Annotated in this window: 50 protein-coding genes (1 of these 50 running past the window's edge); 20 read left to right on the forward strand and 30 right to left on the reverse strand. The window is 72.6% G+C overall.

The genetic code is table 11. The annotated features are described in order from the left end of the window. A partial coding sequence (locus M8C13_RS06380; protein ID WP_252479540.1) for a S8 family serine peptidase occupies positions 1–1,970 on the reverse strand: 1,970 nt, incomplete at its 3' end. A 131-nt stretch (positions 1,971–2,101) separates the two neighbouring features. Here M8C13_RS06380 and M8C13_RS06385 point away from each other — a divergent pair. Next, the gene (locus M8C13_RS06385; protein WP_308202769.1) at positions 2,102–2,971 is read left to right on the forward strand and encodes an alpha/beta hydrolase; all 870 of its coding nucleotides are present in this window, start codon (positions 2,102–2,104) and stop codon (positions 2,969–2,971) included. Between the two features lie 82 nt (positions 2,972–3,053). Beyond that, a complete protein-coding gene (locus M8C13_RS06390; protein WP_252479541.1) occupies positions 3,054–4,715 on the forward strand; it encodes a cytosine permease in 1,662 nt (553 codons plus the stop codon). Here M8C13_RS06390 and yidC read toward each other — a convergent pair. Genes yidC through M8C13_RS06405 form a run of 3 tightly spaced genes read right to left on the reverse strand, consistent with a single transcriptional unit; the run spans position 4,670 to position 6,357 of the window. Beyond that, positions 4,670–5,341: a membrane protein insertase YidC gene (gene yidC, locus M8C13_RS06395; protein ID WP_252479542.1), complete on the reverse strand. Its 672-nt coding sequence runs from the start codon at positions 5,339–5,341 to the stop codon at positions 4,670–4,672. The genes M8C13_RS06390 and yidC overlap by 46 nt on opposite strands. 33 nt (positions 5,342–5,374) lie before the next feature. Beyond that, on the reverse strand, positions 5,375–5,635 hold the full coding sequence (locus tag M8C13_RS06400; RefSeq protein WP_252479543.1) for a DUF6412 domain-containing protein: 261 nt from the start codon (positions 5,633–5,635) through the stop codon (positions 5,375–5,377). A 41-nt stretch (positions 5,636–5,676) separates the two neighbouring features. Then, positions 5,677–6,357, reverse strand: coding sequence for an NIPSNAP family protein (locus M8C13_RS06405; protein ID WP_252479544.1), 681 nt, complete (start codon positions 6,355–6,357; stop codon positions 5,677–5,679). Between the two features lie 226 nt (positions 6,358–6,583). Between M8C13_RS06405 and M8C13_RS06410 the strand changes: the two genes are divergently transcribed. Next, positions 6,584–6,751, forward strand: a complete 168-nt coding sequence (locus M8C13_RS06410) for a hypothetical protein (RefSeq protein ID WP_252479545.1) — start codon at positions 6,584–6,586, stop codon at positions 6,749–6,751. 83 nt (positions 6,752–6,834) lie between these two features. Here the strand turns inward: M8C13_RS06410 and M8C13_RS06415 are convergent, their stop codons facing one another. Beyond that, positions 6,835–7,341, reverse strand: coding sequence for an Lrp/AsnC family transcriptional regulator (locus M8C13_RS06415; RefSeq protein ID WP_308202770.1), 507 nt, complete (start codon positions 7,339–7,341; stop codon positions 6,835–6,837). A 163-nt stretch (positions 7,342–7,504) separates the two neighbouring features. Here M8C13_RS06415 and pdhA point away from each other — a divergent pair, with 163 nt between their 5' ends. The 7 genes from pdhA (at position 7,505) to M8C13_RS06450 (ending at position 15,728) form a co-directional block, all read left to right on the forward strand. Next, positions 7,505–8,590: a pyruvate dehydrogenase (acetyl-transferring) E1 component subunit alpha gene (gene pdhA / locus M8C13_RS06420; protein ID WP_252479546.1), complete on the forward strand. Its 1,086-nt coding sequence runs from the start codon at positions 7,505–7,507 to the stop codon at positions 8,588–8,590. Positions 8,591–8,593: 3 nt separating this feature from the next. Further along, complete coding sequence (locus tag M8C13_RS06425) at positions 8,594–9,583, forward strand: alpha-ketoacid dehydrogenase subunit beta (RefSeq protein WP_252479547.1); 990 nt, start codon at positions 8,594–8,596, stop codon at positions 9,581–9,583. Positions 9,584–9,612: 29 nt separating this feature from the next. Next, positions 9,613–11,088: a dihydrolipoamide acetyltransferase family protein gene (locus tag M8C13_RS06430; RefSeq protein WP_252479548.1), complete on the forward strand. Its 1,476-nt coding sequence runs from the start codon at positions 9,613–9,615 to the stop codon at positions 11,086–11,088. Positions 11,089–11,183: 95 nt separating this feature from the next. Then, on the forward strand, positions 11,184–11,561 hold the full coding sequence (locus M8C13_RS06435; RefSeq protein ID WP_252479549.1) for a PLD nuclease N-terminal domain-containing protein: 378 nt from the start codon (positions 11,184–11,186) through the stop codon (positions 11,559–11,561). Positions 11,562–11,563: 2 nt separating this feature from the next. Further along, complete coding sequence (locus M8C13_RS06440; protein WP_252479550.1) at positions 11,564–12,109, forward strand: GNAT family N-acetyltransferase; 546 nt, start codon at positions 11,564–11,566, stop codon at positions 12,107–12,109. 53 nt (positions 12,110–12,162) lie between these two features. After that, positions 12,163–13,872, forward strand: a complete 1,710-nt coding sequence (locus M8C13_RS06445) for an IucA/IucC family siderophore biosynthesis protein (protein WP_252479551.1) — start codon at positions 12,163–12,165, stop codon at positions 13,870–13,872. After that, a complete protein-coding gene (locus M8C13_RS06450; protein ID WP_252479552.1) occupies positions 13,869–15,728 on the forward strand; it encodes an IucA/IucC family siderophore biosynthesis protein in 1,860 nt (619 codons plus the stop codon). The genes M8C13_RS06445 and M8C13_RS06450 overlap by 4 nt, the downstream gene beginning before the upstream one ends. Here the strand turns inward: M8C13_RS06450 and M8C13_RS06455 are convergent. Then, positions 15,709–16,215 (reverse strand): VOC family protein, encoded by a 507-nt coding sequence (locus M8C13_RS06455; protein WP_252479553.1) that lies wholly within the window; start codon positions 16,213–16,215, stop codon positions 15,709–15,711. The two genes, M8C13_RS06450 and M8C13_RS06455, sit on opposite strands and share 20 nt — an antisense overlap. Positions 16,216–16,322: 107 nt before the next feature. Here M8C13_RS06455 and M8C13_RS06460 point away from each other — a divergent pair, with 107 nt between their 5' ends. Beyond that, the gene (locus tag M8C13_RS06460) at positions 16,323–17,564 is read left to right on the forward strand and encodes an alanine racemase (protein ID WP_252479554.1); all 1,242 of its coding nucleotides are present in this window, start codon (positions 16,323–16,325) and stop codon (positions 17,562–17,564) included. Here M8C13_RS06460 and M8C13_RS06465 read toward each other — a convergent pair. Then, on the reverse strand, positions 17,552–18,247 hold the full coding sequence (locus tag M8C13_RS06465; RefSeq protein WP_252479555.1) for a helix-turn-helix transcriptional regulator: 696 nt from the start codon (positions 18,245–18,247) through the stop codon (positions 17,552–17,554). The two genes, M8C13_RS06460 and M8C13_RS06465, sit on opposite strands and share 13 nt — an antisense overlap. 298 nt (positions 18,248–18,545) lie before the next feature. Between M8C13_RS06465 and M8C13_RS06470 the strand changes: the two genes are divergently transcribed. After that, positions 18,546–19,019, forward strand: coding sequence for a cytochrome P450 (locus tag M8C13_RS06470; protein ID WP_252479556.1), 474 nt, complete (start codon positions 18,546–18,548; stop codon positions 19,017–19,019). Beyond that, complete coding sequence (locus M8C13_RS06475; protein WP_252479557.1) at positions 19,016–19,783, forward strand: isocitrate lyase/phosphoenolpyruvate mutase family protein; 768 nt, start codon at positions 19,016–19,018, stop codon at positions 19,781–19,783. Before M8C13_RS06470 ends, M8C13_RS06475 begins: the two co-directional genes overlap by 4 nt. Here M8C13_RS06475 and M8C13_RS06480 read toward each other — a convergent pair. Next, on the reverse strand, positions 19,770–20,498 hold the full coding sequence (locus tag M8C13_RS06480; RefSeq protein WP_252479558.1) for a hypothetical protein: 729 nt from the start codon (positions 20,496–20,498) through the stop codon (positions 19,770–19,772). The two genes, M8C13_RS06475 and M8C13_RS06480, sit on opposite strands and share 14 nt — an antisense overlap. Before the next feature lie 112 nt (positions 20,499–20,610). On the opposite strand from M8C13_RS06480, the gene M8C13_RS06485 reads away from it, so the two are divergent. After that, complete coding sequence (locus M8C13_RS06485) at positions 20,611–21,048, forward strand: GNAT family N-acetyltransferase (RefSeq protein WP_252479559.1); 438 nt, start codon at positions 20,611–20,613, stop codon at positions 21,046–21,048. 4 nt (positions 21,049–21,052) lie between these two features. Here the strand turns inward: M8C13_RS06485 and M8C13_RS06490 are convergent, their stop codons facing one another. The 4 genes from M8C13_RS06490 to M8C13_RS06505 form a co-directional block, all read right to left on the reverse strand. Next, positions 21,053–22,408: a glutamine synthetase family protein gene (locus M8C13_RS06490; RefSeq protein WP_252479560.1), complete on the reverse strand. Its 1,356-nt coding sequence runs from the start codon at positions 22,406–22,408 to the stop codon at positions 21,053–21,055. Beyond that, the gene (locus tag M8C13_RS06495) at positions 22,405–23,682 is read right to left on the reverse strand and encodes a lysine N(6)-hydroxylase/L-ornithine N(5)-oxygenase family protein (RefSeq protein ID WP_252479561.1); all 1,278 of its coding nucleotides are present in this window, start codon (positions 23,680–23,682) and stop codon (positions 22,405–22,407) included. Before M8C13_RS06495 ends, M8C13_RS06490 begins: the two co-directional genes overlap by 4 nt. Then, positions 23,679–25,037, reverse strand: a complete 1,359-nt coding sequence (locus M8C13_RS06500; RefSeq protein WP_252479562.1) for an aspartate aminotransferase family protein — start codon at positions 25,035–25,037, stop codon at positions 23,679–23,681. Before M8C13_RS06500 ends, M8C13_RS06495 begins: the two co-directional genes overlap by 4 nt. Positions 25,038–25,303: 266 nt before the next feature. Next, complete coding sequence (locus tag M8C13_RS06505) at positions 25,304–26,677, reverse strand: diaminobutyrate--2-oxoglutarate transaminase family protein (protein WP_252479563.1); 1,374 nt, start codon at positions 26,675–26,677, stop codon at positions 25,304–25,306. Between the two features lie 211 nt (positions 26,678–26,888). On the opposite strand from M8C13_RS06505, the gene M8C13_RS06510 reads away from it, so the two are divergent. The 3 genes from M8C13_RS06510 to M8C13_RS06520 all read left to right on the forward strand — a co-directional run bounded on the left by M8C13_RS06510 (position 26,889) and on the right by M8C13_RS06520 (position 31,459). Then, positions 26,889–30,047, forward strand: a complete 3,159-nt coding sequence (locus tag M8C13_RS06510; RefSeq protein WP_252479564.1) for a hypothetical protein — start codon at positions 26,889–26,891, stop codon at positions 30,045–30,047. Then, a complete protein-coding gene (locus M8C13_RS06515) occupies positions 30,044–30,466 on the forward strand; it encodes a hypothetical protein (protein WP_252479565.1) in 423 nt (140 codons plus the stop codon). Before M8C13_RS06510 ends, M8C13_RS06515 begins: the two co-directional genes overlap by 4 nt. Before the next feature lie 321 nt (positions 30,467–30,787). Continuing rightward, a complete protein-coding gene (locus M8C13_RS06520; protein WP_252479566.1) occupies positions 30,788–31,459 on the forward strand; it encodes a TetR/AcrR family transcriptional regulator in 672 nt (223 codons plus the stop codon). On the opposite strand, the gene M8C13_RS06525 is transcribed toward M8C13_RS06520, so the two are convergent. The 13 genes from M8C13_RS06525 to M8C13_RS06585 form a co-directional block, all read right to left on the reverse strand. Beyond that, entirely contained in the window at positions 31,425–31,877 is a 453-nt protein-coding gene (locus tag M8C13_RS06525) for an MmpS family transport accessory protein (RefSeq protein WP_252479567.1), read from the reverse strand. The genes M8C13_RS06520 and M8C13_RS06525 overlap by 35 nt on opposite strands. 70 nt (positions 31,878–31,947) lie before the next feature. Then, positions 31,948–32,721 carry an enoyl-CoA hydratase gene (locus M8C13_RS06530; RefSeq protein ID WP_252479568.1) on the reverse strand — a complete coding sequence of 258 codons (774 nt, stop codon included), beginning with the start codon at positions 32,719–32,721 and terminating at the stop codon, positions 31,948–31,950. Beyond that, on the reverse strand, positions 32,718–33,617 hold the full coding sequence (gene mmsB, locus M8C13_RS06535) for a 3-hydroxyisobutyrate dehydrogenase (protein WP_252479569.1): 900 nt from the start codon (positions 33,615–33,617) through the stop codon (positions 32,718–32,720). The genes M8C13_RS06530 and mmsB overlap by 4 nt, the downstream gene beginning before the upstream one ends. Then, positions 33,614–34,651, reverse strand: a complete 1,038-nt coding sequence (locus tag M8C13_RS06540) for an enoyl-CoA hydratase/isomerase family protein (protein WP_252479570.1) — start codon at positions 34,649–34,651, stop codon at positions 33,614–33,616. The genes mmsB and M8C13_RS06540 overlap by 4 nt, the downstream gene beginning before the upstream one ends. Then, the gene (locus M8C13_RS06545) at positions 34,648–35,817 is read right to left on the reverse strand and encodes an isobutyryl-CoA dehydrogenase (protein ID WP_252479571.1); all 1,170 of its coding nucleotides are present in this window, start codon (positions 35,815–35,817) and stop codon (positions 34,648–34,650) included. Before M8C13_RS06545 ends, M8C13_RS06540 begins: the two co-directional genes overlap by 4 nt. A 4-nt stretch (positions 35,818–35,821) precedes the next feature. Further along, positions 35,822–37,321, reverse strand: a complete 1,500-nt coding sequence (locus tag M8C13_RS06550) for a CoA-acylating methylmalonate-semialdehyde dehydrogenase (RefSeq protein WP_252479572.1) — start codon at positions 37,319–37,321, stop codon at positions 35,822–35,824. 106 nt (positions 37,322–37,427) lie between these two features. Continuing rightward, on the reverse strand, positions 37,428–38,423 hold the full coding sequence (locus tag M8C13_RS06555; protein ID WP_308202772.1) for a phosphotransferase: 996 nt from the start codon (positions 38,421–38,423) through the stop codon (positions 37,428–37,430). After that, positions 38,372–40,717 carry a hypothetical protein gene (locus M8C13_RS06560; RefSeq protein ID WP_252479574.1) on the reverse strand — a complete coding sequence of 782 codons (2,346 nt, stop codon included), beginning with the start codon at positions 40,715–40,717 and terminating at the stop codon, positions 38,372–38,374. Before M8C13_RS06560 ends, M8C13_RS06555 begins: the two co-directional genes overlap by 52 nt. After that, entirely contained in the window at positions 40,714–41,685 is a 972-nt protein-coding gene (locus M8C13_RS06565; RefSeq protein ID WP_252479575.1) for a hypothetical protein, read from the reverse strand. Before M8C13_RS06565 ends, M8C13_RS06560 begins: the two co-directional genes overlap by 4 nt. A gap of 86 nt (positions 41,686–41,771) precedes the next feature. Further along, on the reverse strand, positions 41,772–43,031 hold the full coding sequence (locus tag M8C13_RS45325; RefSeq protein ID WP_252479576.1) for a glycosyltransferase: 1,260 nt from the start codon (positions 43,029–43,031) through the stop codon (positions 41,772–41,774). After that, entirely contained in the window at positions 43,028–43,228 is a 201-nt protein-coding gene (locus tag M8C13_RS06575) for a ferredoxin (protein ID WP_252479577.1), read from the reverse strand. Before M8C13_RS06575 ends, M8C13_RS45325 begins: the two co-directional genes overlap by 4 nt. Next, positions 43,228–44,436: a cytochrome P450 gene (locus tag M8C13_RS06580; RefSeq protein WP_252479578.1), complete on the reverse strand. Its 1,209-nt coding sequence runs from the start codon at positions 44,434–44,436 to the stop codon at positions 43,228–43,230. Before M8C13_RS06580 ends, M8C13_RS06575 begins: the two co-directional genes overlap by 1 nt. A gap of 37 nt (positions 44,437–44,473) precedes the next feature. Beyond that, entirely contained in the window at positions 44,474–45,694 is a 1,221-nt protein-coding gene (locus M8C13_RS06585; RefSeq protein ID WP_252479579.1) for an MFS transporter, read from the reverse strand. Positions 45,695–45,767: 73 nt separating this feature from the next. On the opposite strand from M8C13_RS06585, the gene M8C13_RS06590 reads away from it, so the two are divergent. Continuing rightward, positions 45,768–46,757: a DUF5937 family protein gene (locus tag M8C13_RS06590; RefSeq protein WP_252479580.1), complete on the forward strand. Its 990-nt coding sequence runs from the start codon at positions 45,768–45,770 to the stop codon at positions 46,755–46,757. Here M8C13_RS06590 and M8C13_RS06595 read toward each other — a convergent pair. The 3 genes from M8C13_RS06595 to ispG all read right to left on the reverse strand — a co-directional run bounded on the left by M8C13_RS06595 (position 46,743) and on the right by ispG (position 49,931). Further along, a complete protein-coding gene (locus tag M8C13_RS06595) occupies positions 46,743–47,717 on the reverse strand; it encodes a hypothetical protein (protein ID WP_252479581.1) in 975 nt (324 codons plus the stop codon). The two genes, M8C13_RS06590 and M8C13_RS06595, sit on opposite strands and share 15 nt — an antisense overlap. A gap of 67 nt (positions 47,718–47,784) precedes the next feature. Then, positions 47,785–48,828, reverse strand: a complete 1,044-nt coding sequence (locus tag M8C13_RS06600) for a terpene synthase family protein (protein WP_252479582.1) — start codon at positions 48,826–48,828, stop codon at positions 47,785–47,787. Continuing rightward, entirely contained in the window at positions 48,825–49,931 is a 1,107-nt protein-coding gene (ispG, locus tag M8C13_RS06605) for a flavodoxin-dependent (E)-4-hydroxy-3-methylbut-2-enyl-diphosphate synthase (protein ID WP_252479779.1), read from the reverse strand. Before ispG ends, M8C13_RS06600 begins: the two co-directional genes overlap by 4 nt. A 464-nt stretch (positions 49,932–50,395) precedes the next feature. Between ispG and M8C13_RS06610 the strand changes: the two genes are divergently transcribed. After that, positions 50,396–54,052, forward strand: coding sequence for a S8 family serine peptidase (locus tag M8C13_RS06610; RefSeq protein ID WP_252479583.1), 3,657 nt, complete (start codon positions 50,396–50,398; stop codon positions 54,050–54,052). Positions 54,053–54,101: 49 nt separating this feature from the next. On the opposite strand, the gene M8C13_RS06615 is transcribed toward M8C13_RS06610, so the two are convergent. Then, positions 54,102–55,760 carry a catalase gene (locus M8C13_RS06615; RefSeq protein WP_305883924.1) on the reverse strand — a complete coding sequence of 553 codons (1,659 nt, stop codon included), beginning with the start codon at positions 55,758–55,760 and terminating at the stop codon, positions 54,102–54,104. A 65-nt stretch (positions 55,761–55,825) separates the two neighbouring features. Further along, positions 55,826–56,689, reverse strand: a complete 864-nt coding sequence (locus M8C13_RS06620; protein WP_252479584.1) for a manganese catalase family protein — start codon at positions 56,687–56,689, stop codon at positions 55,826–55,828. 109 nt (positions 56,690–56,798) lie between these two features. Between M8C13_RS06620 and M8C13_RS06625 the strand changes: the two genes are divergently transcribed. Further along, positions 56,799–57,176, forward strand: the 5' portion of a protein-coding gene (locus M8C13_RS06625; protein WP_252479585.1) for a BTAD domain-containing putative transcriptional regulator. It continues 282 nt past the right edge of the window; only the first 378 of its 660 coding nucleotides appear in the window; its start codon is at positions 56,799–56,801; its stop codon lies off the right edge, out of view.

Here is a 57,176-nt window from a genome sequence, read left to right on the forward strand (position 1 = left end):
GAGATCCGCCAGCCGAAGCTGGTGGTGCCCTTGGCCCCGCCGGCGTCAGTGCCGGTGACGGTCACCGTGTAGGTGCCCGCCTTGGTCGGCGTGCCGGTGATCCGGCCGGCAGAGCTGATGCTCAGGCCCGGCGCCAGCCCGGCGGCGGTGTAGGTCAGCGAGCCGCCCGCGGTGCTGGAACCGTTGACCTGCAACGGACTGATCGCCCAGTTGACGAAGCCCCACTGGTCGCTGGGCTTGGTCACGGTGACCGTGCCGCCACCGCCGTCGGAGGTGATGGTCCAGCTGAACTTGGCGGTGCCGGTCTTGCCGTCGGCGTTGGTCACCGTCACCGTGACACTGCTGGTGCCCGCGGTGGTCGGCGTGCCGGAGATCAGGCCGCTGGTGGCGTTGATGGTCAGCCCGGCGGGCAGGCCGCCGGCGGCGTAGGTCAGCGCCTTGCCGTTCGCGTCGGTGGCCTTGACCTGCACGGAGGCCGCCTGGCCGACCTTGCCGGTCTGGTCGCCGGGACTGGTCACCGAGACCGGGCTGGGGGTGCCGGTCTCCACGGACTCCTTGGCGTCGACCAGGCCCTCACCGTAGAAGGAGTTCTTCGCGGTGGTGCCGGTGCAGCGGTTCTCCCCGGACGGGCAGGCGATGTCGTTGGCCTGGCCGGCCAGCTTGGCCCGCAGGTCGGCGGTGGAGGCGCCGGGGTTGACGCTGGCCAGCAGCGCGGCCACACCCGCGACGTGCGGGGAAGCCATCGAGGTGCCGGACTTGGAGCCGTACTGGCCGCCGAGCACGGTGGAGTACACGTTGTCGCCGGGCGCGGCCAGGTGCACCTTGTCCGTGCCGTAGTTGGAGAACGAGGACTTCACGTTGCTGCTGTTCACCGAGGACACCACGACCACGCCGGGCAGCTCGGTGGGCAGGCTCTGGCAGGCGTCGGTGATGGTGCGGTTCACCGGGGTGGAGTCGTTGGGGCTGGTGGTGTCGGTGGTCTTCTTGGCCAGGTTGTAGTTCTCGTTGCCTGCCGCGGCCACGTTCAGCACGTTCTTGCCCTCGGCGTAGGCGACCGCCCGCTTGACGCCTTCCAGGATCGCGCCCTGGTCGGTGTCGGTGGGGCAGGCGAACAGCCACGGGTCGGTGTAGTAGCTGTTGTTGGTGACCTGGATGCCCTTGTCACCGGCGAAGACGAAGGCGCACACGGTGTTCTCCGGGAAGAACAGCTGGGTGCCCGCCTCGGCCACGCGCACGGAGGAGATCTTCACCCCGGGCGCCACGCCGACCATGCCCTTGCCGTTGCGGGCCGCGGCGATGGTGCCAGCCACGTGCGTGCCGTGGTCGCCGGCCGGGCGCCAGGAACCCTCGCGGGTGTCCAGCTTGCCGTAGGCGCAGGAGGCGGACTTGCCCGCGTCGAAGTTCGGCTTGAGGTCGTAGTGCTGGTCGTCCACGCCGGTGTCCAGCACGCCGACGGTGACCGAGGCGGAGCCGGGGTTGACGTCCCAGGCCTTGTCCGCGCCGATCTGGGTCATGTCCACGCGGTTGGTCTCGGCCGCGGTCGGGGTGGTCTGGCTGGGCGAGGGCGGGATCGCCGGGTTGGCCGCGGCGGCGGGCACGTCGGAGGTGCGGGTCGCGCCGACCTTCTGGATGCCCTGCACCGCGCGGACCTTGGCCGCGAACTCGGTGTCGGTGGAGTGCGCCACGATGACGCCGATGGCGTCGTAGGAGGCGTAGACGGTGCCGCCGTTGTTGGTGACCGCGGTCTTGCCCGCCGCGACCTGGCTCGGGTCGGTGATCACGAAGTAGGCGCGCAGCCCGGCCTGCTTGGCCACCGGAACCGGCTGGGCCGGCTTCTTGCCCGCGATCTCCACCGGAGCCGGGCTCGGCGTGGGGGCGGGCGCGCCGACGGCGAACGCCGGGGCGATGACGGCCGCTCCGACGCCAAGGGCGAGGGCTAACGCCGTGCGCCGCAGGGGAAACCGTTTCACGTCAGGTCCTTTCCGCAGGGTAACCGGGTCGGAACGTAATCCGGGCCACACCGGGCTCGGTAGAGCGCATTGGCGACAATGGCCGGATCCCGCCAGCGGACTTACCGCCCTCAACGCCCTGAGCTGCGGTGATGTGGCCATTCTGTGGCAACACCCGGAAAAACCCACCCCGCCTGGCGCAACCCCCGCCCACCCGTTGGACCACCGGGCCGGCTGTTGACACCGCGCCCGCCCTCTGCCTACCCGCCGCCCTCAGCGTCGCCGCCCTGTTCGCCACCCTCGCCCCGGCCGCCGCAGGCGCCGAGGACAGCGACCTCCGCGGCCCGAAGCCCACCATCGTGCTGGTGCACGGCGCCTTCGCCGACGCGAGCAGCTGGGCCGAGGTCACCCAGCGCCTGCAGCGCCACGGCTTCCCGGTGCGCGCGGTGGCCAACCCGCTGCGCGGCCTGGCCCCGGACGCCGAGGCCGTCCGCCAGGTGGTCGACAGCGTCTCCGGCCCGGTCATCCTGGTCGGCCACTCCTACGGCGGCGCGCTGATCTCCCACGCGGCCGCGGGCGAGAAGGACGTCAAGGCCCTGGTCTACATCGCCGCCTTCGCCCCGGCCGTCGGCGAGTCCGCGCTGGAGCTCTCCGCGGGCGGCAAGCTCGGCCCGGACACCACCACGACCATCGGCAACGACGTCTACCTCAGGCCGGACCGCTTCCACGAGGTCTTCGCCGCCGACCTGCCCCGCCGCACCACCGCCCAGCTGGCCGCCGCCCAGCGCCCGGTCGACGCCGGCGCCCTGTCCGCCAAGGCCACCGCCGCCGCCTGGCAGCAGATCCCCAGCTGGTACCTCATCGCCAAGCAGGACAACGCCATCCCGGCCGGCTCCCAGCGCGCCATGGCCGCCCGCGCCCACTCGCACACCACCGAGGTCAACGCCTCGCACGCGGTGAGCCTCTCCCGCCCGGAGGCCACCTACGCCACCATCCTGAACGCGGTCCGCGGCACCCGCTGACCGGCTGACCGCTTCGGTCCGGAACCTGTTCGTCACAGTCGCGCCGCACCCCGGAAACACCGCGTTCCTAGCGTCCGCTGGCATGACGGTGGACGAGCAGGTCGCGCCGGCCCGGACGGACGCGGCCACCAGGGAGACCCTGGAGGACTACACGCTGCGGTTCGCCCCGCGCAGCTACCGCCGCTGGACGCCCGCGGTGGTGGGCGGGTCGGCGCTGGGTGGCATGGCGTACATGGCGGACTTCTCCATCGGCGCGGGGATCGGGCTGAACCACGGCACGCTCAACGCGTTGCTGTCCATCCTGGTGGCGGCCGGGGTCATCTTCGTGACCGGTTTCCCGCTGGCCTACTACGCGGCGCGGTACAACCTGGACCTCGACCTGATCACCAGGGGTTCCGGGTTCGGCTACTACGGCTCGGTGCTGACCAGCGTGATCTTCGCCAGCTTCACCTTCATCTTCTTCGCCCTCGAAGGCTCGATCATGGCGCAGGGCCTGCGGTACGGGCTCGGGCTGCCGCTGTGGCTGGGATATCTGGTGTCCACGCTGGTGATCATTCCGCTGGTGGTCTACGGGATGCGCACGCTGGCGCGGTTGCAGACCTGGACGAACCCGCTGTGGCTGGTGCTGATCGTGCTGCCGCTGGTCTACCTGGTGCTGGCCGATCCCTCGTCGGTGCAACGGTTCCTGGACCACCCCGGCAAGGGCACCGGGCAGCTGAGCGCGGCGGCGGTGATGCTCGGCGCGGGGGTGTGCCTGTCGCTGATGGCGCAGATCGGCGAGCAGATCGACTACCTGCGGTTCATGCCGCCGCGGACCGCGGCCAACCGGCGGTCCTGGTGGGCCTCGGTGGTGCTGGCCGGGCCGGGCTGGGTGGTCTTCGGCGCGCTGAAGCAGGCGATCGGGGTCTTCCTCGCGGTGTACATCGTGGACAGTGTGGGGCTGACCAGGGCGGTGGAGCCGATCGAGCAGTTCACCGCGGCCTTCCGGCAGCTCATGCCGGGCTGGCTGGTGGTGCCGCTGGCGCTGCTGCTGGTGGTGCTGAGCCAGGTGAAGATCAACGTCACCAACGCCTACTCGGGTTCGCTGGCCTGGACCAACTCCGTCACCAGGGTGACCCGACGCTACCCGGGCCGGCTGGTGTTCGTGGTGGTGAACCTGGGCATCGCGCTGGCGCTGATGGAGGCCGACATGTTCAGCTTCCTCAACGGGCTGCTCAGCTTCTACTCCAACTGCGCCATCGCCTGGGTGGTCACGGTGGCTGCCGACATCATGGTCAACAAGCACCTGCTGGGCCTCTCGCCCAAGGTGCCGGAGTTCCGGCGCGGCATGCTCTACGCGGTCAACCCCGTTGGCGTGGTGTCGTTCCTGGCCTCCTCCGGCATCTCCATCGCGATGTACTTCGGCCTGCTCGGCGCGGCGTTGCAGCCGTACTCGCCGCCCGCTGCGGTGCTGATCGCGCTGGTGCTCACCCCGCTGACCGCGGTGCTCACCCGCGGCCGTTTCTACCTGCGCCGCACCGACGACGGGATCGACGAACTGGTGCTGGACGCCGACGGCAACCCCAGCGGCACCCGCTACGACTGCGTGGTGTGCCGCCAGGACTTCGAGCGGCCGGACGTGCTCGCCAGCGCGGCCGGTGGCGTGATCTGCTCGCTGTGCCTGAGCACCGACCGCACCGGCGTGCACGTGCTGCCCGCTCAGCCGCGGACCACGGCGACCTCCTTGGGCACCACCGCGTCGTAGACCGCGCGCAGGGCGAGGGTCCAGGCGGTGGTGGTGAGCAGGTAGATCGCGGTGGCCAGCGGCAGGAACAGGCTGAACACCACCAGCGCGTAGGGCAGCAGGCGGGCCGGCACGCTGGTGGTGCCGGCGCGTACGGCGAGTCGTCCTGACCAGTGCGCGGTGGCGGCCAGCAGCAGGAGCAGCCCGAGGGCGACCAAGGGGTGCGCGCCGAGCAGCCAGGCCACCCGCTCGCCCAGTGGCGCGCCAAAGAGCTCGTGCTGGAGCAGGCCGTTGGGCTGGCCGGCCACGGTGTCGGAGAGGAACAGCCGGTACATCACGAAGAAGAACGGCGCCTGGGCCAGGGTGGGCAGCATCCCGGCGAACAGGGAGCCGCCCTCGGCCTGCGCCTTGGCCATTTCGCGCGCCAGCCGTTTCGGGCTGTCCTTGTGCTGGTCCTGGATCTCGCGCAGCCGTGTCAGCCAGGCCGTGCGCCGCCGCTCACCGCGCAGAGCGGCGAGGCTCAGCGGCAGCAGCAGGGCGCGGACGGCCAGGGTGAAGGCGATGATCGCGCCGACGGTGTGCAGGGGTCCGCCGAGTGCGGACACCAGAAGGTACGCGCCGTGCACGGGCGCGTCGAAGATGGACATGGGTGACCCGGTTTCGCTTGTGCGGTAAGGGATTCAGGCGAAGGCGCGGGTCACGCCGGGGGCTCGTGGACGGGGACGGCCCGGTGCGTCCGGGTCGCCGAGCCGCAGGTAGCGGTTGTCCGCGAGGCGGCCGAGCAGGTCCGGGGTCCAAGGCTGGCCCTGGGGCAGCAGGGTCCGCCGGACCTGGGCGAGGAGCTGGCTGGTGAGCAGGGCGGCGAGCAGCGCCACGACCGCGATCGTGGTCAGCAGCAGCGTGTCGGGCGTCCCGACCAGCGCCAGCCATACCCCCTGCACGCCCGCACAACGCGCGGGCGGCGCGCGGAGTTCCCGGCCGGTTACCGCAGCGCCGAGCCCGCCGTGGGCAGCAGCGGCAGCTCGGTCGGCGCCGCGATCAGTCGCTCGGTCAGCGCGCGCCAGGCCGTCGTCCCCGCGCGCTCCGTCTGGTGCGCGGCCAGCTCCCCGGCCGAGGCGAACCGGCTCAGCCAGAGGAAGGCGTGCTCGCCCTCGCGCACCGGCAGCCGGGGGAAGTTGTTGGCCGCGTACTCGGTGCTGAAACAGGCGAGTACCGGGCCGCCGGTCGCGGTGAGCATCGGCGCGAGCTCCGCCCGGTGGAACGCGCGGAAGTCCTCGGTCACCGGCTGGTCCAGGAAGCACAGGGTGGCCAGGTACACGCCGGGCTCCGGCCACGGCCCGCGCGGCAGCTCGCCGGTCTCGGGGCGCAGCAGCAGCACGTCGTCGGAGTCGACCATGGTGGCGTTGGCCGCGGCCCGGTGCTCGGCCCAGACCGGTCCCCCGTAGAAGGCGGTCAGCCCGGCCTGCCTGGCGGCCAGGTCGGCGAACCCGCGCAGCCACACGAACCGGTCGGCGTCCACCGGCGTCCGGAACTGGCCGAGCACCCGGATGCCGACCTCCTCCTGCGTGTCCACGAACTCCCGCTCGAACAGCTCGATGAGGTCGCCGACACGCCCCGGATGGATGGTGTACTGACGAAGTTCGATCACGGAGGGGTACGACATGCGGCTCCTTCGGTAGTGGAAGCCGCACGGTACGACCCTTTTGCTGCCATCTACCGTCAGGGTTTGGCGCGGATGAGGGTTTAAGTGCCCACGCTCAGTTACAAACTGTGAAGAAAATTGATGGAGCATCACCCGTTTGTTGGCCTCATTCCGTTGAGACCCAAGTCACAACGTGCGATCCTGTGACGCAGAGGGATCACCACAGTGGGGAAGGCTGTGATCGTCAATGGCGACCGAAGCAGATGCCTGGTCAACGTTGCTGGACACCTACCGACAGGCGGCGGCGCAAACGCTGAGCTGCCACTTCTGCGCCGACAACCGGTGCAGCGCCTGCAACCAGGTCTGGCCGTGCACCGCGGCCTGCGCCGCGGAGTTCACGCTCGATCTGGACTAGACACCAGCACCGACGCACCAAGCACCCGCGTCACCACCTGAGCCCGTCGCACCGGCCCGTCCGCCGCGGCGGGCTCCCGTGTCTCACCCGGTGAACCGGCCCACCTGCTGCTCCAGCACCCCGACCAGCGGCAACACCCGGTGCGCCACCCGGTCGTTGAGCGCGACCTCGGTCCGGGTCCGGACCACCCCCGGCGTGTTGATCATCCGCTCGATCACCGCCTCCAGGTGCCGGTTGTCCCTGGCCACCACCCGGCACAGGATGTCGCCCTCGCCCGCGATGGAGTGCGCCTCGATCAGCTCCGGGATCGCCGCCAGGCTGCGCGGCACCTCGGCGAAGCGCTCCTGCGCCACGTCCACGTGCACGAACGCCAGCACCGGGAAGCCCATCGCAGCCGGGGACAGCCGCGGCGCGTAGCCGTCGATGACCCCGTCCTTGACCATCCGGTCCAGCCTGGACTGCACCGTCGCCCGCGCCACACCGAGCAGGCGCGCGTACTCCCGCACGCCCGCTCTAGGCTGCTCCATGACCAGGCGGAGCACCGCCAAGTCGAGTTTGTCGAAGGACGTCGAAGACGACGATGTGGTCACTTGGCCCCTCCGCAGGACGGATCAGTACCGGTTCAGCAGGCGTGACCGGCGCCACGTGACTGTGCCATTGGTAAAAGATTTCCGCCAACTATTGAGCCAACGGCCACGTTTCGCTGAGATGGGCCACACTACTTGGCAGTGGAGCCGAGGAGAGGAGCGCGCGGTGACCGTCACCACGGACCAGATGGTCCAGTTGCTCACCCCGACAGGTGAGCGACGGCCGCACCCCGTGTACGAGGGGTTGATCGCCGATCTGGACGGCGCCGCCCTGCGCGGGCTGTACGAGGACCTGGTGGTCGTGCGGCGGATCGACGCCGAGGGCACCGCGCTGCAGCGCCAGGGCCAGCTCGGCCTGTGGGCGCCGATGCTCGGCCAGGAGGCCGCGCAGATCGGCTCCGGCCGCGCGCTGGCCGCCGACGACTTCGTCTTCCCCAGCTACCGCGAGCACGGCGTGGCCTACTGCCGGGGCGTGGACCCGGCCGACGTGTTCGGCATGTGGCGCGGCACCAGCCTGAGCTGCTGGGACCCCTACGACATCAACATGGCCATCCCGGCGATCATCATCGGCGCCCAGGGCCTGCACGCCACCGGCTACGCGCTGGGCCTGAAGCGGGACGGTGCCGAGGCGGCCGCGATCGCCTACTTCGGCGACGGCGCGACCAGCCAGGGCGACATCGCCGAGGCGCTCGGCTTCGCCGCCACCTACCAGGCGCCCGCGGTGTTCTTCTGCCAGAACAACCACTGGGCCATCTCCGAGCCGGTCGGCCTGCAGGCGCAGGTGCCGATCTACCAGCGCGCGGCCGGCTACGGCATGCCGGGCATCCAGGTCGACGGCAACGACGTGCTGGCCGTGCTCGCGGTGACCAGGTGGGCGCTGCAGCGGGCCCGCGAGGGCAGCGGCCCGGCGCTGATCGAGGCGGTCACCTACCGGATGGGCCCGCACACCACCGCCGACGACCCCACCCGCTACCGCCCCACCGGCGAGCTGGAGGAGTGGCGCGAGCGCGACCCGCTCAGCCGGATGCTGGCCCTGCTCCAGCGCGAGGGCCTGGCCGATGAGGACTACCTGGACAGCGTGCGGGCCAAGGCCGACGCGGTCGCGGCCGAGCTGCGCGCGGGCTGCCTGGCCCTGCCCGACCCGGAGCCGCTGACCATGTTCGACAACGTCTACGCCGAAGCGCACCCCCTCGTCGCGGAGGAACGCGCCCAGTACGCGGCCTACCTCGACGGGTTCGAAGGGAGCAACTGACCGATGGCGACCACCAGGATGTCCATGGCCAAGGCCCTCAACGCGGGGCTGCGCAAGGCGATGGAGGACGACCCCAAGGTCGTGCTGATGGGTGAGGACATCGGCAAGCTCGGCGGGGTCTTCCGGATCACCGACGGCCTGCAGAAGGACTTCGGCGAGGACCGGGTGATGGACACCCCGCTGGCCGAGTCCGGCATCATCGGCACCGCGGTCGGCCTGGCCTTCCGCGGCTACCGGCCGGTCTGCGAGATCCAGTTCGACGGGTTCATCTACCCCGCCTTCGACCAGATCGTCTCCCAGGTGGCCAAGCTGCACTACCGGTCCCGGGGCAACGTGAAGATGCCGCTGACCATCCGGGTGCCCTTCGGCGGCGGGATCGGCGCGGTCGAGCACCACTCGGAGTCCCCGGAGGCCTACTTCGCGCACACCGCGGGCCTGCGGGTGGTCTCCTGTGCCGACGCCGACGACGCCTACGGCATGCTCCAGCAGGCCATCGCCAGCGACGACCCGGTGCTGTTCTTCGAGCCCAAGCGGCTCTACCAGCACAAGGGCGAGGTCGACCTGGACCGCGCGCTGACCGCGCGGGAACCGCTGCACCAGGCCCGGATCGCGCGCAGCGGCACGGACCTGACGGTGGCCGCCTACGGCCCGGTGGTCGGCACCGCGCTGGCCGCGGCCGAAGCGGCGGCCGAGGAGGGCGTGTCGATCGAGGTGGTGGACCTGCGCACGCTGTCCCCGCTGGACTTCGACACCCTGGAGCAGTCCGTGCTGCGCACCGGCCGCCTGGTGGTCACGCACGAGGCCGCGGTGTTCATGGGCATGGGCGCGGAGATCGCGGCGCGGATCACCGAGCGCTGCTTCTACCACCTGGAGGCCCCGGTGCTGCGGGTCGGCGGGTTCCACCTGCCCTACCCGGCCAGCAAGCTCGAGGAGCACCACCTGCCCGACCTCGACCGCCTGCTGCACGCCACCGACCGCGTGCTCGCGTACTGATCCCCTCACCCGAGTCTTCTGGAGCGGAAGTGGCCGACCTCAAGCAGTTCAACCTCCCCGACCTGGGGGAGGGCCTCACCGAGGCCGAGCTGATCACCTGGCACGTGAGCCCCGGCGAGACGGTGGCGCTCAACCAGATCATCGCCGAGGTGGAGACCGCCAAGGCCGCGGTGGAGATGCCCTCGCCGTACGCGGGCACCGTGGTCGAGCTGCACCACCAGCCGGGCAGCACGATGGAGGTGGGCTCGCCGTTCATCACCATCGACTGCGGCGGCGAGGGTTCGGCCGCGCCCGAGCCCGAACCGGCCGCGGCCCCGGCTGAGCGGGAGAGCGTGCTGGTCGGCTACGGCGCGAAGACCACGACCAGCAACCGCCGCCGCCCCCGCAAGGACACCCCGGCCCGCCCGGCGAGCACCCCCGCGGCCCCGGTCGCCCCGGCCCCAGCCGCCCGGCAGGTGGCGGCTCCGGCCACCACCGCGCCCGCCGTTGGTCAGGCCGCCGCCGTGGCCACCGCTGGTCCGGCCGCCGCCGCGCCTGCTTCTGGCCCGGCCACCACGGCGGCCCCGGGTTCGCTCGCCGCGCGCAGCTCCCGTCCCGCGGCCAAGCCGCCGGTGCGCAAGCTGGCCAAGGACCTCGACATCGACCTGGCCACCGTGGTCGGCACCGGCCCGCAGGGCACCATCACCCGCCAGGATCTGTTGTCCGCCAACGGAAATGGCGCCCCCGCCGCCGCGGCCGCACCCGCCCCGGTCGCGCCCGTCGCCGCCACCGCAGCGCCCGCCCAGCCCGCCTTCGACCCGGCCGCCCGCGAGGACCGCATCCCGGTGCGCGGGGTCCGCAAGCTCACCGCCGAGGCCATGGTCGCCAGCGCGTTCACCGCGCCGCACGTCACCGAGTTCATCACCGTCGACGTGACCCCGACCATGGAGCTGCTCGCCGAGCTGAAGACCAGCCCCACCTTCGCCGGGGTCAAGCTCACCCCGCTGGCGCTGATCGCCAAGGCGCTGCTGCTCGCGCTGCGCCGCAACCCCTCGCTCAACTCGCGCTGGGACGAGGCGAACCAGGAGATCGTGCTCCCCCGCTACGTCAACCTGGGCATCGCCGCGGCCACCCCGCGCGGCCTGATGGTGCCCAACATCAAGGACGCCGACCGGCTCAGCCTGATCGAGCTGGCCAAGGCCCTCGGCGAGCTGACCCTGACCGCCAAGGACGGCAAGACCCCGCCTGCCGACCTGACCGGCGGCACCATCACCATCACCAACGTCGGGGTGTTCGGGGTGGACACCGGCACGCCGATCATCAACCCCGGCGAGGCCGCGATCCTGTGCCTCGGCGCGATCCGCAAGCAGCCGTGGGTGCACCACGACGAGCTGGCGATCCGCCAGGTCACCACGCTGTCGCTGTCCTTCGACCACCGGCTGGTCGACGGCGAGCAGGGTTCGCGGTTCCTGGCCGACCTGGCCGCGATCCTGTCCGACACCCGCAACTTCGTCGCCTTCGGCTGAGTCGCGCGGGGACGGCGGAACAAACGCTCCGTCGTCCCCGATCGTGCGATACTGGCACTGCTCCAACCGGGTGTCACAAGGGAAGGACGAGCGGAATGCCGTTCGTAGGCGTGTTCGGCCTGCTGCTGCTGGCCCTGTGGATCTTCTGCATCATCGACGTGATCCGCACGCCCGAGGGCGAGACCAACCACCTCCCGAAGATGCTGTGGCTGCTGATCGTGATCATCATCCCCACCGTCGGCTCGATCGTGTGGCTGGTGCTGGGCCGTCCGCAGGGCCTGCTCAGCAACGACGGCGGCGCCAGGGGCGCGAGCCCGAGGGCGGGCGGCCGATCCGCCGAGTACGACCGGCCGCGACGGCGCGTCGCGCAGAACCCGGATGACGACGAGGCGTTCCTGCGCAGCCTGCGCGAGCGGGTCGAGGAACAGCGCCGCGCGGCGCAGCAGAAGGACAAGAAGGAAGACGACCAGTAGTCGTGCTGCTGGACCCGGCCGGCCAGGCCCGGGACCTGGACTGCGGCCGGTTCACCCTGCGCCGCCTCGACCCGGACGCCGACCTCGGCCTGCTGCACGCCTGGATGAACGACCCCGAGGTGGCCCGGTTCTGGGAACTGGCCAAACCCCGCCCGGAGATCGCCGCCTACCTGCGCGACCAGGCCGGCAACGGCTGGTGCGCGCCCAGCCTCGGCCTGCTGGACGAGGTCCCGATGAGCTACTGGGAGCTCTACGACCCGCAGCGCGAGGGCCTGGCCGAGCACTACCCCGCCCAGCCCGGCGACGTCGGCCTGCACCTGCTCATCGGCCCCGGCTCGGCCCGCGGCCGAGGGCTCGGCGCGCCGCTGCTGCGCGCGGTCACCGACTGGCAGTTCGCCCAGGACCGGCGGGTCCGCCGGATCGTGGCCGAGCCGGACGTGCGCAACCTGGCCTCCATCCGGGTGTTCGAGCGCGCCGGTTTCACGCGGCGCGGTGAGCTGGACCTGCCCGGCAAACGTGCCGCTCTCATGATCCGCGACACCTGCTGAACGCGACCTCGCCCGTCTAAGCTCCGAACCGGATCACGACGGAGGAGAGGCGAATGGCGGAACCGGAGCGCAGTGCCGACGCGGTCGCGGTGCAGAACCTGGTGCGTTGCTGGTTGCGGGAGTTCCCGGTGGAGATCGAGGGCGCGGAGCTGTCGCTGGCGCTGCCCAGCCTCGGGGTCAGCGTGCTGGTCCCGCTGGAGTACACCTCCGCGGTCGGCTGGCACCGTTTCGGCCCGGTCCGCCTGCACACCGGCGCCCGGCTGGACGCCACCACACTGGCCGCGCTGCTCTCCTTCGAGGCGGCCGCCCGCCGCCCGGACACCGCGGTGGACAACGCCGGGTTCGTCGGCCGCGTGGTCGACTCGCGCAACCGGGTCGCCCGCCACCTCGCGGTGCGCGCCGGGATCGCCGAGGACGCCGAGCCGAACCCGTTCCTGCGCGCCGAACAGGCCGCCGTGCTCGGGCACCCGCTGCACCCCACGCCGAAGAGCCGGGAGGGCCTGAGCCCGGCCGAGGCCGACGCCTACTCCCCCGAGCTCCGCGGCAGCTTCCCGCTGCACTACTTCGCCGCCGACCCCTCGGTGGTGGCCGAGGACTCCGCGCTGGGCCGCCCGGCGCACGAGCTGTTCGCCGAGCTCGCCGGCCCCGAGCTGCACCTGCCGCCCGGCACCGTCGCGGTGCCCGCGCATCCCTGGCAGGCCAAGGAGATCCGCACCCGCCCCGGCATCCGCGCCCTGCTCGAGGCGGGCCTGCTGCACGACCTCGGCCCGCTCGGCCCGCACTGGACGCCGACCTCCTCGGTACGCACCCTGTTCCGCCACGACTCCCCGGTGATGCTCAAGTTCTCCCTGGGCATCCGGATCACCAACTCCAAGCGGGAGAACCTGCGCCCGGAACTGGCCCGCGGCCTCCAGGTGCACCGCCTGCTGGAAGCGGGTCTGGCCGAGGTGGTCACCGCCGCGCACCCCGGCTTCGGCATCGTCCGCGACCCGGCCTGGCAGGCCGTCAACGCCCCCGGCGAACCCGCTGAGAGCGGCCTGGAAGTGGTGGTCCGGGACAGCCCGTTCGGCGACACTGACCGGGTGGGCGTGGTCGCCGGGCTGATCGCCGAACGCCCCGACCAGCCCACCGGCCGCTCCCAGCTGGCCACCCTGGTGCACGAGCTGGCCGGGCGCACCGGTCGCCCGGTGGAGGAGATCGCGGGCGAGTGGTTCGACCGGTACCTGGAAGCGCTGATCGTGCCGGTGCTCTGGCTCTACGCCAGCCACGGCCTCGGCCTGGAGGCCCACCAGCAGAACACCCTGCTGGTGCTGGACGAACACGGCTGGCCGGTCGGCGGCCGCTACCGGGACAACCAGGGCTACTACTACTCCCAGACCCGCAGCCAGCGGCTGTACCGGTGGTTGCCGGACGTGGGCAAGGACCTCGGCACCTACTGCCCCGACGAGCTGATCGACGAGCGCCTCGGCTACTACGTCGGCATCAACAATGTGCTGGGCATGATCGGCGCCCTCGGCTCGGCAGGCCTGGCCGACGAACGCGACCTGCTGGCCACCGCCCGCCGCACCCTGGCCCGCCTCTACGCCGAGCACGGCGAGGACCTCCGGCTGGCCGCCCTGCTGCTGGACTCGCCGACCTTGCCCTGCAAGGGAAACCTGCTCACCCAGGCGCACGGCATGGACGAGCTGGTCGGCCCGCTGGAGCTGCAGTCGGTGTACGTGCCGGTGCCCAACCCGCTCGCGGTGCCGGGAGCCGTGGCATGACCGCCTGGCGGGCGGCGGGAAAGGCGTTGGTGGCCAAGGCGATCGCCGAGTTCTGCTACGAGGAGCTGCTCACCCCGGTCCCCGAGGCCGACCACTACCGCCTCGACTTCCCCACGGCCACCTACACCTTCGCCGCCACCCGCGGCGCCTTCGGCGCATGGCGGGTCGAAGAGGACTCGGTGCGCCGCGCGCCGCGCGACGACCCGCACCAGCCCGACCGCGACCCCAGCTCGTCCGACCACGACCCCCGCTCGTCCGGCCACGCCCACGGCACGCCCGACCGCGCCCCCGGCGTACCTGCCGAGGACCCGCTGCTCTTCCTCACCGACGCCCGCGCCGCCCTCGGCCTGGACGGCCCGACCACGGCCGAGGCGCTGCGCGACCTCACCGCCACCTGGACCGCCGACACCCAGCTGCTGGCCACCCTGCCCACCGCCGCGGGCCTGGCCGAGCTGCCCTACGCCGAACTGGAGTCCTGGCAGTCCGGCCACCCCTGCATCGTGCTCAACAAGGGCCGCCTCGGCTTCTCCGCCGCCGACGCCCGCCGCTACGCGCCCGAGCACCGCCAGACCTTCCGCCTGCCCTGGCTCGCCGTGCACCGGGACCTGGCCGCCTTCGCCGCGGTGCCCGGCCTGACCGCGGACACCCTGCTCGCCGAGGAACTGGCCCCGGAGACCCGCGCCGAGTTCACCGCCCGCCTGGACCGCGCCCGCCAGGAACAGGCCCACCCGGCCGACGCGGCGGACTACGTGTGGCTGCCGGTGCACCCGTTCCACCTGGAGAACGCGGTACGCCCGCTGTTCGCCCAGCAACTCGCCGAGGGCAGCGTGGTCGAACTGGGCGAGGCCCCTGACCGCTACCGCGCGCTGGCCTCGGTCCGCACCCTGGTCAACGTCGACCACCCGGACAAGCGCAACGTCAAGCTGGCGCTGCTGATCCGCAACACCCTGGTCTGGCGCGGCCTGCCCGCGGAGTCCGCCGCCCAGGCCCCCGAGATCACCCGCTGGCTGCACCGGCTGCCGCACCGCGACCCGTACCTGGCCGGCCGGATGGACCTGCTCGGCGAGGTCGCCTCGGTCGCCGTGCGCCACCCCGGTTTCGCCGCCGTGCCGGACGCCCCGTACCGCTACCACGAGCTGCTCGGCGCGATCTGGCGCGAACCCGCGACCGGCTACCTGGCCGAGGGCGAACGCGCCCGCTCCCTGGCCACCCTGCTGCTCACCGGCTCCGACGGCCGCGCCCTGGTCGCCGAGCTGGTTGACCGCTCCGGCGCCGACCCGAGGACCTGGCTGGCCGCGTTCCTGCGCGCGGTGCTGCCCGGCCTGCTGCACGCCTTGCACGGCAACGGGATCGCCTTCTGCCCGCACGGCGAGAACACCCTGGTGGTCTACGGCCCGGACGAGCTGCCGCGGCGGATCATGCTGAAGGACTTCGCCGAGGACGTGAAGCTGCGCACCGAGGACCTGCCCGGCTACGCCGACCTCGCGCCAGCGGCCAAGGCGGTGCTGCTCCGGTGGCGGCCGGACCAGCTGGCGCACTCCGTCCTCTCCGCCATGTTCACCGGCCACTTCCGTTTCCTAACCCCGATCCTGGACCGCCACCTCGGGGTCGGCGAGGACGAGTTCTGGGCGATGGTGCGGGCCGAGCTGCTCGCCTACCGCGCCCGGTTCCCGGAACTGGCCGCCCAGCACGAGGAGTACGGCTTCACCGCACCGGAGTTCGACCGGGTCAGCCTCAACCGCGAGCAGCTGACCGGCGGCGGGTTCCACGACCGCGCGGAGAAGGACGAGAACTTCGACGTCGTGCACCGCACGGTGCGCAACCCGCTCGCCGAGGTCACCGCGCCGTCGGCGTGACCAGGTCCGCCCCGGAGACGTACGCCATCGCCTCGACGAACTCCGGCAGCTGCATGCGCCGGTACACCTCCTCCTCCGGCAGGTCCTCGATCCGGGTGTGCAGCCACCACAGGTTGCCGAACGGGTCCCGGACCCGGCCGACCTTGTCGCCGAAGAACAGGTAGGTCATCTCGGTGACCGACTCCGCGCCCGCGGCCACCGCCTTGGCGTGCACGGCATCGGAGTCCTCGAGGTAGAGCCGCAGGTGCGCCGGGGTCGCTGGCCAGTGCGGCCGGGAGTCGAAGAGCATCACCACGGAGTCGCCGATGCGCACCTCGGCGTGCCCGATCGCGCCGGTCTCCTCGTCCTGCACCCGGCCCAGCTCGACCGCGCCGAACACCTCGGCCAGCCAGTCGATCAGCTCCGCGGTGTGCGGGCCGATGATCCACGGCGTCACGGTGTGGTAGCCCTCGGGCTGAAAGCTCTTGGCGGGGAACGGAACCGTCATCGTCATCTCCCTGGTCACCGGCGCTGGTCCGCGCCGCTGAGAACCAAGCTAAGGACCAAGTAGGAACGAATCGGTCCTAGATCGAACTCGGTCTAGGATTTTCTTCCGTGGACCTGCCGCTTTCCGCCGGAGGCCGACCCGCGCTCGCCGCGACGGCCGTCCCGCCACACATCCGGGCCGACCTGCTCGCCCGCGCCGGTAATCCACTGGCGCCGGTCAGCGGCTACGTCTACGACCCGGCGGTGGCCGCCGAGCGGGTCCGCGCGCTGCGGGCCGCGCTGCCCGGCTGGGCCAAGATCTGTTACGCGGTCAAGGCCAACACCTACCGGCCACTGCTGGCCGCGATGGCCCCGCACCTGGACGGCTTCGAGGTGTCCTCGGCCGCCGAAGCCGACCTGGCGCGGGGGGTGTCCCCGACGGCGCTGCTCGTCTCCTCCGGCCCCGGGAAGACCATGCCGACGTTGAACAGACTGCTGCACAACAACATCGGCGTGGTCAACGTGGAGAGCCGGTTGGAGCTGGCCCGGCTGAACCAGGCAGCCGGACTGGCCGGGCGACGGGTCGCGGTGACCATCCGGGTCAACCCGAAACAGGTCGAGGTGGCCGGTTCGCTGACCATGGGCGGCGCCGCCACGGTCTTCGGCCTCCCGGAGGATGAGGTCCCCGCGGCCCTGGCCGCCGCTGCCGCGCTGCCGAACCTGGACGTCGTGGGTTTCCACGTCCATGCCGTCTGTCAGAACATGGACGCGGCGGCCCACGCCGCCTATGTCCGGTGGTGCCTGGAGTGGAGCGCGGCGACGGCGGCCGAGCACGGTGTTGAGCTGCGCGCCGTCGGGGTGGGTGGCGGGATCGGGGTGCCCTTCGAGGGCGGTCCCGAGTTCGACACTATGGAGTTGTGTGAGCTGCTGGGTGCGATGGCGCCTCCTTCCGGGGTGGACGTGATCTTCGAGCCGGGCCGGTGGTGCGTCACCGACGCCGGGTGGTACGCGGCCGAGGTGGTCGACGTCAAACACGCCTACGGCACCTGGTTCGCCGTGCTGCGCGGTGGCATCAACCACTTCCAGCTGCCCACCTCCTGGGACATCCGGCATCCGTTCGCGGTGCTCCCGGTGGAAACCTGGCCGGTGGACTGGCCGCGGCCGGAAGCGGTGGACGTGCCGGTGACCGTGGTGGGTGAGCTGTGCACGCCGGAGGACACGCTGGCGCGGGACTTCCAGGTGTCGCGGGTGCGCGCGGGTGATCTGGTGGTGTTCCCGATGGCCGGTTCGTACGGCTACGAGTTCGCGATGCCGCACTTCCTCGGCCACCCGCCCGCCGAGCGGCGGGTGGTGCGCGGTCAGGCCAGCTGAGCCGGATCCAGGCCCAGCAGGCCGGACACGGCGCGTTCGCCTGCCGGGGTCAGGCGGACCGCGCGGCCGGTGCCGACCGGTTTGAGCCAGCCGCGGTCGCGAAACCGTTGGCACACTTGGGCTCCGGCCGCACCGGCGAGGTGGGTGCGGCGTTCGGTCCAGTCCAGGCAGGCCCGGACCAGCGGCCGTCCGGTCGGCGTGGACAGGTCGGCGCCCAGCTGCTCGGTGAGCCAGGTCCGGCCTTCGGCGGTGAGGCCGAGGCCGTCGGCCGTGCTGAGCAGCCCGGCGGTGGTCATGGCGTCGGTAATCGCCACGCCGAGCCGGCCGGCCAGGTGGTCGTAGCAGGTGCGGCCGCGGGCCAGGGAGGCCGCGGTGGTGCTGGCGCGCAGGCCGGCCGGGCGTTGCGGGGCAGGGGTGAGGTGGGCAACGAGACCTTCCAGGAGTTCGGCGGTACGGGCGTCGGCGAGCTGCACGTACCGGTGCCTGCCCTGCCGGCGTTCGGTCAGCAGGCCGCCGGACAGGAGACGGTTGAGGTGTTCGGTGGCGGTGGAGGGGGCGACCTTGGCGTGCGCGGCCAGCTCCCCTGCGGTCCAGGCCCGGCCGTCCAGCAGGGCCAGACAGATCGCGGCCCTGGTGGGGTCGGCGAGCAGGGCGGCGAAGGCGGCCAGCTCGGTCGAGGTCATGACCTCATTGTGCGGCCGGATGTTTCGGCCGCGACCGAAACGAACCGCGCCTAGTTTTTGTGTCATGCCTCCGATCGATGGCGAGTCCACTGTGGTCACGGAGCCCGCTGTGGTGCGGGCTGTGCTGATGGACCCACGCTATTTTGTGCCAACTTGGCACCGCCACCCTCGACCAGGTGAACCCGCTGGCGAGGCGGATATGGCCTGGTTACGGGCTTCTGTGGCCCGGTTCAGCGACGGTTCGGCGCATGAACGGCGACGCTCCTTAGCATGTGCCGAGCTGGCACACGTACACACGATGGGGTTGTTCCACTTGGCAGCGGCGAATCCGGCCGCCGAGCCGGTAGTGGTGCTGGCTGAGGCCATGGGGCTGACCGGGGTGCGGGCCGCCGCCGTCGCGGCCGTGGCCAGGGCTTATCACCCGCACACGGCGGCCGAGTCGACCCCGGAGACCGATCGGGCGGTGGCGGAGCTGGTCGAGTGCTGCGGCGGGGCCGCCGACGAGCGCACCGCGGCCCGGATCTGCCTGCTGGTGCAGGCTTCCGCGGCGACCGCGGCCCTGCGCGCGGCGGTCCAGGCGCACGGCTCGGTCGAGGCCGCGCTCCGGCTGGCCCCACCGGTCCCGCACACCAGGCGGATCGGCCAGGACGGCGCCGAACTGCTGCTCGAACTCAGCGGCGACCTTGCTTTCGGCGCGGGCCAACACGCCTGTCCCGGCCGCGCCCACGCGCTCGCCCTGGTGGCGGGCCAACTCGGAGAGGACTGCCCATGACCACCGCCTTCCACGCCCTGCACACGGGCCCGGAACCCTTGCTGCTGCCCAACGCCTGGGACTTCGGCTCCGCCGCGATGCTGGCCGGGGCCGGTTTCGCCGCGGTCGGCACCACCAGCCTCGGCGTCGCGGTCGCCGCCGGACTGCCGGACGCCCAGGGCGCAGCCCGCGCGGAAACCCTTGCCCTGGCCCGGTTGCTGACCCGGCTGCCCTGCCCGGTGACGGTGGACATCGAGGCCGGGTTCAGCGCGGACCCAGCCGAGGTCGGCGCGCTGGCCGCGGAACTGGCCAGGCTGGGGATAGCGGGCGTCAACCTCGAGGACGGGCGCTATGCTGGCCTGGCTGATCCCGGACAGCAGGCCGAGTTGATCAGCGCGGTGCGGGTGGCGGCACCAGGTCTCTTCCTCAACGCGCGCACCGACACCTACTGGCTCGGCCCGGGCGACCTCGCGGAGACCCTGCGGCGGGTGCGCCGCTACGTCGCGGCGGGCGCGGACGGGATGTTCGTGCCCGGACTCACCGAGACCGCGGACATCCAGCGGCTGGTCGGCGAGGCCGGGGCACCGGTGAACCTGTTGTTCGTGCCAGGGCGGCACAGCGTGGCTGAGCTGGGCGAGCTCGGGGTGCGCCGGGTGAGCACCGGGTCCCTGCTGTTCCGCGCGGCGCTGCGGGCGGTGGTGGACACGGCGGCCGCGGTGCGCGACGGCGAGCCGATCCCGGCAGTGCCCGGCTATGCCGAGGTGGATCGACTCACGGCAAGGTGAGCCGGCTGAGCAGCGTGTCGGCGGTGTGCGCCAGCCCTCGCAGGATGATCTTGGCGAGCGCGCCGTGGTCCTTGCTGCCCTTCACCTTCACCATTGGCATGGTGACGCCTACCGTGCTGAGCATGGTCGTGCCGGGGCCGTTGCGAGCGAGGTAGGCGAAGCAGTACAGGGTCTCCTGTGTGTTCGCCTTCTTGTTGCTCGCACAGAACGCGAACACGCCGTCGACCTTGCTGGTCACCGGGATCCGATGCTCACCGATCACCTTGAAGGCGCCCTCCTCCTCGTCCTGCCACTCCGGGCAGTGCTGGGTGGTCTGCTCCCGCAGTTCGGTGATCAGCTCCTCGGCCCGCCGACTCGGGTAGAGGTGCGCGGTGCTGGTCACCAGACTGGGCGCCGACTCCCAGCGTCGCAGGTAGCCGACCAGGTGCGGGGTGCGCAGCCGGGCCCAGCAGCTGATCACCGGCCCCGACTCGAGCCGCTCCTCGTGCATCTCGACGTCCGCGGTCCGCAGTGTGCCGACGGGCAGCACCGCCTGGAACGCTGCCTCGTGGAACACGCGTTCGGTCTCGGCCGCCGACTTCATGGTGGTGGCAGGCGGTGCGGTCGTGGTCGAGGTGGGCGCAGCCTCCACAGCACCCGCGGGCGGCGAGTCGGCGGGCTGACCGCAGCCGGTCAGCGTCGCGCCTACGAGCACGGTCAGGAGCAGCCGTCTCATGGTTTTCCTCCCCAGTTTGAGCGTTCGCTCAATATGAAAGCAGTTCTTAAGCGATTGCTCAAGTCTTGCCGGGCGTGATCGGCTGGCCGGACCGCGAGCAGAGGAGCTGGGGATGGTTGAGATCGGGCCGCTTAACGAGCAGGAGCGCGACGCCTGGCAGGCGTTGTTCCGCGGCTACAACGAGATCTACCAGCGGGTTCTGCCGCAGGAGGGCTACGACCGGGCCTGGCGGGAGTTCCGCGAGGGCGCCAGGATGCACGCGCTCGGCGCGCGGATCGACGGCAGGCTGGTGGGCATCACGCACTTCCTGGTGCACCCGAGCACCTCGTCCGCGGATGTCTGCTACCTCCAGGACCTGTTCACCTCCCCCGAGGCGCGTGGCCGCGGAGTGGCGCGGGCGCTGATCGAGGCGGTGGTGGACTGGGCGCGGGAACGGGAGTGCGCGCGGGTCTACTGGCACACCCAGGAGACGAACGCGACCGCGCGGCGGCTCTACGACCAGGTGGCGCTCAACAAGGGGTTCATCCAGTACCAGGTGCCGCTGGACTGACCGCTCAGAGCCGCTCGAAGCCGCGGCGCAGCTCCCAGTCGGTGACCGCGGCGGTGAAGGCGTCCAGCTCGGCCTGGGCGGCCCTGGCGTAGTGGCCGACCACCTCGGCGCCGAAGGCGGCCTCGGCGACCGGGCTGGTCCGCCACAGGTCCAGGGCGGTGGCCAGGTCCGGTGGCAGGGTGCGGCCCTCGGCGCTGAAGGCGTTGCCCCGGAAGGGTTCTTCGAGTTCCAGGCGTTGCTCGATGCCGTGCAGGCCCGCGGCGATGACCGCGGCGACCGCGAGGTAGGGGTTGGCGTCGCCGCCGGGGACGCGGTGTTCCAGGCGCAGCGACTCGCCCTGGCCGACCACCCGGATCGGGCAGGTGCGGTTGTCCCGGCCCCAGCCGAGCACGGTGGGCGCGAACGCGCCGGGGGCGAACCGCTTGTAGGAGTTGACGTTCGGGGCCTGGAACAGGACCAGCTCCCTGGCACAGGCCAGCGTGCCGGCGAGGAAGTGCCGCATCAGCGCGGACATCCCCGCGCCTTGCGCGAACACCGGCCGGTCGTCCCTGTCGCGCAGGGACAGGTGCAGGTGGCAGGAGTTGCCCTCGCCGGTGTCGAACTTGGCCATGAAGGTCAGCGCCTGACCGTGCGCGGCCGCGATCTGCTTGGCGCCGGTCTTGTACAGTACGGTGTTGTCGCAGGTGGTGAGCGCGTCCCGGTGGCGGAACACGATCTCGTACTGGCCTGGGTGACATTCGCCGCGCGCGGACTCCAGGCGCAGTCCGGCGCGCACCATGTCCCGGCGGATGCGGTTGACCAGTGGGTCCACATCGGACAGTCCGGCCACCGCGTAGTCCACGTTGTGCCGGGTGGCCGGGCGCAGGTCCTGGTAGCCGCGGCCCCATGCGGTCTGGTAGTCCTCGCGGAAGACCAGGAACTCCAGCTCGGCGCCGACCTGTGCGGACAGGCCGAGGGCGGCGAGCCGGTCGAGCTGGGCGCGCAGGACCTGCCGGGGTGCCACGGTCACCGGGTCGCCGCCGGGCCAGTGCGCGTCGGCGAGCACCAGCGCGGTGCCCTCGTCCCAGGGCAGCAGGCGCAGCGTGGCCGGGTCGGGGATGAGCGTGAAGTCGCCGAATCCCGTTGCGGCGGCGTCGATCGCGTAGCCGGGGCCGGTAGTCATGTCCACGTCGACGGCGAGCAGGTAGGCGCAGGCCGCGGTGACTCCGGCCGTGTCCAGGTAGTGCTCGGCGTCCACCCGGCTGCCGACCAGGCGGCCGGTGAGGTCGGGCAGGGCGACGATCACGTTGTCCACCAGGCCCTCGGCCACCGCGGCCCGCAGCCGTTCCGGCGGCAGCGGGACCGGCTGGCGGGTGGTCACGGGGCCCCGAAGGTGGTGAAGGCGGTGCGTTCGGGCAGGCGGTGCACGGTGCGGCCGGTGACCGCGTTGAGGATGGTGGCCGCCCGCCAGGCGCCCAGGGTCAGGTCCGGTGCGCCGACGCCGTGTGTGTGCAGCTCGCCGTTCTGCACGTACAGGCCGCCGGTGACCGCCGGGTCCAGCTCGATCCGGTAGTCGGCGCCGATGCGGTGGCGGTGGCTGTCGTCCCAGTGCACGAGGTGGCCCAAGGGGCCCAGGAACGGTGGTACGCTCGCGGCGTAGCCGGTGGCGAGGACTACTCGGTCGGTGTCCACTGTGTACGGCCGGTCCTGCTGGATCTCGTGGCAGCCCAGGCGATAGCGGCCATCGACCTGTGCGACCGTGCGGATCTCGGTGTGCGGGTTCAGCTGCGCGGGCACTGCCCCGCCGCCGATGGTGCGTTCGTAGAGCAGGTCGTGGATCTCGGCCAGGGTGTCCACGCTGACCGCCTTGTACAGCTGCCACTGCGCAGGCACGAGTCTGTCCCTTGTGGACGGTGACAAGCCGCGGAAGTAGCTGGTGTAGTCCGGGGTGAAATGTTCCAGGCCGAGCTTGGAGTACTCCATCGGCGCGAACCGGCCCCTGGTCAGCCAGCGCACCCGGCTGCCGGTCTCCGGCTGGCGGCGCAGCAGGTCGAGGAACACCTCGGCACCGGACTGGCCGGAGCCGACCACGGTGACGTCGGCGGCCGCGGTGAGCTCGGGCAGGTTCGGCAGGTAGTCGGCGGCGTGGCAGATCTCCTTGCCCAGCAAGGGCCGGAACGCCTCGGGCACCCGCGGCTGGGTGCCGACGCCGAGCACCACGTTGCGGGCCAGCAGCTCTCCCCCGCTGTGCGTGACCCGGAAGGCGCCGCGGCCCGCGTCCCAGGACACCGCGGTGACCTCGGTGCCGAAGCGGCAGGAGGGCAGGGACTCGGCGACCCAGCGGCAGTAGTGGTCGTACTCGCGGCGCGGCACGTGGAAGCGTTCGGCGAAGAAGAACGGGAACATCCGGTCGTGCTCGCGCAGGTAGTTCAGGAAGGACCAGCGGCTGGTCGGGTCGACCATGGTGACCAGGTCGGCCAGGAACGGCACCTGGAGCTGGGCGCCGTCGATGAGCAGCCCCGGGTGCCAGCTGAACTCGGCGCGCCGGTCCAGGAACACCGCGTCCAGGCCGGGCACCGCGTCGGCCAGCGCGGCCAGGCCCAGGTTGAACGGGCCGAGCCCGATCCCGGCCAGGTCGTGCACGTGCGCGCTCATCCGGTCTCCTCGGCTTCGCCCGCGGCGACCACCAGCGCCAGCAGGGCGTCCACGTCGGCGGTGCCGGCGTGCGGGTTGAGCAGGGTGAGCTTGAGCCGGATGCGGCCGTCGACCTCGGTGCGGCCGATGACCGCGCTGCCCTCGGTGAGCAGGCGGCGGCGCAGCGCGGCGTTCACCCGGTCGTCCTTGCCTGGCCCGGCGTGGAAGTGGAAGACCACGGTGGACAGGGTGGGCTGGGCGGCGAGCACCAGGCGCGGGTGCGCGGCGATCACCTCGGCGGCGTGCCGGGCGAGGTCGTGGCAGGCGTCGACCAGTGCGCCGAGCCCGGCGCGGCCCAGCGCGCGGAAGGTGACCGCGAGCTTGAGCGCGTCCAGGCGGCGGGTGGTGCGCAGCGAGTAGCCGAGCAGGCTGCGGAAGCCGAGCTCCTCGTCGTCGGCCGGGTTGAGGTAGGCGACCCGGCGGGTCAGGGGCTCGAAGGAGTCCGCGCGCCGGGTCAGGAAGCCGCCCGCGGCAACGGGTTGCCAGCCGAACTTGTGCAGGTCCACCGCGACCGAGTCGGCCAGGGCGAGGCCGTGCAGCAGCGGGGCGAGCCGGTCGGAGAACAGCGCGCCGCCGCCGTAGGCCGCGTCCACGTGGAACCAGGCGTCGTGCGCGGTGGCGATCGCGGCCAGCTCCGGCAGCGGGTCGATCACGCCGAAGTCGGTGGTGCCCGCGGTGCCGACCACCGCGATCGGCCGCCGCCCGTCGGCGCGGTCGGCCATGATGGTGGCCAGCAGCGCGGCCGGGTCGAGGCGCTGGTCCGGGGTGACCGGCACCGGCACCACGGCGTCCTCGCCCAGGCCGAGGATGCCGGCGTTGCGCTGCACGGAGAAGTGCGCGGCGGCGCTGCAGTACACCCGGGGCCGCTCGGCCGGGGTGTGCTCGCGGGCGAGCAGCAGGCCCATCAGGTTCGACTCGGTGCCGCCGGAGGTCAGCACTCCCCCGGCCTGGTCCGGCTGGTAGCCCACGAGCTCGGCGAGCGCGCGGACCACCCAGGGCTCCAGCTCGGTGGCGGCGGGGGCCTGGTCCCAAGAGTCCAGGGACTGGTTCATCGCGCCGGCCGCGATCTCGGCGGCGACCGCGATGGCCAGTGGCGGGCAGTGCAGGTGCCCGGCGCAGCGCGGGTCGGCCGGATCGGCGGAACCGGCGGCGATGAGCCTGGTCAGCTCGGCGAGCGCGGGTTCGGCGCCGATGCCCTTGGCGGGCAAGGGATTGTGGTCGACGGCGGCCGCGGCCGCGGCGGCGATGTGCGCGGGCGGTCCGGCCGGGGTTGGGCCGCCGCGTTCGGCGGTGCCCTTGGCCAGCGACTCCAGCACGATGTCGACGAGTGGGGCGAGCGCGGCGGCGCCGGCGACGCCACCGGCGAGGGCGGCGGGATCCGGGGAGCGGAACTGACCGCGGCCGGAAGCGGATGGGCCAGCGGGGCCGGGCGAGCTGGGGCCGGGCGCAGCAGGGCCAGGCGTTGCGGCAGGGCCGGGCGTTGCGGCGGGGCTGGAGGTGCCGCTCGAGCTGGGTGTGGCGGGACCGCTCGAGCGTTCGGGTGTTCTTGGCACGCCGTCGGTTCGGGCGCTCCACTTGGCGGTCATCGGCTCGCTCCGCGGTCCACCGCGGTCACGGCCTCGCCCAGGCGGTTGAGCACGCTGGTGGCCTCCTGGTCGGTGATGGTCAGTGGGGGCAGCAGCCGGACCACCGAGTCGCCCCGGCCGCCCAGCTCCAGGATCAGGCCGCGGTGCAGGCATTCCGCGCGGATCGCGGCGGCCAGTTCCGGGGCGGCCGGGCGGGCGCCGAGGGCGTCCGGGGTGGCGTCCGGGTTGACGATTTCCAGGCCCAGCATGAGGCCGCGGCCGCGGACCTCGCCGATGCAGGAGGAGTTTCCTTGCAGGACGCGGAGTTCGGCCAGCATCCTCTTGCCCAGGTCGGCGGCGCGGGCGGACAGGTCCTGTTCGGCGACGAAGCGCAGGGTGGCCGCGCCGGCGGCCATGGCGAGCTGGTTGCCGCGGAAGGTGCCGGTGTGCGCACCGGGCAGCCAACTGTCCAAAGTGGACTTATAGACGATCACCGCGAGGGGCAGGCTGCCGCCGATGGCCTTGGACAGCACCATGACGTCCGGGGTGATCCCGCTGTGCCGCACGGCCCAGAACTCGCCGGTGCGGCCGACGCCGGTCTGCACCTCGTCCACGATGAGCGGAATCCCGTGCTCTTCGGTGATCCGGCGCATGTCGCGCAGCCAGCTGTCGGGGCTGGGGATGACTCCGCCCTCACCTTGCACCGCTTCCAGTATCATGGCGGCGGGTGGCAGGACCCCGGAGTGGCTGTCGGTGAGCAGCGACTCGACCAGGCGCGCGCCGATGTGGTGCGCCTGCGGGCCGCCGAGGCCGAACGGGCAGCGGTAGTCGTAGGGGTAGGGCAGCCGGGTCACGTTGAACCCGTTGTCCGCCAACGGCTCGCGCACCGCGATGTTGCCGCTGGCAGCGAGCGCGCCCGCGGTCATGCCGTGGTAGGCGCCGGTGAAGGCGAGCACGTTCTGCCTGCCGGTGGCGGTGCGGGCGAGCTTGAGCGCGGCCTCCACCGCGTCGGTGCCCGCCGGGCCGCAGAAGTGGATCCGGCAGTCCGCGGCCAGTTCCGGTGGCAGGGTGCCCAGCAGCGCGGTGGTGAAGTCGTCCTTCTCCGGGGTGCTGATGTCCAGCGCGTGCAGTGGCGCGCCGGAGTCGAGCACCCGGCGGATCGCGGCCAGCACCACCGGGTGATTGTGGCCCAGCGCCAGGGTGCCGGCGCCGGCCAAGCAGTCCAGGTACTCGCGGCCGTCGGCTCCGGTGACGCGCAGGCCGTCGGCGTGCACCGGGACCACCGGGAAGCTGCGGGCGTAGGTGCGCGCGGCGGACTCGCGATCCCGTTGCCTGCCCAGCACCGCCGCGAGGTCGACCTCCGCGTGCGCGGCGTCGGTCCAGGCTGTCATCAGGCATCCCCCAGGGTCGAGTGGTTCCACGAAGGTCGTTCGGCGCCGGCGGCAGCGCAACTGCAGTGGTGGGGGAGGTGCCGCCGGTCGGTGTGCAGGGCCTTCGTCCGCATCAGCCAAATCCTAATCTCGGCGTGCGCGCCTTGCGCCCGACCGCGAGGATTTGCGATGATCGGCACATGATCAACGGAAGGGGCCTCGCCCACCGCGCATGGTGAGCGGCCACCACGGCGACCGTGAGCGCAGCTCCGGAGCCGAGCAGCTGTCCGTACTGCTGGTACTGCCATACACCGAACGCACGACCGCGATCGCGGCGTTCGCGCGGGCACTGAGTGCGCCCCAGTACCGGGCGATCTGGGCCGAACTGGACATCGACGACCAGCATCAACGTGAGCTGGGCCTGTTCCTGGCCGTGGCCCGGCGGGACCTGGAAACCCTGGTCAACGCGCTGCTGGACCCACAACTGCGACCGTGGGCGCTGGCCGCCACGGTGCGGTTGCCGGTGCCGGATGACGTGCTGCACGAGGTGCTGCGCACCGCGCCGCGCCGGGACCGGCTGCTGCTGTACCGGACGCTGCGGCAGTCCCGGCGGCGCGGGCTGGCCGATGAGTTCCTGCCGGTGGTCGCGCAGCGGTTCGACCTGACCGAGGCGCGCGCCCTGCTGACCGCCTGTTCGCCCAGCATGATCGGGGTGTGGCTGCCGAAGCTCGGCGCCACGCCCGCACTGCTGCGCGGCCTGGCACGGGTGGCGCCGGAAGCGGTGCTGGCGCACCTGACCGCGGACCTGCCGGGCCTGGCCGAGCCCGGCCGGTGGAACTGGCAGCGGCGGCACGGCGGTCTGCTCACCCTGCTGTTCCGGCGGATACCGGGGGCGGTGGCGCGGGCGCTGGTCAGCACCGAGCACGCGGTGTCGATCGCGGAGGCGGACCAAACCCCTCGGCTGGCCGCGGCGATCGTGCGGGCGGTCGGGGACGACCTGCCCTCGGTGTTCGGCCGGATCGGCGCGGGCGGTCTGGGCCGGTTGTTGCTGCGCGCGCTGCCCGAGGGCGAGCGGCTGGCGCTGCTGGACCAGGTGTACCCGGGGCAGGTGGCGGCCAAGGCCGAGCCCGGTCTGCTGGCCGAGCTGCCCGAGGCGGACCGGGTGCCGCTGGCCAGGGCCGCGCTCGCGCTGGAGCGGGATCCCCGGCTGGAGTTCGAGGCGCTGCTGCCACCGGCGGAGGCCACTGCCGCGCTGGCCGGGGCGACCGGCAGCCACCGGGTGCTGACCAGGGCGCAGGGCTGGCGAGTGGCCCTAGCGAGGGCGGCCCGGGGCGGTGATCCGGCGGCGTTCGCCTCGGCGGCGCGGGAGGCGGTCCGGGCGCTGCACGACCAGGACCGGGTGCGCACCCAGGCCCTGGCACAGCTCCGGCTGGCGCCGTCCCGGTTGCTGGCCGCGGTGCCGGTGCCGGCGCTGGCCGAGGCGGTCACCACCGTGGTGACGGCCAGGGACAGTTCGAAGTGGACGTTCGAGGCCCTGGACGACTGGCTGCGCCGCACCATCGCGGCCGATGCCGACCCGGACCGGCGGATCGAGCTCGTACCACTGCTGGCCCGCCTGCACCGGGACCGACGGGCCCCGGCGCGACGGCTGGCCCTGCGGCTGCCGTCACCGGTGTGGGCGCGGCTCTGGGCGAGCATGCGGGAACCGGTGCTGCACGAGGCGGCGGGCGAGCGGTTCGGCCCGGCGCTGCGGGCGGCGGAGATGTTCGGGACCAACCTGGACGCGGCGCCGGAGCTGGACGAGCTGATGTGGCGGATCGCGAAGCACGGCAACGACATCCGGCAGGTCGAGACCGCGATCCGGTGCTGGCTGGCCGGTTCCGGTCAGCGCGCGGAGCGGGTGCGGCGGATCGTGCGGCACAACCCGGCCTGGGGCGCGCAGCCCGCGGTGTGGCGGGAGGTGAGCACCCGCCAGACCGACCTGCTGGACCTGGTGCTGCCCGCGGCCGTGCCACCGCGCACCCCGCGGTCGGTGCCACACCGATGGACGGCGGCACAGCGAGAACTGGCCGCGCGCCGGGCCGAGGCGGTCGCGCTGGACGAGCGGAACGAGCTGTGGCAGCGGGTGGACGCGGTGTCCGGGATCCGGTCGGCGGACACGCTGATCACGTTGACGGACAACAAGAACCAGCCGATCGTGGCCGCCGCGGTGACGGAGCTGGGGGCGAGTGCGCCGGTGCCGGTGGCGTTGCCGGTGCTGCTGCGGATCGCCGGTGGACCCAGTGGCCCGGCGGCCCGCGCGGCGGTGCGCGCGCTGCGCCGGGCGCTGGACGCCGTGCCGGACGCGGAAGCCGTTGCGGTGCTGGGGAATCTGCTGGCCGGGCCGCGGTCGGTGGGCACCGCGAAGGAAGCCGTGCGGATCCTCGGCACGGTCCGCGGCAGTGAGGCGGCCGGGGTGTTGCTGCGGCTGTGGGCGGAACCCGGGCTGCACCAGGACGTCCGGGCGGCGGTGGCCGGGGCGCTGACCGGTTTCCTTGGCGAACCGGGCGTGCGCGCGGCGCTGGCCGAGGCGGTGGCCGGGCCGCCCGCGGTGCGCGAGGCGGTGCTGCGGACCGCGGTGGAGCAGGTGGCGCCGCCCCTGCGGCCGGTGTTCGCCGGACTGGTCGGGCGGGCGCTGTCCCTCGCGCGCACCGACACCGTGCCAGAGTTGAACCTGGCGTTCGGGGCGTGGTGGCGCTACCTGCCGGACTGCGCGGCGGCACTGGGCGAGCTGCTGGCCCAGGACCTGCCGATGCGCCTCTACCAGCGGGTGGCGGAGAACCTGCTGCGCTCGGTGCCCGGGCCCGAGGCGCTGCCCGCGTTGCGTTCCCTGGTGGACGGGCTCGCGGCGGCAGCCCGGGACGGCGACGACGCGGCTTGGCGGCAGCTGGGGTGGCTGTTCGGCGCGCGGGCGCTGAACCACCCCGATCCGGCAGGGCAGGCCGAGCTGGACCGGGTGCTCGTGGACGGCTTCCGGACCGCCGGGATGCTGCGCGAGGCGGCGCACCTGCTCGATGTGATGGCGCGGGAGTCGCTGACGCGCGGGGTGCGGGTCGAGTTGTGGGACGAGCTGGTCGCCACCATCGACGAGCGGGCGTTCCGGCTGCCCCGGGAGGCTCGGTACGGCGGGCTGTACGAGGAGGGGGTGCCCGCGGAGACGGTGCTGGCGGTGGTCGACCACCTCGGCGGGCTGGGCGAGGTGGTGCCGGGGTTGCTGGCGGCGCGGTTGGTGCGGTTCGGGGGGAAGCGGGCGCGGTGGTCGGGGCCGTGGGTGGCTCGGCGGGAGTTGTTGCTGGGGCATGCGGATGCGGATGTGCGGGCGGCGGTGCGCGGGGTGCGGGTCGGCGGGTGACGGCGGGCCGCGCGACGGCAGCGGCGGCACGGCGGCAGCGGGCGAGCGGGGTGCGGCGGCGGGGCGGCGGCGGGCGGCAGCAGCGGCGCGGCAATGGCGGGTGGCGGCACGGCGGCGGGCGGCGGGCGGCAGGCGGCGGCACGACAGTGGCGGGCGGCGGCAGCGGGCGGCGGGCGGCGGCGATGGCGCGGGCAGGGTGCAGCGGCGGCGGGGTGCGGGCGGATTGCGGCGGGGCGGGCGGGGTGCAGCGGCGAGGCAGCAGCGCGGTCGCATTGCGGTGGCGGTGGATGGCCACGGACGCGAGCGCGGTGCGGCGGCGCGGTGGCTATGGCGCGGCGGCGGTGGCGGCGCGGTGGCGGTGGCGGCGCGGCGGCGGTGGCGGCGCGGCGGCGGTGGCGGCGCGGCGGCGGTGGTGGTGATGCGGCGGCGGCGGCGGTGGTGGTGATGCGGGCGGGGCACAGCGACGGTGGGGCAGCAGCGCCCGGGCGGGGTGCGGCGGAGGGCCGCCGGTCCGGGCGGGGTGCGGTGGCGGGTGATCGCGTCACGCTGTGGGGCGAGTGCGGGCGGGCACGGAGCCTGGCGCGGTGGCGGGTTGTGGGGTGGCGTCTCGATGCGCGAGGGGGATGAACGTGTCGACCGCGCAGGTGCCCCGGCGGTCGGGCCGAACCGTGGTCTGCCACCATGCGTGGCATCCTCGGCGACTTCTCGCCGGCCGGGGGACCCCCAGACGAGGAGCGCCGGTGACCGTGACCAAGGCGGCCAAGTCCGCTCCTGCGGCGGACCGGATCCGGCGGGCGGCGCTGACCCTGTTCGCGGCGAAAGGCTTTCACGGCACCGGGATCCGGGATCTGGCCGAGGCGGCCGGGCTGTCCTCGGCCAGTCTGTACCACTACATGGGCACCAAGGAGGACCTGCTGCTGCGGATCATGCGCGAGTGCATGGCCCGGCTGCTGACCGCGGGCCATCGGGTGGTCACGGGGGATCCGGATCCGCGGTCGCGGCTGGCCGGGCTGGTGCAGGTGCACGTGCTCAGTCACGCGCTGCATCCGCTGGAGACCGCGGTGGTGGACCACGAGCTGCGGGCCCTCTCCCCCGCCGCGCGGGCGAGCGTGGTGGCGCAGCGGGACGAGTACGAGGACCTGTGGCGGGCGGCCATCGAGGAGGGTTGCGCCAGTGAGGTGTTCCGCAGCTCGGCGCCCGCGGTGACCCGGTTGGCGCTGCTGGAGATGTGTGGCGGGGTGGCCCGCTGGTACTCACCGCGTGGCAGGCTGGCGCTGACCGAGTTGGCCGTGCACTACACCGAGATCGCCTTTGGTGCGCTGCGCGCCGAACCGTCCACAGTGGACACCGAGGCGGCGCGGCTGCGGACCGGGCTGGTCAGCGAGGTGTGGGGCGGGGCAGTGCGTCGTTGAGCGTCTCGCCGGTCGGTGTGCGCGCGGTGCAGACCAGCGGTTGTCCCGGTTCCGCCGTCCTGGTGGCCAGCACGCGTTCGCGGCTGCGACCCTTGTCCAGGGTGATCACGCAGCTCAGGCCGGCGGCCGGGTCGGCGATGCTGACCCTGGCCTCCGCGCCGGGTGGGATGGCCACCTCTTCCTTCCACGGCAGCGAGACACCGTCCACAGTGGTCTGCACCGGTGGCTTGTCCCGGTCGCCGGTGGGCTGATCGAGGTACTCGATCCGGGCCGGGGCGACCGCGCCGGAGACCTCGTAGGTGACCGCGTAGATGTCGATCGGCCGATACACCACGGTGAGCAGGTAGGTCACGTAGACCACCACGACCAGGCCCACCACGCCGAGTGAGGCCAGCAGCGTCTTCGCCCACGGCTTCATGACCCCCAGCTTGCCACCGGGCTCGCGCGCCGGTGGGCAGCTGGGGGTGTGCTGGCGTGTCCGGACCAGGTCAGTTGTGCTCGAACTTGGCCGCGCGCTTCTCGATGAAGGCGGCCATGCCCTCCTTCTGGTCCGCGGTGGCGAAGGTGGCGTGGAACAGGCGACGCTCGAACCGGACGCCCTCGGCCAGGGTGGTCTCGTAGGCGCGGTTCACCGCCTCCTTGGCCATGATCGCGATCGGGGTGGACATCCCGGCGATGGTGGCCGCGGTGGCCAGCGCGTCCTCCAGCAGCTGGTCCGCCGGCACGATGCGGGAGACCAGTCCGGCCCGCTCGGCCTCCTCGGCGTCCATCATCCGGCCGGTCAGGCACAGCTCCATCGCCTTGGCCTTGCCGATCGCGCGGGTGAGCCGCTGCGAGCCGCCGATGCCGGGGATCACGCCGAGCTTGATCTCCGGCTGGCCGAACTTCGCGGTGTCGGAAGCCAGCAGCACGTCGCAGATCATGGCCAGCTCGCAGCCGCCGCCCAGCGCGTAGCCGGAGACCGCGGCGATGATCGGCTTGCGCACCTGGGCCAGCTGGTCCCACTCGGCGAACCAGTCGTCCAGGTAGACCTGCGGGTAGCCGTTGGGCTGCATCTCCTTGATGTCCGCACCTGCCGCGAAGGCCTTGGCCGAACCGGTGATCACCAGCGCGCCGATCTCCGGGTCGCGGTCCAGCTCACGCGCGGCGGTGGTGACCTCGCGCATCAGCTGGAGGTTGAGCGCGTTGAGCGCCTTGGGCCGGTTGAGCGTGATCAGGCCGACCCGCTCACGTCGCTCGAGGAGGATGGTTTCGTAGCTCACGCCTGGTCTCCCTGCTTCGACCGGTCACGGATGGCGTTGATGATGCCGGAGAAGTCGGTCCCGGCCCCACCCTCGGCGGCATAGGCGCGGAACAACTCCGCGGTGTGCCGTCCCAGCGCGGTGTCCGTGCCGGTCTCGGTGGCCGCGGCCTCGGCCAGGCCGAGGTCCTTGAGCATCAGCGCGGTGGCGAAGCCGGGCTGGTAGTCCCGGTTGGCCGGGCTGCCGGGCACCGGGCCGGGCACCGGGCAGTTGGTGGTCAGCGCCCAGCACTGGCCGGAAGCGGTGGAGGCCACGTCGAAGAGCGCCTGGTGGGACAGGCCGAGCTGCTCCCCCAGCACGAACGCCTCGCTGACCGCGACCATGGAGATGCCCAGGATCATGTTGTTGCAGATCTTGGCGGCCTGCCCGGCCCCGGACTCGCCGCAGTGCACCGAGCGGCGGCCCATCACGGCCAGGATCGGCTCCGCGCGGGCGAAGTTGTCGGTGCTGCCGCCTACCATGAAGGTCAGGGTGGCGGCCTGGGCGCCGACGACGCCCCCGGAGACCGGGGCGTCCAGTGCGGCGTGCCCGGCGTTCGCGGCCGCCTCGGCGGCCTGGCGGGCGGCGGCCACGTCGATGGTGGAGCAGTCCAGGAACAGGGTGCCGGGCTTGGCCTCGGGCAGGATCTCCCGGTAGCAGTCCAGCACGTGCGCGCCGCTGGGCAGCATGGTGATGACCACCTCGGCCGCCCGCACGGCCTGCACCGCGCTGCCCGCCGGGCTGACGCCCGCGGCTTCGGCGGCGTCCACCGCGGCGGCGACCGGGTCGTAGCCGTGCACGGTGTGCCCGGCCTTGACCAGGTTGGCGGCCATCGGGCCACCCATGTTGCCCAGGCCGAGGAATCCGATGACGGTCATGCCGAACCTCCGAACACGGGCTGCTGTCCTGGCTTCGGGGTGAAGTACTCCTCGACCGCGGCGTCGGAGACCTCGGCCAGGGTGGCCGGCTGCCAGGTCGGGTTGCGGTCCTTGTCGATGACCGCGGCGCGGATGCCCTCGGCCAGGTCCGGCGCGGTGAGGAACCGGCTGACCAGGCGGTGCTCCAGGTTCAGGCATTCCTCCACAGTGGACAGTTCGCGGGCGGTGCGCAGCGCGCGCAGGGCGACCTTGACCGCGGTGGGCGCCTTGGCCTGGATCTCCTTGGCCGCGGCCTCGGCTCCCGGGTGCCCGCTGCCGTGGAGGTTGGCCAGGATCTGCTCGACGGTGTCGGCGGCGTAGCAGGAGTCGATCCACTCGCGGTCCTCGGCGAGCTGACCCGCCGGCGGGGTCTCCGCGCGGGCGGCGATCTCCACCAGCAGCTGATCGGCGGGCAGTTCGGCCAGATCGGGCAGGGCCGCGCTGGGCAGGTACTGGTCGGCCAGGCCGCACAGGATCGCGTCCGCGGCGCCGATCCGGCCGCCGGTGAGCGCGAGGTGGGTGCCCAGCTCGCCGGGCGCGCGGGAGAGCAGGAAGGTGCCACCCACGTCGGGGATGAAACCGATGGAGACCTCGGGCATGCCGATCGCGGTCCGCTCGGTGACCACCCGCACGCTGCCGTGCGCGGACACCCCGACCCCGCCGCCCATGACCAGGCCGTCCATGAACACCGCGTACGGCTTGGGGTAGTTCGCGATCAGCGCGTTGACCTGGTACTCCTCGCGCCAGAACGCGATCGGCCCGTCGGTGCCGTCCTGGATCGCCTGGTAGATCGAGCGGATGTCGCCGCCGGCGCACAGGCCGCGCTCGCCCGCGCCGTCCAGCAGCACCGCGTGCACCGCTGGGTCGTTCGCCCACGAGGTGAGCGCCTTGCCCATCTCGCGCAGCATGTCGTCGCTGAGCGCGTTGATCGCGCGCGGCCGGTTCAGGGTGATCCGGCCGACGCCACCGGTGACCCTGATCAGGATGTCGTTCACCGGTCACCGCCCATCAGGCCGCGGGAGACGATGACCCGCATGATCTCGTTGGTCCCTTCGAGGATCTGGTGCACCCGGAGGTCACGCACGATCTTCTCCACTCCGTACTCGGCGAGGTATCCGTACCCACCGTGCAGTTGCAGCGCGCGGTTCGCCACTTCGAAGCCGGTGTCGGTGGCGAAGCGCTTGGCCATCGCGCACAGCCGGGTGGCCTCGGGGTGGCGGGCGTCCAGCGCGGAGGCGGCCCGCCACAGCAGCAGCCGGGCCGCTTCCAGCTCGGTGCCCATGTCGGCCACGGTGAACCGCAGCGCCTGCTGCTTGCTCAGCGGCCCACCGAAGGCGGTGCGCTGGCCGAGGTGCTCGATCGACTTGTCCAGCGCGGCCTGCGCGCCACCGAGGGAGCAGGCGGCGATGTTGATCCGCCCGCCGTCCAGGCCGGACATGGCGATGCGGAAACCGTTGCCCTCGCCGCCGATCAGGTTGGCCGCGGGCACCCGCACGCCGTCCATGATCACCTGGCGGGTGGGCTGGGCGTTCCAGCCCATCTTCTGCTCGTTGGCGCCGAACTCCAGGCCCGGCGTGCCCTTCTCCACCGCGAAGGCGGACACCCCGCCCGCGCCCGGCCCGCCGGTGCGCGCCATCACCAGGTAGAAGTCCGAGGACCCCGCGCCGGAGATGAACTGCTTGACCCCGGTGAGCACGTACTCCTCCCCATCGCGGACCGCGCTGGTGCGCAGCGCGGCGGCGTCGGAACCGGCGTCGGGCTCGGTGAGGCAGTAGCTGGCCAGCAGGTCCATCGAGACCAGGCCGGGCAGCCACTTGGCGCGCTGGGCCTCGTCGCCGAAGCGGTCCAGCATGCCCGCGACCATGTTGTGGATGGACAGGTAACCGGCGATGGACGGGCAGCCGGTGGCCAGTGACTCGAACACCAGCACCGCGTCCAGGCGGCTGAGCCCGGACCCGCCGTGCTGCTCGCCGACGTAGATGCCGCCCATGCCCAGCTGCGCGGCCTTGCGCAGCACGTCGACCGGGAAGTGCTTGCGCTGGTCCCAGTCCACCGCGTGCGGGGCCAGGTGCTCGGCGGCGAAGTCGGCGGCCATCTCCCGGATGGCGCGCTGGTCCTCGTTGAGCCCGAACACGTCCGGCCGGATCTCCGAGATGGTCATCGGCTCAGTCCATGGTGGGGATGACGAAGGACGCGCCTTCCTTGACCCCGGACGGCCAGCGCGAGGTGACCGTCTTGGTCCGGGTGTAGAACTTGAACGAGTCCGGCCCGTGCTGGTTGAGGTCGCCGAAGCCGGAGCGCTTCCAGCCGCCGAAGGTGTGGTAGGCCACCGGCACCGGGATCGGCACGTTGACCCCGACCATGCCCGCGCGCACCCGGCGGGAGAAGTCGCGGGCGGTGTCGCCGTCGCGGGTGAAGATGGCCACGCCGTTGCCGTACTCGTGTTCCGAGGGCAGGCGCAGGGCCGACTCGTAGTCCTCGGCGCGCACGATGGTGAGCACCGGGCCGAAGATCTCCTCGCGGTAGATGCTCATCTCCGGGGTGACGTGGTCGAACAGGCAGGCGCCGAGGAAGTAGCCGTCCTCGTGGCCTGCCAGGGTGAAGTCGCGGCCGTCGACCAGCAGCGTCGCGCCCTCGGCGACACCGGCGTCGACGTAGCCGCGGACCTTCTCCAGCAGCCCGGCGCTGGAGAGCGGGCCGAACTCGGCCTGCTCGTCGAAGGAGTGCCCGATGCGCAGTTCCTTGACCTTGGCCGCCAGCTTCTCGGCCAGCGCGTCCGCGGTGGCCTGACCGACCGGCACCGCGACCGAGATCGCCATGCAGCGCTGGCCCGCGGAGCCGAAACCGGCGCCGAGCAGGGCGTCCACCGCCCCGTCCAGGTCCGCGTCCGGCATGATGATCATGTGGTTCTTGGCGCCGCCGAAGCACTGGGCGCGCTTGCCGTTGGCGGTGGCGGTCGAGTAGACGTAGTGCGCGATGTCGGAGGAGCCGACGAAGCCGACCGCCTCGATCCGCGGGTCGGTGAGGATGGTGTCCACCGCGGTCTTGTCACCGTTGACCACGTTGAGCACGCCCGGCGGCAGCCCGGCTTCCAGGAACAGCTCGGCGATGCGCAGCGGCACCGAGGGGTCGCGCTCGGACGGCTTGAGGATGAAGGCGTTGCCGCAGGCGATCGCGGGCGCGATCTTCCACAGCGGGATCATCGCCGGGAAGTTGAACGGGGTGATCCCGGCGACCACGCCGAGCGGCTGGCGCAGCGAGTGCACGTCGATGCCGCCGCCCGCGCCGTCGGTGAACTCGCCCTTGAGCAGGTGCGGGGCGCCCGCGGCGAACTCGACCACCTCAAGGCCGCGCTGGATGTCGCCCTTGGCGTCGGCCACGGTCTTGCCGTGCTCGCTGGAGAGCAGCCGGGCCAGGGAGTCCAGCTCCCGCTGGGCCAGGTCCAGGAAGCGCAACAGCACCCTGGCCCGCCGCTGCGGGTTCCAGGCCGCCCACTCCACCTGGGCGGCGGCCGCGTCGGCGATGGCCGCCCTGGTCTCCTCGACCGAGGCGAGCGGCACCTTGGCCTGCACCTTCCCGGTGTTGGGGTCGTAGACATCGCCGAAGTTGCCCGAGGTACCGGGAACCGGCTTGCCAGCGACGAAATGGGTCAGTTCTTTGACCATGGACGCACCCCACTGTGCTAGCGGACAAGACGCCGCCCGGGGGTCGCCCCGGCGGCCGGTGAGTGATCAGCGCCACCCACGGCCGAACATATAGTAGGACGTCCAACTATGTCGATACGGAGTGACGGACGTCCAAGTGTTCTAAGACTTCCGGCAGCCGGTCGGTCCAGTCGAGCAGCCGTCGCCGCCAGAGTCCGACCCTGGTCACCGCGGCCGCGGGCAGCGACTCGTCGGCGGCCCACTCCGCCCAGTCCTCGCCGGCCAGCCAGTCCAGGCAGCCCACGACGCGGTGCAGCAGCAGCGGGATCTCCGGCACGGTGCGGCCGTAGCCGGTCCAGAAGGCCGGGGGCAGCTCGGCGCCGTGCAGGTAGGCGTGCTCCTGGAAGGCGGACAGCTCGTCAAGGGGCTGGCGGACGCCGGGGTAGTCCCAGTCGATCAGGGTGGCCCGGTCCGGCCCGACGATCACGTTGAACAGGTTGACGTCGCCGTGCACCAGGCAGGGACGCTCGGCGCGCAGCTCACCGGCGTGCGCGAGCAGCGCGGCGTCGACCGCGGGCAGCAGAGGCAGCAGCGCGGGGCGGTGTTGCCGCACCCACGGCTGGGTCGCGGCCAGTTCGGCGCGCAGCCGGTCGACCGGGTCGGCCGGGGTCAGCCGGAGGCCGTCGGGGCGGAGCTCGCCGTGCAGGTGCGCGGGAAAGCCCACCGCGTGCACCGCGGCCAGCGCCCGGCCGACCGCGTGCCAGACCCGGTCGGTCGCGGTGCCCGTGCGCACGGCCTCGGCCAGGGTGATGCCCTCGACATAGGCCACCAGGCGGTCGCCGCGGTCGTTCGCGGCCAGCAGGGCCGGTGCGCCGACCTGGTTGGCGGCCAGGAAATCCGCCATCGCCCTCGGGCTGGGCCGGGGGTGTTCGTGTTGGCGCAGCACCACTTTGCGGCCGTCGGCGAGCACGGCCAGGTGCAGCGTGTTGTCCAGTCCGTCGCCGCCGATCGGCTCGACCTGGGCCGCCGCGGGCAGTCCCGCGGCGGCGATCAGGTCGCCGAGGGCTTGGTTCAGCGGCCCACCAGGTCGCGGCTGATCAGCGACGGCAGGTCGACCCCGCAGCGCTCGGCCAGCTCGCGCACCGGGTCCGGCAGCGGCAGCAGCTTGCGGATGTCCTTGGTCGCCGGGACGCCCTCACTGCCGCCGATCAGGCTGTGCGGGGTGCTCATCCCGGACAGCTGGTAGCTGCGCCAGGTCGGCGGCTTGCCCTCGGTGAAGGCCAGCGAACGTCCGCTCCACAGCAGCAGTGCCATGGTGCGGCGGTTGCTCACCACCACCGCGGTGCCGCCCTGCTTGCTCACCGCGGCGAAGTCGGTGATCATCCGGGCGGCTTCGCGCAGCGGGCGCCGGCACTCGCCGGTCACCACCCACGCGCCGTCCAGCCGGTCGATCTCGAATCCTCGCTCGCGCAGATCCTCCTGCACGGCCGCGCTCGGTTCGTCCACCGAGTTCTCGGCCAGTTCCAACACCTGCTCGACCTCGGTCACCGTGGTCGTTCTCCCTTCGAACCGCCGCGTGTCCGGCAACAGCGGTTCCACCAACTCGGGCCTGCCGAATGCGGCCCATTCATAACATCGCTCCCACGCGTGGCGCGCGGTCCGGTCGGCGGCTGAGCCGCCTTGGAGATCGGCATCCTGCAACAGCAAGGCGAGGCAGGCGGCGAGCAGGGTGCTCAGCCGCGCCTGCGCCTGGTCGGGCAGTGCCTTCTGCTCGGCCTCGGTGGGGCACAGGGACTGCGCCAGCGCACTGAGGCCGGGCCGCCATTCGTCGTCGTGACCCCAGACCCCGGCGGCGAGCAGGTCCAGGTACAGGCAGGTGAGCAGCATGCGCACCGGCAGTGGCGCGCCGGGCTCGGCCGCGGCGACCCAGCGAGCGGCCAGTGCGCGGACCTTGTCCCGGTCCTCGTCCTGGAGCAGCGCTCCGGCGGGGTGGCCGTCCTCGGCGAGCTCGCCGACGGTCCAGGCGGCAGGCCTGGGTTCGGGCAGCACGGAGACCGCGCCGGGCAGCACCCGCTCGGTCAGCGGGTCGCCGAGAACCGATCGGGTGAACTGCACGTAGGCGGCCCAATCCGGCCGGAACGGCAGTTGATCAGCGGTAATCTTGCCGAGGGTGTCGGTGAACCGGCTCAGGCGGGCCGGGTCGGCGAGCAGCGCGGCCGCGGGCCGGTCGGACAGGCCGGAGCCGCTGCTCTGCTCGGTGCGGGGCGCGCAGGCGGTCAGGTCGGTGACGTGCGCGGGGCCGGAGGCGACGCGGCGCTCGTCCACCAGTGCGCTCACCCGGAGCGCGACTCCCGGTTCCTCGGCGGGAACCCGGGCGCGCACGGGGCCGTTGACGTACAGCTCGGCGGCGGGCACCCGATGGGCAGCGAGCCAGCCGTTGCCGGTCAGGGTTTCCACGATGACGCCGTGGGTGCCGCGCGGCACCAGGAACTCCACCACCGTAGTGTCGTCCTCGCGAAAAGCGCCGAGCAGCCGGGGTCCCCTTGTGCTCTGCGACACAGCGTCCTGGGACACAGGGGTTTCCGGGGGCAGCGGACCGCTTTCGCCTTCCGGCGCAACGGACTCCGCGCGCGGGTGCAGGGCGGCCAGCACGCAGTCACCGCCCTCGGCGACCGAGCGCAGCAGCCCGGACCCGGTGAGGTGGCCGCCGGCCAGCGCGGTCCACCGGCCGTCAGTGGCCTGCCATTCAATGAGCGTCGCGTCCGCGGGCGCGGTGCGGACCTCGCGCGGCTGGAGGTGCTCGGTGAGGGCGTGCACGGCGGCCGGGTCGGCGGCGGGCGCGGTCAGGCCGAGCACCCGGACCGGACCCGGGGGCAGCTGGGCCAGCAGGGGTTCGGTGAGGTTGCCGAGGAAACGCAGCCCGGCGGCTCGGGTGGCTGAGGGCACCATGGCGATGGCGATCTCGTCCAGGGTGTCGGCCAGCCAGGACGGCAGGGTCAGCGCCTGGGCCAGGTCGGCCAGCCAGGTGCCGAGGTCGGCCAGCGCCACTGGTCCCTCGGCCAGGTCGCTGTGCACGGCCAGCCACAAGCCGCCGCCGGTGTACCCGTCCAGGGTGGGATCGCCGGAGCCGACCGCCACCGCGACCCGGTCCGCACCGAGCAGCACCGCGAGCCGGGGCAGGAACCTGCCCTGGCCCAGCGCGTGCCCGTGCTGGTAGGCGCGACCGGCGAAGCGGACGTCGGCCGGGTCGTGCTGGGCCGCGCCGTGCCCGGTGAGCACGGTGACCCGCGCGCCGAGCTCGCGCGCCCTGGGCAGGCAGTGCCGTTCCAGGTAGTCGAGGTCGACGGCGTGGCCGGTGATCAGCAGCTCGCGCAGCGGGCCGGTCCACTCGGCGAGCAGGGACAGCGGGGTGCTCACGGGGAGACCTCCAGCAGGCGCGCGCCGAGCGGGGTGACACCGAGGCCTTCGTCCTCAGTGGCGGAGAAGAGGTTCTCGGCCTGGGCGAGCTGGCCGAGGGTGTTGAGGTGCAGGGGGATCGGGCCTGCGTCCGGCGGGGCCGGGGAGGCGGCGGCCGGGGCCGGACTGGCGGCGGGCGGCGGGCCGGGGTGCGGCTGGTTGCGGCGGACACCGATCCGGTGCGCCTGGGCCAGCATGTCCGCCACCAGTGTGCGCCCCAAGGCCCGCAGGCTGCGCGCCGACTCCGCGCGCTGGGCCACGAAGCCGGGGTCCAGGTACACCCCGGTCTGACCGAGGAAGGCGATCTTGGCCTTGCCGCGCAAGGTCTCCGCGCGCTGGGCGCCGATCAGCAGGGTGGCCAGCGCGCCGGGGATGGGGGGCAGGCGGAGGGAGAGCTCGGCGGGAGCCGGGTGGCCCGCGGCGTCGGTGTGCGCGGGCAGGTCGGCGGTGAAGGCGGCGACCGTGACATCGGGGAGGGACTCGGTGGTGAGCTGCTGCGGGTCGGGATGTCCGGCCAGTGCGGCCCACCAGCGGCGCCAGGCGTCCACGCTGTGCCGGCGGAGCAGCACGCCGCGCCAGGTGGCCGCGACCTCCAGGCCGCGCAGCAACGGGTCCTCGGCCAGGTAGGCGTCGTAGGCGATGGCCTGCTCGGCGGCTTCCTGCCAGTCCTGCGCCTCGGGCAGCAGCTGGGCCGCGCGGGCGAGCATTCGCAGGCTCGCCCGGCGCGGCCGGTCCTCGGCAGGCCAGGGATGTCGGCCGGAGAGGGTGAGCCACTCGGGGCCGGATCCGGACGGCGGGGAGATTCCGGGCAGCAGCCGCGCCAGCGCGGCCAGCACGGGGGCTTCGACGTTGAGGGGGTAGCGCGGGACGCCCGGGGTGCCGGTGGGTTCGGTCCATGCCGGGCCGGACACAGCACTGGCGTTGGGCACGCGCACCCCCTCGTCGATCTTCGCCTGACCACCGTGTCACATCACGGCCCGGTTTCCCACCGCGAGCGGCCCGAGTGTGACCAGGGTCAGGCTCTGGCGCCCAACCTAGCCACCGCCTCGATGACCCGGCCCGCGCCATCCTCCTGCGCCACCCGCTCGGCCAATGCGGCAGCGCGGCGGCGGTAGCCGGGGCCGGTGACCGCGTCCCTGATCAACGCGGCCAGCCGGGGCGCGGTGATCTTCTTCATCGGCACCGAGCCGGGGCTGACGCCGAGCTCGGCCAGCCGGTCGGCCCACAGCGGCTGGTCGCCCAGCACCGGCACGATCACCGAGGGCACGCCCGCGCGCACCCCGGCGCCGGTGGTGCCCGCGCCGCCGTGGTGCACCACCGCGGCCATCCTCGGGAACAGCCAGCCGTGCGGCACCTCGCCGATGGAGAGCACGTGCTCGCCGGTGGCGGCCAGCTCGTTCCACCCGGCCTGGACCACGCCGCGGACCTTGGCCAGCGTCATCGCCTCGACCGCGATCTCGGAGAGCTCCCGCGCCCGGCCGGGGGCCATGCTGCCGAAGGACAGGAACACCGGCGGCTCCCCCGCGGCCAGGAACTCGGTCAGCTCGGCGGGCGGCTGGTAGTCCGGGGACTGCCAGGGCCACCAGTAGCCGACCACCTCGGCCTGGGCGGGCCAGTCACTGGGCCGGGGCAGCACCTGCGGGCTCCAGCCGTGCAGCACCGGCCAGCGGGTCTGCCGGATCTCGCGGTAGAGCGCGCCCGCGCTGCGCACGCCCTGCTCGCGCAGGAACTCCTTGTACCCGGGCAGGAACCCGCCGCCCAGCTGGGCGAAGCCGCGCATCATCGCGTGCGCGGCCAGGTTTCCGGTGCGCCCCAGCGAGCGGGTGGCCAGCGAGATCGGCGGCAGCTCGCCGGAGGGGATGACCCCGCTGGGGAACAGCTCCAGGCCCATGCTCGGGATGCCCGCGTTCCGGGCGATCCAGTACACGAAGCCGAACGCGGCGCGGTGGGTCAGCACCAGGTCCGCGCCCTCGACCGCGCGCTGCGCGCCCCGGCCCAGGTCGCTGATCATCTTGCTGGCGAAGCGGAGCTGCGCGGGCAGCCCGCGCAGGCCGATGCCGTGGTGCTGGAAGTCCTGGCCGGCCTTGCTGGCGAAGTCCGCGCGGATGTCGCCGGGCATCTCCCGGAAGCCGAGCCCGGCCTCCCGGACCATCGGCTCGAACAGCTGCTGCGTGGCCAGCGACACCTCGTGCCCCGCCTCCCGCAACCGCACCCCCAGGCCGACGAACGGCGCGGTGTCCCCGCGCGAGCCCGCCGTCACGATCACGATCTTCACGAACTCTCCTCCAGCGTGATGGCCGCCGCCGGGCACAGCTGGGCCGCCTCCCGGACCGCGGCGAGCTCACTCGTCAGCGGTTCCGGGGTCAGCAGCAGCACCGTGCCCGCCTGCTCGTCCTGGTCGAAGACCGCGGGCGCGGTGAGCGCGCACATGCCGGCCCCACAACAACGATCGGTGTCGACCTCGACCCGCATCAGGACTCCCAGGTGACCGGGAGGCTGTGCACGCCGTAGATGCCCATCTTGGTGCGCATCGGCACCTCCTCGGCGGGCACGGCCAAGCGCAGGGTCGGGAAGCGCTGGAACAGCTTGCGGTAGCCGATCCGCATCTCCACCCTGGCCAGCTGCTGGCCGAGGCACTGGTGCACGCCGTGGCCGAAGGCGAGGTGCCCGCTGGCGTGCCTGCCCAGGTCCAGCTGGTCCGGGTGCGGGAACTTCTCCGGGTCCCGGTTCGCGGTCGGGGTGTGCAGCTGCACGCACTCCCCCTTGGCGATGGTCACCCCGGCGATCTCCACGTCCTCCAGCGCCACCCGCTGCAACCCGAAGTGGGTGATGGTCAGGTAGCGCAGCAGCTCCTCCACCGCGGGCTCGACCAGCTCGGGATCACCGGTGAAGGCCTTGAGCTGGTCCGGGTTCTCCAGCAGCGCGAAGGCGCCGAGGGAGAGCATGTTCGCGGTGGTCTCATGGCCTGCGGTGAGCAGCAGCACGGCGAAGGAGATCAGCTCCTCCTGGTCCAGCTCGCCGCCGGTGACCAGGCCGCTGAGCAGGTCGTCGGCCGGTGTGACCCGCTTGCGCTCGATCAGCTCGCCCAGGTAGGCCATGATCTCGCCGAAGGCCGCCATCACCTCCTCGTCGCCGCTTTCCAGGTTCATCATCAGCTTGGTGCGCTCGTGGAAGACCGCCCGCTCGGCATAGGGCACGCCGAGCAGCTCGCAGATCACCAGCGACGGGATGGCCAGCGCGTAGTCGTGCACCAGCTCGGCGGGCGGGCCCTTGCGGGCCATCGCGTCCAGGTGCTCCTCGGCGATCTGCTCGATCCGCGGGATCAGCTCGTTCATCCGGCGCACGGTGAACTGGCCGGTGAGCAGCTTGCGGTAGTGGCTGTGCTCGGGCGGGTCCATCTGGATGAACATGCCGCGCGGCACCGGCGGCAGGGCCTTGCCCTTGAACCGCTCCACGTCGATCGGCACGTGCCGCAGCTCGCCGCGGGAGCTGAACCGGGAGTCGGCCAGGATCTGCCTGGCCAGCGCGTGCCCGGTGACCACCCAGCCGAGGTGGCCGTCCGGGAAGCGCATCCTGGCCACGGGTTCGGTCTCCCGCAGCCGCCCCAGCTCCGCGGGCGGGTCGAAGGGGCAGCCAGCGGGCCGCGTGGTGGGCAGCGCGTTCGGCAACGAGATCGTCATGCCCACCACGCTACAGAAGTTTCACAAACTCATGAAGTTAATGTTCCGTATAAATCCGTCGGCGGACGGCCGGCCCGATGGCGAGCGCGCCGGCCGCGCCGAGCAGGCCGAGGACGAGGCAGCCGGTCCAGGCGGCGGCCGGTCCACCGTGCTGGTAGACCCAGGTGCCCAGCAGCGGCCCGGTGAGCGCGGCGGCGCTGAACCCGAAGCCGATGGCGGCCTGGTAGCGGCCGCGCGCGGCCGGTGGCGCGAGGTCGGCGGCCAGCGCGCCGAGCAGTCCGGCCATGGCGATCTCGCCGAGGGTCCACACCACCACGGTCAGCACGTACTCCAGCGCGGTCTCGGCCAGTCCGGTGAGCGCCATGCCGATGCCGACCACGGCCCAGGCGATGGCGAGCACCCGCATCCGGTCGAAGCGCGCCACCCAGGTGCTGGCCAGCGGTTGCAGGATGACGATGAGCACGCCGTTGACCGCGACGATGCTGCCGTAGCCCGCCGCGCCGAGCCCGGAGTCCTTGATGGCCAACGGGATGATGACCTCGGCCTGGGTGTAGACGGTGGCGTGCACCAGGACCAGCAGCACCAGCCCGAGCAGCAGCCGGTCCCGCAGCAGCGCGCGCAGCCCGAACACCGGAGTGTCCACAGTGGACTTGACCACGCGTTCGGCGGACTTGGGGATGCCGAGGCCGACGATGACCGCGAAGGCGGTGCAGCCGGTGGCGTTGAGCGCGAACAGCAGCCAGTAGCCGGAGTCGGCGAGGTGGCCCGCCATCACGCTGGCCACCGAGAAGCCGAGGTTGATGGCCCAGAACTGGAGCCCGTAGGCCTTGGTGAGCAGCGGCCGTTCCACCACGTCGGCGATCAGCGCGGCGGCGGCCGGGCGGAAGATGTCGGCCGCCACGCCGTGCAGGAAGGCCGCGCCGATCAGCAGCGGCAGGCTGTGCACCGCGCCGAGCAGCATCAGGCAGCCCGCACTGGACAGCAACCCGAGCATCAGGGTGAACCGGCGGCCGACCCGGTCGGTGAGCACCCCGCCGAGGGGCTGGCTGAACAGCGCGCCGACGCCCTTGGCCGCCAGCACCAGGCCGACCTGGTCCAGGGGGATGCCCATGGCGGTCAGGTAGAGCACGAGGAAACCGGCGACCACGCCGCCGATGCGGTTGACCAGGCTGCCGTAGAACAAGATCCAGAACGGCCGCGGCAGACCGGCGAAGGGCCCGGTCCGCGCGGGGCTGGCGGGGGTGGTCTCGATGCTCACGGTGAGGAGCCTGCGCCCCTTACCCGAGGACCGAGCAATGATTTAGAGTGGGCTAAATCCTGGGGGGTGCACCATGCCTGAGCTGGAGCTGGAGTTCTCCGTCGCCGACCTGGCGCGGACCCGGTTCGCGTTCTCGCCGCTGTGGGAGACGGTGGTCAGCGTGCGGGTGCTCAAGACGCCCGGCGAGCACGCGCTGCACTTCCCGTGGCTGCGCGAGACCCGCGAGCGGCTGGCCGACTCCGGGCTGGACCTCACCCCGCTGACCGACCTGATCCCCGGGCCGCACAGCGGTTTCCCGGACTTCCTCACCCCGCCACCGGACACCGCGGTGCCCGACTTCGACACCGAGCTGGCCCTGATGGCCCGGTCCACGCCGGCGCAGATCCGCAAGGACCTGGCCTACTTCGACTACCCGCCGCAGGCCACGTTCGTCCGGGCGCTGCACGCCGACCCGGGGCGGCTGGCCGAGCTGGTGGAGGTGGTGCGGGCCTACTGGGAGCTGGCGATCCAGCCGTACTGGCCGCGCCTGCGGGACCTCCTGGAGGCCGAGGTGCACTTCCGCGCCCGGCGGCTGGCCCTGGGCGGGCACCAGCTGCTGTTCGAGGACCTGCACCCGCACCTGCACTGGGCTGACGGCGTGCTGCGGGTGGACAAACGCTGCTGCGTGCTCTCCGCCCAGCTCACCGGCGACGGCCTGCTGCTGGTGCCCTCGGTGTTCACCTGGCCGGACGCGCTGACCATGGTCGAGGCGGCGGGCTGGCAGCAGACCCTGTTCTACCCGCCACGCGGCATCGCCACCCTGTGGGACCACCGCGAACAGCGCTGCCCGCCGGAAGCCCTGGCCGGGGTGCTGGGCCGCTCCCGGGCGAGGTTGCTGCTGGCGCTGGGCGATCCGCTGTCCACCACCGACCTGGCCCGCCGCACCGGCCTGACCGCCGGTGGGGTGTCCCAGCACCTGGGCGCGCTGAGCGCGGCCGGGCTGGTCACCGGGCACCGGCTGGGGCGGCAGGTCAAGTACACCAGGACCAGGGTGGGCGAGCTGCTGGTCTCAGCGCCCCGCTAGCCGGGGGATGACCGCGGCCAGCACGTCCTCCGGCACCGGTCCGGCCAGGTGCACCTGCTGCGCCGACCCCTCCCGCAGCCCGATCCACACCTGGTCCTCGCCCTCCCGCGTCACCGGCTGTCCCGCCACCGTGCCCTGGTAGGGCCGGTCCCGGCCGGCCTGGGTCATGGTCGCGACCACCCGCCCCGCGCGCAGCGGGATCGCGCACACGCCATGGGGTTCGGCGGTGCCGAGCGCCGGGTCGACCCGGAACGCCTCGCCCAGGATCAGGCAGAGTTGCTGGGCGGCAACGGGAAGTGGCTGGTCGGCCACGCCGAAGCCGGGCAGCGGCGACTGGGGTGTCACCGCGGCCAGCTCGCCCTTCTCGTTGAGCCGCGGCAGTTCCGGCCCCGCTGCCCCGGCCCGGCGCAGCACCGCCTCGGCCGCCTCCTTGGCGATCTGGCCGGTCTCGCCCTGCTCGTCGCGGGCGGACTGCTCGCGCAGCTTCACCGTGACGCTCAGCGTGGGCCGCAGTCCCCGGTAGGGCCGGGCCACTTCCTCGGTGACCAGCTCCACGTCCAGGTCGCTGGCCCGCTCCTGCCGGTCCACCCTGGCCCGCCGCCCGGCCACCGTGTCCGCGCCGGTGACCAGGTCGCTGGTCAGCCGGGCGGTCAGCTCGAACCGGGCGGAGACCACGTGGCACTGGTCGGTGAGGAAGACCTCGGTGCGCACCTCACCGCGCATCGCGGCCCGCCAGTCCTGCGGCGTCGGCGCGGTGCAGAGCACGTGGCCCGCGGTCAGCTCCGGCAGGTAGCCGAGCAGCTGACCGGCGGGCATGGGCACCTCGCGCACCGCCGTGCCGTGCTGGGTGGGCCAGTCCGCGGGCAGGCTCGGCGCGGGCGCCGGTGGAGGTTCGGCCTGGCCGCAGGCCTGGGTGGCCAGCACCAGGGCGAGCAGGACCGCGCTGCACCGGGTTCGCATCTCTACAGCATGTCAGCGTCCGGCCGTCGCGGTCAGCACCGCCGTGACCGGCAGGGCGAGCCGTGCGTCATTCCCGCAGCTCGTCCCACCACCAGGCCACCGTCGGGTAAGGCAGCGGCTCCGGGCGCGGGTCCAGGGGCGTCTCCGACCACCCAGGGCTGCCCAGCCCCTGGTAACGCGGCACCCGCAGCGCCCAGTCGATGTTGCCCCTGATCCCGTGCCCCAGACAGTCCACATAGGACCGAAGCGGCGCGGAACCGCCCCGCCGCACCCGTTCCGCCAAGCGCAGGAACAGGCTCATCAAGCGGTCCCTGATGCCCACCGCGGCCAGCACCGCCTCCTCCAGGGAGCGCTCGGACCCGGTGCGCAGCACGGTGACCAGGTTCTGCTCGGTCTGGCCCAGCAGCCTCTCCTTGCGGTAGGAGTGCAGGTCGTTGTCCAGCGCGGCCACCATGCTGGCGCAGTCGGTGAGCGCGCGGACCCGTGGTGAGTCCATCTCCGACGATGGCACCTCCTCGCCGAGGCCGATCTCCAGCATGGCCATGGTGGGCGGGCCGCCGCTGGTGCCCAGGCGCATGCTCAGGTACTCGTCCAGGCCGGGCATCCGGCCGGTGGCGCGGTTGGCCACCTGCCAGGCCACCGCGAACAGCCAGCGCCGGTGCGCCTCGGTGAAGCGGCGGACCTGGGTCGGGGTGGCGCAGCCGCGGAAACGGGCGCCGATGTCGTGCAGGGCAAGGGCGTACGGGTCGGTCAGGCCGGCGCGCGCCGGATTTTCCAGCGCCTGCTGGACTTTCGCCGCCTCCGGCAGGAACTGGGCCGGGTTGGCGGAGAGCACGCCGGTGTCGCAGCGGACGTCGTCGAAGGCGAAGCCCCAGTACACCCACAGCGTCGCGGCCAGCACGTTGTGCGTGGCGCCGGTGGGCACAAAACGGCAGAAGAACTCGGCGCTGCGGGTGCCGAGCAGACGTTTGCGCGACACCCCCGGCAGGGCCATCCGGTCCAGCCAGGCCACGGCGCGCTGCTCGATGTCGGCGACCGCGGGGTGCACGGCGGGCTCGATCGGGCAGTAGCAGGGCAGCAGCTCGAAGTCCTGTTCCAGCGGCTGGGTCACTCGCGTTCCACCTCCATCCGCTCGGCCAGCGCCAGCGCCTCCTCGATCAGGGTCTCCGCGATCCGGTGCTCCGGCACCGTCTTGATCACCTTGCCCTTGACGAAGATCTGGCCCTTGCCGTTGCCGGAGGCCACCCCTAGGTCGGCCTCCCTCGCCTCGCCGGGTCCGTTCACCACACAGCCCATCACCGCGACCCGCAGCGGCACCGACATGCCCTCCAGGGCCGCGGTCACCTCCTCGGCGAGCCGGTACACATCCACCTGCGCCCGCCCGCAGGACGGGCAGGAGACGATCTCCAGTCCGCGTTCGCGCAGGCCCAGGGACTCCAAGATCCCGATGCCCACCTTGACCTCCTCCACCGGCGGCGCGGACAGCGAGACCCGGATGGTGTCGCCGATGCCCTCGCCGAGCAGCGCGCCGAAGGCCGCGGCGGACTTGATGGTGCCCTGGAAGGCCGGTCCGGCCTCGGTGACGCCCAGGTGCAGCGGGTAGTCGCACTGGGCGGCGAGCTGGCGGTAGGCGTTGACCATGACCACCGGGTCGTGGTGCTTGACCGAGAGCTTCAGGTCGGTGAACCCGTGCTCCTCGAACAGCGAGCACTCCCACAGCGCCGAGGCGACCAGCGCCTCCGGGGTGGCCTTGCCGTACTTGCGCAGCAACCGCTCGTCCAGTGAACCGGCGTTGACCCCGATCCGGATCGGCACGCCCGCCGCGCCCGCGGCCCTGGCGATCTCGCCGACCCGGTTGTCGAACTGGCGGATGTTGCCGGGGTTGACCCGCACCGCGGCGCAGCCGGCGTCGATCGCGGCGAAGACGTACCTCGGCTGGAAGTGGATGTCGGCGATCACCGGCAGCGGGGACTTGCGCGCGATGGCGGGCAGCGCGTCCGCGTCGTCCTGGCTGGGCACCGCGACCCGGACCAGTTGGCAACCGGCCGCGGTCAGCTCGGCGATCTGCTGCAGGGTGGCGTTGACGTCCGCGGTCGGGGTGGTGGTCATGGACTGCACGCTGATCGGCGCGTCGCCGCCGACCTGGACCGCGCCCACGCGCAGCGCGCGGGTCTGCCTGCGCCGGGCGAGCGGGACCGGCGAGCGGACCGGCATTCCGAGGGGCACAGCGGACACGAATTCCTCCTTGGCCGCCGATGCGCGGAATGCGCGACGACGGGACTACTTGCGGGGAAGAGGGATCGATCGAATGACGCCTGTGGCCGGACGGCAGGGAGCCTAAGTCACGAACTCGGCAGGTCAGCGAGTCCTCCGGCGCGTTCACACGAATTCGTGATGACTCACTCGTTCGCCGCGGACTGGGCCGTTCGGGGCGCGTTCCGGTGCCGTACATCGCGCGAATGGCCGCAGTACACCACGGGTTCCGCGGCGTGCGGGGCCGCTGGCGACGACCGCCCACCCGGCTGGCTGTCAGGCTGCCGTTGGAATTGCGGACTACTGGTCACCCTGAGCGAAAAGACCAGGGAAGAATCAGGGTCCGAAGCGACTTTCGTCTGCTCTTTGTGCGGCTTTTTGTCAATGCGCCACCGCACACGTGATGAAGCTGAAACATAAAGCGCATGCGACATCCCGGGAAGAGAACACTGCCGGTCGCCGCGCTGGCGACCGCACTGCTGGCACTGGGCGTGCCCGCCCTCGCCGACCCCGCCCCGCCCGGCCCGCCGCCGGGCGGAGCCGCCACCGGCGGCCTGCGGACCATCACGCTGATCACCGGCGACCAGGTGCACGTGGACGACCGCGGCCGTCCGGTGCACGTCGAGGCCGGGCCGGAGCGCACCGGCACCGCCTTCCGCAGCTGGACCGAGCAGGGCCAGTGGCAGGTGCGCCCCAGCGACGCCGAGGCGCCGGTGCGCGCGGGCCGGGTGGACCCGCGGCTGTTCAACATCAGCCTGCTGCTGGAGTCCGGCTACGAGGACGCCAAACGAGCGGACGTGCCGCTGCTGCTGGCCGGGGACAACGCCCGTTCCGCGCCCAGCGCCCTGGAGGGCACCACCCGGACCAGGGAGCTGCCCGCGCTGGGCCTGACCGCGGTGTCCGCGCCCAAGAACACCGCGGTCCGCACCTGGAACACGGTCAAGGAACAGGCGCGCGCCCGGTCCACCGGCAAGGTGTGGCTGAACGCGACGCTGAAGTACACCCTGCACGAGAGCGTGCCGCTGATCGGCGCGCCCGCCGCCTGGCGGGCCGGGCACACCGCCAAGGACGTGCCGGTGGCGGTGCTGGACAGCGGCATCGACGTGGACCACCCGGACTTCGCCGGGGTGCTCAAGCAGGCCAAGGACTTCTCCGGCTCCCCGCACGGCATCAAGGACACCATCGGGCACGGCACGCACGTCTCCTCCATCGTCGCCGGCAGCGGCGCGGCCGGGGGCGGCAAGCAGGTCGGCGTGGCCAAGGACGCGAAGCTGCTCTTCGGCAAGGTCGGCGACTTCGGACCCACCGAGGACGCCGCGCTGGCCGGGATGACCTGGGCCGCGGCCGAGCACAAGGCCAAGGCGGTGAACATGAGCTTCGGGCTCCGGCAGACCCAGCCGGACCCGGTGAGCGAGGCCATCACCCGCCTCTCCGCCGAGCACGGCACGCTGTTCGTGATCGCCGCGGGCAACAGCGGCGAGCAGGAGCCGGTCGGCCACCCGGCGACCGCGGACGCCGCGCTCGCGGTGGCCAGCTCCACCAAGGACGGCAGGCTCAGCGACTTCTCCTCGCGCGGCCCGCGGGCCGGGGACTACGGGCTCAAGCCGGAGATCGCCGCGCCGGGCGGCGAGATCCTGGCCGCCAAGGCCGGCTCCGGGGGCGGCGAGCGGTACCAGGCGATGTCGGGCACCTCGATGGCCGCCCCGCACGTGACCGGCGCGGCCGCGGTGCTGGCCGGGGCGCACCCGGACTGGAGCGCGGCCCGGCTGAAGGCGGCGCTGATGAGCACCGCCAAGCCGCTGGCCGGCGTGTCCGTGCACGGCCAGGGCGCCGGCGTGGTCGACCTGGACCGCGCCACCAGGCAGCAGGTGACCGCGGAGACCGGCGGCCTGTCCCTGGGCTACTTCACGTGGCCGCACCAGGGCCAGCAGCCCGCGAGCAAGGACGTGGTGTACCGCAACGACGGCGACACCCCGGTCACCCTGGACCTCGCACTGTCCATTGTGGACAAGCAGGGCGGCGCGCCGGATCCCGGCCAGTTCGGGCTGAGCACGCAGCGGATCACCGTGCCCGCCAAGGGAACCGAGAAGGTCAGCCTCACCGCGGACCCCGGCAAGCGGGTCGGCCTCTACGGCGGCTGGCTCACCGCGACCGCCGGGGACGTGGTGGTGCGCACCGCGGTCAGCTCCTACGTGGAGGAGGAGCGCTACGACCTGACGGTGAAGGTCACCGGCCGCGACGGCAAGCCGGTCACCGACCAGCACGAGGCCACGCTCACCGTGACCGACCTGCGCGACGGCAGCAGTCAGCAGCTCTCGCCCGGTGCGGACGGGGTGGCCACCCTGCGCGCCGCCAAGGGTGACTACCAGCTCAGCAGCACCATCAAGGAGTACGACCAGCGCGGGGTCGAGCAGGCCGACCCGGTCTCGCTCACCCAGCAGGTCGCGCCAAAACTGCGGCTGGACAAGGACATCACGCTCAACGTCGACGCGCGCACCGCGAAGCGGGTGGAGGTGGAGCTGGACGATCCGAGCCTGCGGGTCACCGGGATCGAGCTGAGCGCGGTCTCCGGCGGCAAGTCCTCAGCGCTGTTCCCGCCGTTCACCGACACCGACGCGCCGGTCTACCTCGGCTCGCTCGGCGGCTCGGCCCCGGACTTCCGGCACCTGACCCACGTGACCGCCGCGCGCCCGGAGATCAGCGCGGAGCTCGTTGCCCCGCAACGGCTTCCGCTCGGTGTGTGGCGCAACCGGTCCTCGCCGCAGCTGCTCGGCGAGCACACCCTGCCGGTGGTGGACGTCAAGGCGGGCGACCCGGCGGACCTGGCGGGCAAGGACGTCAAGGACAAGCTGGCCCTGCTGACCCCGCCGGTCCGGGAGGACGCCGTCGACCGGATCACCGCGGTGGCCAAGGCGGGCGCGAAGGCGGTGCTGCTGGTCGAGCCCAGCCGGGTGCGACCGCAGACGAAGCTGCCGCTGCCGGTGCTGGGCAGCACCGAACACCGCCTCACCACCCTGCGCGAGCTGCTGGCCAAGGGCCCGGTCTCGATGCGGCTCAACGGGATCGCCACCAGCCCGGTCAGCTACGACCTGGCCTTCACCAGCTCCGGCACGATGGCCGAGGGCGGCAAGCTGCGCGCGCACCGGCACCAGCTGAGCCGGATCGAGGCCACCTACCGCGAGGACGGGATCACCAGCACCTTCCGGCCCACCTGGCGTCCGGGCCTGGACGGGCCGGTCGCCGCGGAGATCCCGGACAGCTACCCCTTCCGCGAGGGCGCGCCGCCGGTGCCGGCCGGGGCCACCCGCACCGAGTACGTGACGCCGGGCTGGTGGCGCAAGCACAGCGAGCTGGGCAACGGTTTCGACCGCGCCTCCGGTGGTGACAGCAGTCAGTTCGACCTGGCGGCCACCCGGTTCACCCGGCACGGCGCCCAGCGCGTGGACTACAACGCCGGTCCGTTCGCAGCCAGGCCCGGTGGCGGCCACGGTGGCGCGGCCCGTCGAGGTGACGAGCTGATGGCCAACGTGAACCTGTTCGTGCCGCAGGGAAACCCGGCGCAGTACGGACGGCAGGCCTACCGGTCGGTCACCGGCGAGACCACGTTGTCCAGTGGGGGCACCGTGATCGGCCGCACCGAGCAGCCCGGCAACGGGCACTGGCGGGTTCCGGCCGGTCCGGCCACCTTCGAGCTGAGCGCCAAGGCGACCTACGGGGACCGGCAGGCCGAGGCGGGCTGGACCTTCCGCTCCGACACCGCGGCCGAACTCCGCCACCTGCGCCTGCTGTACGTGACGCCGAACCTCGGCCTGGACCGGGACAACACCGCCAAGGCCGGGAAACCGTTGCCGGTCACGGTGTCCGCGCACCACGGTGAGGGCGAGACCAAGGCGACCCTGGAGGTCAGCCTGGACGGCACGAGCTGGCAGCCGGTGCCGCTGCGCAAGGCGGGCGGGGGCTGGAGCGGCCTGCTGCCCGCGCTGGGCAAGGCGGGTGACAAGGTGTCGCTGCGGCTGACCGCCGAGGACGCCGGCGGAGCCAAGGCGCACCAGACGCTGCGGCGGGCCTACACCCTGCGCTGAGCCGGAAAGCCGTGCGGGCCGGGCGTTTCCGGCCCGCACGGCGGTCCGGTCAGTCGCCCGGCTGGTACCGCTGGTCAGGCACGCAGTGCGTCATGGTGAGCCCATCCACCGGCCGCGGCCCGTTCTTGCCCAGCCGCGTCAGCCGGTCCCGGTCGTCCGCGGACAGGTCCTGGCTGGCCAGCGGCGGCAGATCCGCGACATCCGCGGGCGCGATGCCCAGCCCGTCCCCGACCCGCAGCCCGAGCTCGTCCTCCACCAGCAGGAAGTGCCACACCATCCGCTCCTGGATGGCTCGCTCGCACTGTCCCAGCTGGTCGATCAGGTTGTGCACCAGGTCGTCCTGCTCCCACTGCTCCATCAGCCGGAACCGCTGCCCCGCCTGGAGGTAGTCGTTGGTGCGCGGGATCCGCCTGCGGGTCACCCGGCCGGTGATCTCCGGTCCCTGCTCGTCGTGGGCCGGGTACTCCGCCTCGCGCAGGCCGCCGGTGATCGAGGGTTCGTAGTTCACGTGCGGGTTCTCCCCCGCCGCGTCCACCCGGTAGGTCATCGCGCCGTCCCGCTGGTTGGTGCGCACCTGCGCGTTGCGGGCCTGGTTGACCGGCAGCTGCAGGTAGTTCGGGCCGACCCGGTAGCGCTGGGTGTCGCTGTAGGAGAACGTGCGGCCCACCAGCATCTTGTCGTCGGAGAAGTCCAGGCCGTCCACCAGCACCCCGGTGCCGAAGGAGATCTGCTCGTTCTCGGCGAAGTTGTCCGACACCGGACGGTCCAGCACCATCCGGCCCACCGGCAGCGCCGGGAACTCCTGCTCCGGCCACACCTTGGTGTCGTCAAGGGGGTCGAAGTCCAGCTCCGGGTGCTCCTCGTCGGTCATCAGCTGCACCAGCAGCTCCCACTCCGGGTAGTCACCGGCCTCGATGGCGTCCCGCAGGTCCTTGGTGGCGTGGCCCAGCTCGTTGGCCTGCACCGCCGCCGCGTCCGCCGCGGTCATGCTCTTGACCCCGCACTTGGGCATCCAGTGGTACTTCACCAGGTGCGTGCGCCCGTCGGCGTCGACCCACTTGTAGGTGTTCACGCCGAAGCCCTGCATGTGCCGGTAGTCCGCCGGGATTCCCCTGGGGCTGAACAGGTTCACCAGCATGTGCATGGACTCCGGGGTCTGCGACATGAAGTCGAAGATCCGGTTCGGCTCCTGGCGGAAGGTCACCGGGTCGGGTTTGAGCGCGTGGATGACGTCCGGGAACTTGATCGCGTCCCTGATGAAGAACACCGCCAGGTTGTTGCCGACCAGGTCCCAGTTGCCGTCCTCGGTGTAGAACTTCACCGCGAACCCGCGCGGGTCCCGCGCGGCCTCCGAGGAGTCCCGGCCGCCGATCACGGTGGAGAAGCGCACCGCGACCTCGGTGCGCTTGCCCGGCTCGGCGAACAGCTTCGCCCTGGTGTACCGGGAGATCGGCTCCTCACCCCACTTGCCGTAGGCCTCGAAGTAGCCGAAGGCGGTGGTGCCGCGGGCGTGCACCACCCGCTCCGGGATCCGCTCCCGGTCGAAATGGCTGATCTTCTCCAGGAACTGGTAGTTCTCCAGCGTGGCCGGTCCGCGCGCGCCGACCGTGCGCTGGTTCTGGTTGTCGTACACCGGATGGCCCTGCCGGTTGGTCAGCACCGGGCGCTCATCGCCCGGCCCGGACCCCTTGCTCGCCACGTCGGTCATCGCGGTCACCCTCTCCTCTGGCACGATCCTGCCGCGCTCGGGGTACCCGGACCGGGCGCATCCACTCAGGTCAGCTTGTCGATCGCCCGATCGATGAGCTTCAGGTTGGCCGGTGAGGTGGCGTAGAGCAGCGGGTTCGGCTTCGGCGCCGAGGCGGGACCGCCCAGGGGCTCCGGGTGCTCCAGGTAGCCCATCTGGTGGGCGCCGTCCGGCGCGAGGCCGCTCGCCCACGGCCCCTCCGCGGACTCCTGGCCCTCGGAGAGGTTCCACAACGTGCCCGCGTGCTCGGTCTCCTCCTCGTCGAAGAGGTCGTTGGGCGCCACCGTGCCCTCCAGCCCCTCCTCCTTGAGCTGCTCGATCGCGGCCAGCCACATGTTCTGGTGCGCGGTGTCGCGGGCCAGGTTGAACTTCAGCATCGCGCGCACGCCCGGGTCGTCGCTCATGTGGTAGAGCCGGGCGGTCTGCAACCGGCCCTGGGCCTCGGCGGCCACGTTGGCCCGGAAGTCGGCGAGCAGGTTGCCGCTGGCCACGATGTAGCGGCCGTTCCACGGGTAGCCGTTGCTGTCGGCCAGCAGCGGGCCGCCACCGGCCACGATGGCCTGCTGCGGGTCCATGCCGCCGATCACCGCGGCCAGCACCGGGTCGTTCTCCACGGCCTTGGCGGTGACCTCCGACGGGGCGCCCTCCAGCAGCCGGGCGATCATGGTGGAGATCATCTCCACATGCCCGATCTCCTCGGTGGCGATGTCCAGGATCAGGTCCTTGTACTTGCCCTCCAGCCGGCAGTTCCAGCCCTGGAACAGGTACTGCATGGTCACCGTCATCTCGCCGTACGCGCCGCCCACCAGCTCCTGGAGCTTGCGGGCGTAGTGCGGGTCCGGGGCACTGGGCTTGGCCTCGAACTGCAGTCGCTTGCTGTGGTAGAACATCGCGCTCCCTACTCTGCTCGGGTCCTCCCCGACGCTAGGCAGGGCCCGTCACCACGACGTCACCGCAAGGGGGGCGTTTCCCTGGTGTGGCAACGGGAATCCCGCCGCCGTGCCAGCCTCTCTCCAGCTGCTCGGTCAGTTCGCGCTGCACGACGACCGGCCCCTGTCCACCACCCCCGTCTGCCGCAGGCTGCTCGCCTATCTGGCGCTGCGCGCGCACCCGGTCAGCAGAGCGGCCACCGCGGCCCAGCTGTGGCCGGACCTACCGGCGCAGCGGGCGCACGCCAGCCTGCGCACCACGCTGTGGCGGCTGGCCGGGCGAGAGCTGGTGTGCACGGGGCACAGCGAGCTGGCCCTGTCCGGGACCGTGCGGGTGGACGTGCGCGAGGCGCACCGGCTGGCCGGGGACCCGGAGGCGGACATGGCGCTGTTCGAGCGGGACCTGCTGCCGGACTGGCCGGAGGACTGGCTGCTGCTGGACCGCGAG

It is taken from the genome of Crossiella sp. SN42 (genome assembly GCF_023897065.1).
Classification (GTDB): Bacteria; Actinomycetota; Actinomycetes; order Mycobacteriales; family Pseudonocardiaceae; genus Crossiella.

Coding starts and splice junctions, on each gene's coding strand:
- yidC (WP_252479542.1), bottom strand. CDS start 5,341: ATGTCCATCTTCGACGCGCCCGTGCACGGCGCGTACCTTCTGGTGTCC.
- M8C13_RS06575 (WP_252479577.1), bottom strand. CDS start 43,228: ATGCGGGTCGAGGTCGACACCGATCGTTGTTGTGGGGCCGGCATGTGC.
- M8C13_RS06595 (WP_252479581.1), bottom strand. CDS start 47,717: ATGCGAACCCGGTGCAGCGCGGTCCTGCTCGCCCTGGTGCTGGCCACC.
- M8C13_RS06435 (WP_252479549.1), top strand. CDS start 11,184: ATGCCGTTCGTAGGCGTGTTCGGCCTGCTGCTGCTGGCCCTGTGGATC.
- M8C13_RS06425 (WP_252479547.1), top strand. CDS start 8,594: ATGGCGACCACCAGGATGTCCATGGCCAAGGCCCTCAACGCGGGGCTG.
- M8C13_RS06590 (WP_252479580.1), top strand. CDS start 45,768: ATGCCTGAGCTGGAGCTGGAGTTCTCCGTCGCCGACCTGGCGCGGACC.
- M8C13_RS06550 (WP_252479572.1), bottom strand. CDS start 37,321: ATGGTCAAAGAACTGACCCATTTCGTCGCTGGCAAGCCGGTTCCCGGT.
- M8C13_RS06385 (WP_308202769.1), top strand. CDS start 2,102: ATGTGGCCATTCTGTGGCAACACCCGGAAAAACCCACCCCGCCTGGCG.
- M8C13_RS06450 (WP_252479552.1), top strand. CDS start 13,869: ATGACCGCCTGGCGGGCGGCGGGAAAGGCGTTGGTGGCCAAGGCGATC.
- M8C13_RS06475 (WP_252479557.1), top strand. CDS start 19,016: ATGACCACCGCCTTCCACGCCCTGCACACGGGCCCGGAACCCTTGCTG.
- M8C13_RS06445 (WP_252479551.1), top strand. CDS start 12,163: ATGGCGGAACCGGAGCGCAGTGCCGACGCGGTCGCGGTGCAGAACCTG.
- M8C13_RS06470 (WP_252479556.1), top strand. CDS start 18,546: ATGGGGTTGTTCCACTTGGCAGCGGCGAATCCGGCCGCCGAGCCGGTA.
- M8C13_RS06485 (WP_252479559.1), top strand. CDS start 20,611: ATGGTTGAGATCGGGCCGCTTAACGAGCAGGAGCGCGACGCCTGGCAG.
- M8C13_RS06480 (WP_252479558.1), bottom strand. CDS start 20,498: ATGAGACGGCTGCTCCTGACCGTGCTCGTAGGCGCGACGCTGACCGGC.
- M8C13_RS06455 (WP_252479553.1), bottom strand. CDS start 16,215: ATGACGGTTCCGTTCCCCGCCAAGAGCTTTCAGCCCGAGGGCTACCAC.
- M8C13_RS06465 (WP_252479555.1), bottom strand. CDS start 18,247: ATGACCTCGACCGAGCTGGCCGCCTTCGCCGCCCTGCTCGCCGACCCC.
- M8C13_RS06510 (WP_252479564.1), top strand. CDS start 26,889: ATGGTGAGCGGCCACCACGGCGACCGTGAGCGCAGCTCCGGAGCCGAG.
- M8C13_RS06390 (WP_252479541.1), top strand. CDS start 3,054: ATGACGGTGGACGAGCAGGTCGCGCCGGCCCGGACGGACGCGGCCACC.
- M8C13_RS06525 (WP_252479567.1), bottom strand. CDS start 31,877: ATGAAGCCGTGGGCGAAGACGCTGCTGGCCTCACTCGGCGTGGTGGGC.
- M8C13_RS06545 (WP_252479571.1), bottom strand. CDS start 35,817: ATGACCATCTCGGAGATCCGGCCGGACGTGTTCGGGCTCAACGAGGAC.
- M8C13_RS06495 (WP_252479561.1), bottom strand. CDS start 23,682: ATGAGCGCGCACGTGCACGACCTGGCCGGGATCGGGCTCGGCCCGTTC.
- M8C13_RS06505 (WP_252479563.1), bottom strand. CDS start 26,677: ATGACAGCCTGGACCGACGCCGCGCACGCGGAGGTCGACCTCGCGGCG.
- M8C13_RS06580 (WP_252479578.1), bottom strand. CDS start 44,436: ATGACGATCTCGTTGCCGAACGCGCTGCCCACCACGCGGCCCGCTGGC.
- M8C13_RS06405 (WP_252479544.1), bottom strand. CDS start 6,357: ATGTCGTACCCCTCCGTGATCGAACTTCGTCAGTACACCATCCATCCG.
- M8C13_RS06620 (WP_252479584.1), bottom strand. CDS start 56,689: ATGTTCTACCACAGCAAGCGACTGCAGTTCGAGGCCAAGCCCAGTGCC.
- M8C13_RS06410 (WP_252479545.1), top strand. CDS start 6,584: ATGGCGACCGAAGCAGATGCCTGGTCAACGTTGCTGGACACCTACCGA.
- ispG (WP_252479779.1), bottom strand. CDS start 49,931: ATGCCGGTCCGCTCGCCGGTCCCGCTCGCCCGGCGCAGGCAGACCCGC.
- M8C13_RS06610 (WP_252479583.1), top strand. CDS start 50,396: ATGCGACATCCCGGGAAGAGAACACTGCCGGTCGCCGCGCTGGCGACC.
- M8C13_RS06615 (WP_305883924.1), bottom strand. CDS start 55,760: ATGACCGACGTGGCGAGCAAGGGGTCCGGGCCGGGCGATGAGCGCCCG.
- mmsB (WP_252479569.1), bottom strand. CDS start 33,617: ATGACCGTCATCGGATTCCTCGGCCTGGGCAACATGGGTGGCCCGATG.